Origin of the sequence: Burkholderia semiarida, assembly GCF_029268935.1 — a bacterium.
GTDB lineage: Bacteria > Pseudomonadota > Gammaproteobacteria > Burkholderiales > Burkholderiaceae > Burkholderia > Burkholderia semiarida.
Genome location: NZ_JAHLCL010000008.1, coordinates 1,448,444 through 1,503,737 on the forward strand (window position 1 = coordinate 1,448,444; position 55,294 = coordinate 1,503,737).

The 55,294-nt window shown below is 66.3% G+C and carries 54 protein-coding genes (1 of these 54 only partly in view); 17 read left to right on the forward strand and 37 right to left on the reverse strand.

The genetic code is table 11. The features are described 5' to 3' along the window. Positions 1 to 911, forward strand: partial view of an NAD-glutamate dehydrogenase gene (locus tag KPB06_RS29730; RefSeq protein WP_275905778.1) — the 3' end only. The gene continues 3,931 nt to the left of window position 1, outside the view; only the last 911 of its 4,842 coding nucleotides appear in the window; its start codon lies beyond the left edge, outside the window; the stop codon is at positions 909 to 911. Positions 912 to 933: 22 nt separating this feature from the next. On the opposite strand, the gene KPB06_RS29735 is transcribed toward KPB06_RS29730, so the two are convergent. The 6 genes from KPB06_RS29735 to KPB06_RS29760 all read right to left on the reverse strand — a co-directional run bounded on the left by KPB06_RS29735 (position 934) and on the right by KPB06_RS29760 (position 5,881). Further along, positions 934 to 1,797 (reverse strand): class I SAM-dependent methyltransferase, encoded by an 864-nt coding sequence (locus tag KPB06_RS29735; protein ID WP_275905777.1) that lies wholly within the window; start codon positions 1,795 to 1,797, stop codon positions 934 to 936. Between the two features lie 7 nt (positions 1,798 to 1,804). After that, on the reverse strand, positions 1,805 to 2,155 hold the full coding sequence (locus tag KPB06_RS29740) for a VOC family protein (protein WP_059584906.1): 351 nt from the start codon (positions 2,153 to 2,155) through the stop codon (positions 1,805 to 1,807). Between the two features lies 1 nt (position 2,156). After that, on the reverse strand, positions 2,157 to 2,333 hold the full coding sequence (locus KPB06_RS29745) for a ribbon-helix-helix protein, CopG family (protein ID WP_059639659.1): 177 nt from the start codon (positions 2,331 to 2,333) through the stop codon (positions 2,157 to 2,159). 100 nt (positions 2,334 to 2,433) lie between these two features. Next, positions 2,434 to 3,264, reverse strand: a complete 831-nt coding sequence (locus tag KPB06_RS29750) for an arylamine N-acetyltransferase family protein (RefSeq protein WP_275905776.1) — start codon at positions 3,262 to 3,264, stop codon at positions 2,434 to 2,436. A gap of 126 nt (positions 3,265 to 3,390) precedes the next feature. After that, a complete protein-coding gene (locus tag KPB06_RS29755) occupies positions 3,391 to 4,077 on the reverse strand; it encodes a hypothetical protein (protein WP_275905775.1) in 687 nt (228 codons plus the stop codon). Between the two features lie 319 nt (positions 4,078 to 4,396). After that, a complete protein-coding gene (locus KPB06_RS29760; protein WP_275905774.1) occupies positions 4,397 to 5,881 on the reverse strand; it encodes an amidase in 1,485 nt (494 codons plus the stop codon). Between the two features lie 360 nt (positions 5,882 to 6,241). On the opposite strand from KPB06_RS29760, the gene KPB06_RS29765 reads away from it, so the two are divergent. The 3 genes from KPB06_RS29765 to KPB06_RS29775 all read left to right on the forward strand — a co-directional run bounded on the left by KPB06_RS29765 (position 6,242) and on the right by KPB06_RS29775 (position 8,026). After that, positions 6,242 to 6,676, forward strand: a complete 435-nt coding sequence (locus tag KPB06_RS29765) for a universal stress protein (protein WP_059584901.1) — start codon at positions 6,242 to 6,244, stop codon at positions 6,674 to 6,676. A gap of 476 nt (positions 6,677 to 7,152) precedes the next feature. Further along, on the forward strand, positions 7,153 to 7,401 hold the full coding sequence (locus tag KPB06_RS29770) for a hypothetical protein (RefSeq protein ID WP_059584900.1): 249 nt from the start codon (positions 7,153 to 7,155) through the stop codon (positions 7,399 to 7,401). A gap of 151 nt (positions 7,402 to 7,552) precedes the next feature. After that, positions 7,553 to 8,026: a nuclear transport factor 2 family protein gene (locus tag KPB06_RS29775; protein WP_059584899.1), complete on the forward strand. Its 474-nt coding sequence runs from the start codon at positions 7,553 to 7,555 to the stop codon at positions 8,024 to 8,026. A 24-nt stretch (positions 8,027 to 8,050) separates the two neighbouring features. Here the strand turns inward: KPB06_RS29775 and KPB06_RS29780 are convergent, their stop codons facing one another. Further along, positions 8,051 to 8,815 carry a BPL-N domain-containing protein gene (locus KPB06_RS29780; RefSeq protein ID WP_275905773.1) on the reverse strand — a complete coding sequence of 255 codons (765 nt, stop codon included), beginning with the start codon at positions 8,813 to 8,815 and terminating at the stop codon, positions 8,051 to 8,053. 392 nt (positions 8,816 to 9,207) lie between these two features. Here KPB06_RS29780 and acnB point away from each other — a divergent pair, with 392 nt between their 5' ends. Then, a complete protein-coding gene (gene acnB / locus KPB06_RS29785) occupies positions 9,208 to 11,793 on the forward strand; it encodes a bifunctional aconitate hydratase 2/2-methylisocitrate dehydratase (protein ID WP_059584897.1) in 2,586 nt (861 codons plus the stop codon). A gap of 146 nt (positions 11,794 to 11,939) precedes the next feature. Here acnB and KPB06_RS29790 read toward each other — a convergent pair whose 3' ends face one another. Then, a complete protein-coding gene (locus KPB06_RS29790) occupies positions 11,940 to 12,341 on the reverse strand; it encodes a PPC domain-containing DNA-binding protein (protein WP_275905772.1) in 402 nt (133 codons plus the stop codon). Between the two features lie 316 nt (positions 12,342 to 12,657). Between KPB06_RS29790 and KPB06_RS29795 the strand changes: the two genes are divergently transcribed. Together KPB06_RS29795 and KPB06_RS29800 are read left to right on the forward strand one after the other, a co-directional pair. Then, a complete protein-coding gene (locus KPB06_RS29795) occupies positions 12,658 to 13,560 on the forward strand; it encodes a hypothetical protein (protein ID WP_226223123.1) in 903 nt (300 codons plus the stop codon). Positions 13,561 to 13,729: 169 nt separating this feature from the next. Next, on the forward strand, positions 13,730 to 14,656 hold the full coding sequence (locus KPB06_RS29800; RefSeq protein WP_226231299.1) for an ADP-ribosylglycohydrolase family protein: 927 nt from the start codon (positions 13,730 to 13,732) through the stop codon (positions 14,654 to 14,656). A 122-nt stretch (positions 14,657 to 14,778) separates the two neighbouring features. Here the strand turns inward: KPB06_RS29800 and KPB06_RS29805 are convergent, their stop codons facing one another. The 15 genes from KPB06_RS29805 to KPB06_RS29875 form a co-directional block, all read right to left on the reverse strand. Next, on the reverse strand, positions 14,779 to 15,327 hold the full coding sequence (locus tag KPB06_RS29805) for a GNAT family N-acetyltransferase (RefSeq protein WP_124859988.1): 549 nt from the start codon (positions 15,325 to 15,327) through the stop codon (positions 14,779 to 14,781). Positions 15,328 to 15,496: 169 nt separating this feature from the next. Further along, entirely contained in the window at positions 15,497 to 16,897 is a 1,401-nt protein-coding gene (locus KPB06_RS29810) for an MFS transporter (protein ID WP_059639668.1), read from the reverse strand. Positions 16,898 to 16,935: 38 nt separating this feature from the next. Then, entirely contained in the window at positions 16,936 to 18,180 is a 1,245-nt protein-coding gene (locus tag KPB06_RS29815) for an NAD(P)/FAD-dependent oxidoreductase (protein WP_275905771.1), read from the reverse strand. Next, positions 18,177 to 19,139, reverse strand: coding sequence for a VOC family protein (locus tag KPB06_RS29820; protein WP_060968756.1), 963 nt, complete (start codon positions 19,137 to 19,139; stop codon positions 18,177 to 18,179). The genes KPB06_RS29815 and KPB06_RS29820 overlap by 4 nt, the downstream gene beginning before the upstream one ends. An 18-nt stretch (positions 19,140 to 19,157) precedes the next feature. Then, positions 19,158 to 20,648 carry an aldehyde dehydrogenase gene (locus tag KPB06_RS29825; protein WP_275905770.1) on the reverse strand — a complete coding sequence of 497 codons (1,491 nt, stop codon included), beginning with the start codon at positions 20,646 to 20,648 and terminating at the stop codon, positions 19,158 to 19,160. Between the two features lie 72 nt (positions 20,649 to 20,720). Further along, positions 20,721 to 21,548: an aspartate dehydrogenase gene (locus KPB06_RS29830; RefSeq protein ID WP_124859980.1), complete on the reverse strand. Its 828-nt coding sequence runs from the start codon at positions 21,546 to 21,548 to the stop codon at positions 20,721 to 20,723. Next, positions 21,541 to 23,208 (reverse strand): thiamine pyrophosphate-binding protein, encoded by a 1,668-nt coding sequence (locus tag KPB06_RS29835; protein WP_099317602.1) that lies wholly within the window; start codon positions 23,206 to 23,208, stop codon positions 21,541 to 21,543. The genes KPB06_RS29830 and KPB06_RS29835 overlap by 8 nt, the downstream gene beginning before the upstream one ends. After that, positions 23,201 to 23,998 carry an SDR family oxidoreductase gene (locus tag KPB06_RS29840; RefSeq protein ID WP_059584886.1) on the reverse strand — a complete coding sequence of 266 codons (798 nt, stop codon included), beginning with the start codon at positions 23,996 to 23,998 and terminating at the stop codon, positions 23,201 to 23,203. The genes KPB06_RS29835 and KPB06_RS29840 overlap by 8 nt, the downstream gene beginning before the upstream one ends. Positions 23,999 to 24,077: 79 nt before the next feature. Next, positions 24,078 to 24,935 (reverse strand): IclR family transcriptional regulator, encoded by an 858-nt coding sequence (locus KPB06_RS29845; protein WP_059609058.1) that lies wholly within the window; start codon positions 24,933 to 24,935, stop codon positions 24,078 to 24,080. After that, the gene (locus KPB06_RS29850) at positions 24,932 to 25,828 is read right to left on the reverse strand and encodes an alpha/beta fold hydrolase (RefSeq protein WP_059584884.1); all 897 of its coding nucleotides are present in this window, start codon (positions 25,826 to 25,828) and stop codon (positions 24,932 to 24,934) included. Before KPB06_RS29850 ends, KPB06_RS29845 begins: the two co-directional genes overlap by 4 nt. 18 nt (positions 25,829 to 25,846) lie before the next feature. Further along, a complete protein-coding gene (locus KPB06_RS29855) occupies positions 25,847 to 26,374 on the reverse strand; it encodes a cupin domain-containing protein (RefSeq protein ID WP_059584883.1) in 528 nt (175 codons plus the stop codon). Between the two features lie 34 nt (positions 26,375 to 26,408). After that, the gene (locus KPB06_RS29860) at positions 26,409 to 27,179 is read right to left on the reverse strand and encodes an SDR family oxidoreductase (protein WP_059584882.1); all 771 of its coding nucleotides are present in this window, start codon (positions 27,177 to 27,179) and stop codon (positions 26,409 to 26,411) included. Continuing rightward, positions 27,172 to 28,242 (reverse strand): aromatic ring-hydroxylating dioxygenase subunit alpha, encoded by a 1,071-nt coding sequence (locus tag KPB06_RS29865; protein ID WP_059584881.1) that lies wholly within the window; start codon positions 28,240 to 28,242, stop codon positions 27,172 to 27,174. Before KPB06_RS29865 ends, KPB06_RS29860 begins: the two co-directional genes overlap by 8 nt. 60 nt (positions 28,243 to 28,302) lie before the next feature. Next, the gene (locus tag KPB06_RS29870) at positions 28,303 to 28,614 is read right to left on the reverse strand and encodes a recombinase-like helix-turn-helix domain-containing protein (RefSeq protein ID WP_059584880.1); all 312 of its coding nucleotides are present in this window, start codon (positions 28,612 to 28,614) and stop codon (positions 28,303 to 28,305) included. Positions 28,615 to 28,616: 2 nt separating this feature from the next. Then, on the reverse strand, positions 28,617 to 28,934 hold the full coding sequence (locus tag KPB06_RS29875; RefSeq protein WP_059584879.1) for a non-heme iron oxygenase ferredoxin subunit: 318 nt from the start codon (positions 28,932 to 28,934) through the stop codon (positions 28,617 to 28,619). Positions 28,935 to 29,380: 446 nt separating this feature from the next. Here KPB06_RS29875 and KPB06_RS29880 point away from each other — a divergent pair, with 446 nt between their 5' ends. Next, positions 29,381 to 30,460 (forward strand): porin, encoded by a 1,080-nt coding sequence (locus KPB06_RS29880; protein WP_059639679.1) that lies wholly within the window; start codon positions 29,381 to 29,383, stop codon positions 30,458 to 30,460. Between the two features lie 107 nt (positions 30,461 to 30,567). Here the strand turns inward: KPB06_RS29880 and KPB06_RS29885 are convergent, their stop codons facing one another. The 5 genes from KPB06_RS29885 to KPB06_RS29905 form a co-directional block, all read right to left on the reverse strand. Continuing rightward, the gene (locus KPB06_RS29885; protein ID WP_059584877.1) at positions 30,568 to 31,461 is read right to left on the reverse strand and encodes an IclR family transcriptional regulator; all 894 of its coding nucleotides are present in this window, start codon (positions 31,459 to 31,461) and stop codon (positions 30,568 to 30,570) included. Between the two features lie 288 nt (positions 31,462 to 31,749). Continuing rightward, entirely contained in the window at positions 31,750 to 32,229 is a 480-nt protein-coding gene (gene tecA / locus KPB06_RS29890) for a type 6 secretion system effector deamidase TecA (RefSeq protein ID WP_059584876.1), read from the reverse strand. A gap of 365 nt (positions 32,230 to 32,594) precedes the next feature. Next, a complete protein-coding gene (locus KPB06_RS29895) occupies positions 32,595 to 32,801 on the reverse strand; it encodes a hypothetical protein (protein WP_059585120.1) in 207 nt (68 codons plus the stop codon). 303 nt (positions 32,802 to 33,104) lie between these two features. Then, positions 33,105 to 33,704 (reverse strand): alpha-ketoglutarate-dependent dioxygenase AlkB family protein, encoded by a 600-nt coding sequence (locus tag KPB06_RS29900; protein ID WP_060310749.1) that lies wholly within the window; start codon positions 33,702 to 33,704, stop codon positions 33,105 to 33,107. Between the two features lie 153 nt (positions 33,705 to 33,857). After that, a complete protein-coding gene (locus KPB06_RS29905; RefSeq protein WP_059584874.1) occupies positions 33,858 to 35,003 on the reverse strand; it encodes a metallophosphoesterase in 1,146 nt (381 codons plus the stop codon). Positions 35,004 to 35,169: 166 nt separating this feature from the next. Between KPB06_RS29905 and KPB06_RS29910 the strand changes: the two genes are divergently transcribed. The 6 genes from KPB06_RS29910 to KPB06_RS29935 all read left to right on the forward strand — a co-directional run bounded on the left by KPB06_RS29910 (position 35,170) and on the right by KPB06_RS29935 (position 41,799). Continuing rightward, positions 35,170 to 35,616, forward strand: coding sequence for a type 2 periplasmic-binding domain-containing protein (locus KPB06_RS29910; protein WP_275905769.1), 447 nt, complete (start codon positions 35,170 to 35,172; stop codon positions 35,614 to 35,616). 279 nt (positions 35,617 to 35,895) lie between these two features. Further along, a complete protein-coding gene (locus KPB06_RS29915; protein ID WP_059639685.1) occupies positions 35,896 to 36,189 on the forward strand; it encodes a hypothetical protein in 294 nt (97 codons plus the stop codon). Continuing rightward, positions 36,186 to 37,235: a multidrug transporter subunit MdtN gene (gene mdtN / locus KPB06_RS29920; protein ID WP_275905768.1), complete on the forward strand. Its 1,050-nt coding sequence runs from the start codon at positions 36,186 to 36,188 to the stop codon at positions 37,233 to 37,235. Before KPB06_RS29915 ends, mdtN begins: the two co-directional genes overlap by 4 nt. Continuing rightward, the gene (locus tag KPB06_RS29925) at positions 37,216 to 39,258 is read left to right on the forward strand and encodes an FUSC family protein (RefSeq protein WP_059584870.1); all 2,043 of its coding nucleotides are present in this window, start codon (positions 37,216 to 37,218) and stop codon (positions 39,256 to 39,258) included. Before mdtN ends, KPB06_RS29925 begins: the two co-directional genes overlap by 20 nt. After that, positions 39,245 to 40,789 (forward strand): TolC family protein, encoded by a 1,545-nt coding sequence (locus KPB06_RS29930; RefSeq protein WP_059584869.1) that lies wholly within the window; start codon positions 39,245 to 39,247, stop codon positions 40,787 to 40,789. Before KPB06_RS29925 ends, KPB06_RS29930 begins: the two co-directional genes overlap by 14 nt. A 302-nt stretch (positions 40,790 to 41,091) precedes the next feature. Next, positions 41,092 to 41,799 (forward strand): MgtC/SapB family protein, encoded by a 708-nt coding sequence (locus KPB06_RS29935; RefSeq protein WP_059639689.1) that lies wholly within the window; start codon positions 41,092 to 41,094, stop codon positions 41,797 to 41,799. 48 nt (positions 41,800 to 41,847) lie between these two features. Here the strand turns inward: KPB06_RS29935 and KPB06_RS29940 are convergent, their stop codons facing one another. Continuing rightward, positions 41,848 to 42,567, reverse strand: coding sequence for an autoinducer binding domain-containing protein (locus KPB06_RS29940; RefSeq protein ID WP_059584867.1), 720 nt, complete (start codon positions 42,565 to 42,567; stop codon positions 41,848 to 41,850). A 73-nt stretch (positions 42,568 to 42,640) separates the two neighbouring features. Here KPB06_RS29940 and KPB06_RS29945 point away from each other — a divergent pair, with 73 nt between their 5' ends. The 3 genes from KPB06_RS29945 to KPB06_RS29955 all read left to right on the forward strand — a co-directional run bounded on the left by KPB06_RS29945 (position 42,641) and on the right by KPB06_RS29955 (position 44,718). Beyond that, positions 42,641 to 43,084: a DUF4902 domain-containing protein gene (locus KPB06_RS29945; protein WP_059584866.1), complete on the forward strand. Its 444-nt coding sequence runs from the start codon at positions 42,641 to 42,643 to the stop codon at positions 43,082 to 43,084. Between the two features lie 209 nt (positions 43,085 to 43,293). Continuing rightward, entirely contained in the window at positions 43,294 to 43,902 is a 609-nt protein-coding gene (locus tag KPB06_RS29950; protein ID WP_059584865.1) for an acyl-homoserine-lactone synthase, read from the forward strand. A gap of 51 nt (positions 43,903 to 43,953) precedes the next feature. After that, complete coding sequence (locus KPB06_RS29955; protein WP_059584864.1) at positions 43,954 to 44,718, forward strand: hypothetical protein; 765 nt, start codon at positions 43,954 to 43,956, stop codon at positions 44,716 to 44,718. Between the two features lie 206 nt (positions 44,719 to 44,924). On the opposite strand, the gene KPB06_RS29960 is transcribed toward KPB06_RS29955, so the two are convergent. The 8 genes from KPB06_RS29960 to ribA all read right to left on the reverse strand — a co-directional run bounded on the left by KPB06_RS29960 (position 44,925) and on the right by ribA (position 55,128). After that, a complete protein-coding gene (locus KPB06_RS29960; protein ID WP_226223159.1) occupies positions 44,925 to 45,128 on the reverse strand; it encodes a hypothetical protein in 204 nt (67 codons plus the stop codon). Positions 45,129 to 45,240: 112 nt separating this feature from the next. Then, the gene (locus KPB06_RS29965) at positions 45,241 to 45,972 is read right to left on the reverse strand and encodes a Fic/DOC family protein (protein ID WP_059584862.1); all 732 of its coding nucleotides are present in this window, start codon (positions 45,970 to 45,972) and stop codon (positions 45,241 to 45,243) included. After that, entirely contained in the window at positions 45,926 to 46,630 is a 705-nt protein-coding gene (locus KPB06_RS29970) for a type IV toxin-antitoxin system AbiEi family antitoxin domain-containing protein (RefSeq protein WP_081066372.1), read from the reverse strand. The genes KPB06_RS29965 and KPB06_RS29970 overlap by 47 nt, the downstream gene beginning before the upstream one ends. A 360-nt stretch (positions 46,631 to 46,990) precedes the next feature. Then, positions 46,991 to 48,136, reverse strand: a complete 1,146-nt coding sequence (locus tag KPB06_RS29975; RefSeq protein ID WP_059584860.1) for a Wadjet anti-phage system protein JetD domain-containing protein — start codon at positions 48,134 to 48,136, stop codon at positions 46,991 to 46,993. Continuing rightward, positions 48,120 to 51,449, reverse strand: coding sequence for an ATP-binding protein (locus KPB06_RS29980; RefSeq protein WP_059584859.1), 3,330 nt, complete (start codon positions 51,447 to 51,449; stop codon positions 48,120 to 48,122). The genes KPB06_RS29975 and KPB06_RS29980 overlap by 17 nt, the downstream gene beginning before the upstream one ends. Then, entirely contained in the window at positions 51,446 to 52,207 is a 762-nt protein-coding gene (locus KPB06_RS29985) for a DUF4194 domain-containing protein (RefSeq protein ID WP_059584858.1), read from the reverse strand. Before KPB06_RS29985 ends, KPB06_RS29980 begins: the two co-directional genes overlap by 4 nt. Position 52,208: 1 nt before the next feature. Continuing rightward, positions 52,209 to 53,708 carry a DUF3375 domain-containing protein gene (locus KPB06_RS29990; RefSeq protein WP_059584857.1) on the reverse strand — a complete coding sequence of 500 codons (1,500 nt, stop codon included), beginning with the start codon at positions 53,706 to 53,708 and terminating at the stop codon, positions 52,209 to 52,211. Between the two features lie 769 nt (positions 53,709 to 54,477). Next, positions 54,478 to 55,128 carry a GTP cyclohydrolase II gene (gene ribA, locus KPB06_RS29995; protein WP_059584856.1) on the reverse strand — a complete coding sequence of 217 codons (651 nt, stop codon included), beginning with the start codon at positions 55,126 to 55,128 and terminating at the stop codon, positions 54,478 to 54,480. Positions 55,129 to 55,294: the final 166 nt, after the last annotated feature.

Genomic DNA, 55,294 nt, shown 5'->3' on the forward strand with positions numbered 1-55,294 from the left:
AGCCGCTGCAGCAGCGCTTCAGCGAGCCGATGCGCCGCCATCCGCTGCGCCGCGAGATTCTCGCGACGCACCTGACCAACGCGCTCGTGAACCGCGTCGGCTGCGCATTCGTGCACCGGCTGATGGAGGAAACCGACGCGAAGCCCGGCGACATCGTGCGCGCGTGCATCATGGCGCGCGACGTGTTCGACCTCGATGCGGTGTGGCGCGACATCGACGCGCTCGACAACCGCGTCGCCGACGACGTGCAGGCGCGCATGTTCGTCGACGTCGCGCGGCTGCTGGAGCGCGCGGCGCTGTGGTTCCTGCGTCACCTGCAAGCGGGCGCGGTGGCCGACGGCGGCGTCGCCGAGCTGATCGCGCGTTGCCGCGACGCCGCACAGCGGCTCGCGCCGCAACTGCCGTCGCTGCTGCCGGCCGACGATCTCGATGCGCTGTCCGAGCGGCAGCGCGTGCTCGTGGATGCGGGCGTCGACAGCGCGCTCGCGGTACGTGTCGCGAGCGGCGACATCTCGGCCGCGCTGCTCGACATCGCCGAAGTGGCCGCGACCTGCAACCGCAGCCTCGAACCCGTCGCGGGCGTCTATTTCTCGCTCGGCACGCTGCTCAATTACGGATGGATCGGCGAACGCGCGGCGACCCTGCCGACACCGACGCACTGGGACATGCTCGCGCGCGCCGCCGCACTCGCGGAAGTCGCGCGGCTCAAGCGCACGCTCGCAACGAGCGCGCTCGCGGAATTGCCGGACTCGACCACGCCGGACACGATCGTCGGTGCGTGGCGCGCGCGCCGCGAGGCCGCGCTCGCGCGTTACGAGCACCTGCTCGCGGATCTGCGTGCGTCGGGCGGCGCGAGCCTCGCGGTGCTGCTCGTGGTCGTGCGGGAAATGGCCGTGCTCGAACGCGCGTGACGGGAACGACGGGCGCGACGGGTCAGACCGTCGCGACGAGCAATTCTTCCGCGCGGTTCGGCGGCCGCAGGCCGTCCGTGCGCGCGGCGAAATAACGCCGCGTCAGCTCGGCGGCCGACACGTGTTCCGCCTTCGCGAAGCCGGCCTCCAGGGCGAGCGCCTGGATCTGGTCCGGCATGAAGAAGCTGATGAACGGCGTGCCGCTCGCGTGCGCGCCCTTCGCGGCCATTTCCATCCCCGGGCGCACGTCCGGATCCGCATTGTCCAGCGGCAACAGGAACGTCATCGCGAACGTCGAACCGGGCGCGAGCGATGCGACTTCGCGCAGCGCGGCCGCATTCGCTTCGCGCGTCAGGTACATGCTGACGCCGGTGGACACCACGACCGCCGGTTTGCCCGCATCGAAGCCCGCGCCGACGAGCGCGTCGCGCCACGACTGCTTCGCTTCGAAATCGACCGGCACGAAGCGCAGCCAGTCGGGCACGCCGAAGCCGAGTTCGACGAGGCGCCGCTGCTTCCAGCGCTGCGGCGCCGGCTGGTCGACTTCGAATACGGTCACGCGCGACGCCATGTCCGGCCGGCGCTGCACGAAACTGTCGAGCCCCGCGCCGAGGATCACGTACTGGCTCACGCCGCGCGCGACCTGCTCGGCCACGAGGTCCTCGATGAAGCGCGCTCGCGCGACGATCGACGCACGAAACGGCCGCGTGAACTGCGGATCCATGTCGCCGCGCTGCTGCCAGCCGGGTGCCGGCGCGAGCAATTGCAACCCGATCTCGTCGGCGAGCACATGCGGCGGCGCGTCGAGTTCGACGTGCAGCGCGCGCCACAGCGCGACACGCGCGGCCGTGCTGTCGGGTGCGTCGTCTTCGCGGATATCCGTCATGTCGACCTCATGCGCCCTGCTTGCCCGGCGCCTGCAGGCGCCACACGCGACCGTCCGGATCGCGCACGGTCATGTCGCGCGTGCCCCAGTGCGTGTCCTCGAACGGGGTGACGACATCGACGATCGGCTGCGGCTGCACCGCCTGCTCGTCGGCCACCTTGATGACGACCTGCATGTCGGGCTTTTCGCTCGGCGGCACTTCGGCGATGAACAGGAACGGGCCGTCGCCGCTGCGCAACTGGCCCGACTGGTGATCGGTTTCGAATTCCAGCCTGAAGCCCAGCGCCTGAAAGAACTTCGCCGACTTGCCCCAGTTGTGCGTGGTCAGGTACACAGCTTCGATCCGTTCGGACGACATGTCACTCCTCCTTGTTGGACGGCTCCGCGCCGGGCGGCGGCGCGGCCAGATACGCGCGCAACGCGTCGGCCACCAGCGCGGACAGCGATTGCTCCGTCTCGATTGCGCGATGCTTGACCTGCCGGATCAGGCCGAGCGGCAGGTACACGTTGAATTGCTTCACTTCTTCGTCGGTCATGGATACTAGTATGCTAGCAATCTAGCAAAAGTCAACGGAGGACGATGGCGGGATGATCGCGGCCCATGTGCGAGCCGCCGTCGGATGTCGTGCGTCCGCGTTACCGCGCAGCGCGCGCCGCAAGCCGCACGAACAGCGCGTCGAGATCGAATCCCGCCGTATCGATGCCGATCGTGTCGCGCAGGCACGCGGCCCAGTCGGCTGCATTGTCGAACGCGATCGTGCGCCCGGCCCCCGCCGCGTCGCGCAGCGTCAGCACGGTATTGAGCAGCGCCGCGCGGCCGTCCGGCAGCACGCGGCACGCGATCAGGTCGTTCACGAAGATCGATTCGGGATACGTCGACGTGAACCAGTTCGCGGCTTCGTAATCGATCCATTCGGCCGGCTTCAGCGAGAAGCGGTAAGTCGTCTGCCAGCCGTCGGGAATTTCGAATTGCATGTCGAATTCGCCGTCGACCGGTGCGTCGACCACACGAAACGCGCCGTGCGGCGTCAGTTGCCGCTCGCCCGGCGCGAAGCGCAGCGGCGCGGTCAGCGTCGCGCTGCCGAAGCCGATGTCCGCGAGCCACGCCGCGCCGTCGAGGTCGATGCGCAGCAGCATGTGCGTCTGCGCGGTCACGATTTCGGGCGGCCGCATCCAGCGCACGCGCGCGATCAGCGGCGTCACGCGAAAGCCGATCGTCGTGAGCGCGGTGTAGAACAACTTGTTGAGTTCGAAGCAGTAGCCGCCGCGGCGGCGCTCGATCAACTTGTCGACGATCGCGGGCAGGTCGAGCGCGACGCGCGCGCCGGTCAGCGGATTGAGGTTTTCGAATGGAATCGCCTGCGGATGCAGCAGGTGCAGGCGGCGCAGCACGTCGAGCGTCGGCTCGGCCGGGCCGTCGTAGCCGATGCGGGAGAAATAGCGCGAGAGGTCGAACGAGTCAGTCATGAACCGGCACCGATAAAAGGAACACGCCACGATAGCATCGCGCGAAATCCCCATGTTGGGCGGGACGATCGTTCGTGGTCGGCGCGCGCGATGCCGGCGACGCATCGCGCACGCATCCGCGTGACGTTACGGCAGCAGCTTCAGCGCGGACGACGCGACCGACGGCACCGAAATGCCCTGGCTCGTCGCGAACTGCACGGCCTGGCTGAGCGTCGCCGCGAGCGATTGCAACTGGCCCGGCGCGCTTTGCGCGATATACGTCGCAGCCTGCATGTTCTGCGGATTGAGGCCCGATTGCAGCAGCGACGCCGCGCTCGTCGAGCCGAGATTGCCGAGCCCCGACTGCAGTTGCGAATACTGCGTGAGCCCCTGCCCGAGCGAGGCGAGGCCGTTGCTGAACGCCTGCTTGTCGATCGGGCCGTGCGTGGCGCCGCCGCTCGCGAACGCCTGGCCGAGCGCCTGCGACACCGATTGCTGCGCACCGCCCATCTGCGACAGCGTGGCCGGCGACAGCGCATCGCCGCCGGACAACTGGCTCGCGGCCTGCTGCGCCTGCCCGGCCGCCCCCGTCAGCCCCATCGCCGACGCGAGCGACGACTGGCCGTTCAGCACCTGCCGGTTCGCGCCGACATAGGCCTGCAGCAACTGCGCGACACCGCCCTGCGCGGGCGCGGCCTGCTGCTGCCCGCCGCCGAGCAGCGACGCGCCGATCGACTGCAGGTCGAGCTGCGCGTGGGCGGCGCCGCTCACCAGGATGCCGAATGCGATGCCTGCCGAGGCCAGATGCCGGCCCGTCGCGCGAATGTGCTTCATGTGTTTCCCTCGTGCCCGAATGATCGAGGCAATATTGTCGAAGCGCGTCGCGCGCCGCCGCAACGACTGAAACACATCGAAACGAAATCACGCCGCGCCGCCGCTTGCAATTCGGCGACCGACGGGCCCCGTCGCGCGGATTCGCGTACGTTTGCCGCGCGATGCCGTGCACGCGTTGCGATTCTTTCTCCGGTTGCATCAATGAATGCCGGCTCCCGCCTGCGCCGGCGAGCTTCAAGTCGAACGATGCAAAACGAAACGGGCAGCTCGCCGCCGCCCGTTTCGTCACCCGCCTACCGGCCACCCGCCGGCCGCGGTATCACGCCGCCATCCATGCCGGCACGCGCCGCGCCACCCAGTCGGCCGCCTGCTCGTAGCCGTGCGCAAGCTGCAGCACGGCGAGATCGGCGCGCGGACGCCCGATCAGCTGCATCCCCATCGGCAATCCCGCGTCGTTGAAGCCGACCGGCACGTTGATCACCGGGCAGCCGGCGAGCGTCCACGGCACGACCGTTTCCATCCAGCGGTGGTACGTGTCCATCGCGCGCCCCGCGATCTCCTGCGGCCAGCGCTGTTCGACGTCGAACGGGAATACCTGCGCGGTCGGCGCCGCGATGAAGTCGTAACGATCGAAGAAGCTCAGCACCGCCTGATGCCACGCGGTGCGTTCGACGCTCGCGTCGAACACGGCCGCGCCCTGCATCGCGAGCAGCCCTTCGACCTCGTAGATCGCCTCGGGCTTCAGCAGCGCGCGGCGCGCCGGGTCGCGATAGTGCGCGAGCAGCCCGCCGCCCGACAGCAAGTGCCGGTGCGTGAGCCAAAGGCGCCAGATCCGGTCGGGCGCGAACGCCGGCAGCGCGGCATCGACGTCGCAGCCGATCTCGCGCAGCGCCGCCAGCCCATGCTCGCACTGCGCGAGCACGCCGGCCTCGGTCGCGAGATAGCCGTTCCAGTCGCCGACCCACGCGATGCGCTTGCCGCGCAGATCCGCGTCGAGCGGCTGTGCGAACACGGCCGGATCCTCCGCGAGCGACAGCGGATCGTTGCGGTCGTAGCCGGCCTGGATCGCGAGCAGTTGCGCGACGTCGCCGACGGTGCGCCCCATCGGCCCTTCGATGCCGAGCTGCTGCATGAACACGTCGACGCCCGGCCAGCGCGGCACGCGGCCCTGCGACGGACGGAAGCCGACGATGTTGCAGAACGCGGCCGGATTGCGCAGCGAGCCGCCGAAATCGCTGCCGTCCGCCACCGGCAGCATCCGCGACGCGAGCGCGGCCGCCGTGCCGCCGCTGCTGCCGCCCGCGCTCTTCGTCAGGTCGTACGGGTTGCGCGTCGCGCCGTAGACCTCGTTGAACGTGTGCGAACCGAGCCCGAACTCCGGCGTATTGGTCTTGCCGATGAAGATCGCACCCGCCGCCCGCATTCGCGCGACGCCGACGGAATCGGCCTGCGGCACGTTCTCGCGGAAGATCGGCGAGCCGTAGGTCGTCCGCAGCCCCTTCGTCATCGCCAGATCCTTCGGCGCCTGCGGTATCCCGTGCAGCCAGCCGCGGTACTCGCCACGCGCCAGCGCCGCATCCTTTTCCGCGGCTTCGGCCAGCAGCGCATCGGGCTCGCGCAGCGCGACGATCGCGTTGACCGCGCCGTTCACACGCTCGATGTGATCGAGATACGCACGCATCGTCTCGACGCACGAAACCGCCTTGCTGCGGATCGCCGCCGCGAGCTCGCCGGCCGACAAGCGCACGATCGGATCGACGGAAATGGAAGCGGGAGCGAGAAACTGCGGGGCGCCGTGCGGCATGCGAGGTCTCCTGGAATCGGAATGGAAGGCTCGACGGCGCTCGCTCCCATGCCCGCCGGGAGACGGTCGCGCCGCGGCCGATGCTCTACTCTACGTGACGCCGGATGCTCGACCTCCGATATTTTCCGTCGCGATTCATTGAGGATTCGACTAAATCCGGGCGCCCGACGCCGCGCTGCCCAGGCCGCCACGCCCGATGAAATCGTTTATGCGCATAAATTTAAATTTCTTATATTTCTAATAGGCGCGTCATGTGCCGGCGCCCGTTAACGACATTTTTACGCGGCCGCGCGATCTCTTTAGATGGCCCGGCCCGGCCGCGCGCTACGCTGGAAGCATCTCGTTCCCTGGATATCGCCCATGCTCAAGCTGCTGGTTCCGGTCGGCCATTCGCCGCGCTCGCTTCAGGCGGTTCGCCACGCGACATTCCTGTATCGCGAGCGCTGCGCATCGGAGGTCGTGCTCATCAACGTGCAGGCGCCGCTCGAATCCACGCGGCTCGAGGCCTATCACCCGCTGTCGCGGTTGCGCGCGATCGAAGAAAAATTCGCGGCCGGCGATCTGGCGATGGCAGAGCGGATTCTGAAGGAGGCCGGCGTCAAATACACCGTCGAGGTGAAGGTCGGCCCGGTGGCCGACACGATCGCGGCCGTGGCGACCGAAACCGGTTGCGACGAGATCGTGGTGGTCGCGCCGCGGCACGATCCGCTGCACGCGCTGATGTCGGTGTTTCGGCGCAGCGTGATGGGCCGGCTGATGCGGATTTCGAATGTGCCGGTGACGGCGGTGCAATGACGGCAACGGGGCGTGACGCGTGCGCCCCGGGCGCACGCTGTCGCGCAGCGTTTATTTGATGGCCTTGCGCCAGAACACGAAATAGGCGGCCGCCGAAGAAGCCAGCAGCAGGATGGCCCACATCGGGGCAAGACTGATCAGGACGGAAGAGACGTTCAACATTTGGATTCCTCACTATTTCGACAGCGATATTCAACATTTGCCTGCTTGCCGGACCCGATGGGTCGCCCCCGCATCGCGTTCCGTCAAATCATGCATTCATGCTATCGCTTTGAACGGCCGCGCGACCGCCGTCGCCCGCCCGCACCCTGACATTCGTCAAACTCGCGCGCATTGCCCGCCTCCCCAGCAACGGCGGAAAAACAGGACGGGATCGCCCTGCCCCGCCACCGCTTTCAGCAGACGTTTACCGGGGGAAGCCCCAAGTGCTTCGTCGGACGTGTCCGCGTTACGCTTGAGCGACGAGGAGACGAACCATGAGACGAGCCGTACATATCGCTGTTTTCGCGCTGCTGGCCTATCTCATCGGCGATCGCGCGATCCTGCACGCGCAGGGCCGCGACGCCAGCCCGCTCGCATGCGAGCAAGGCGCCGCGCAAGTGAAGGCCGATGCGCTCGGCCGCGGCTTCGGCGAAGCCGCCGCCGGCAGCCAGAGCGAGGCCTTCATGTCGGGCTGCCTGGTGACGGGACGCAGCAGCCAGGACGTTGCGATGGCGGCCCGCTGACGCGTATCATCCGGCGGCAAACCAGCCGCGCCTGAGCCGGCCGCGCCCGACGTGGCTCGCGCGGGCGTCGGCTCGCGCTGCCCGCCGCCGCTTTTCCGTTCGACGTTTCGACGAACGTCACCACCCGCCTCCCGGCGCACTCATACCCGACATGACCGATCCGAACACCGCGTTGATCCAGCGCTTCTACACGGCCTTTCAGCAGCGCGACATCGATGCGATGCTCGCGTGCTATGCCGACGACATCGTGTTCAGCGATCCCGCGTTCGGCGAACTGCGCGGCGAACTCGCGCGCGACATGTGGCGGATGCTGGTCGCGCGGGCGCAGGAATTCTCGCTGACGTTCGGCGAAGTCGCCGCGGACGGCCAGGCCGGGCGCGCGCAGTGGAGCGCGCATTACCGGTTCGCCGCGACCGGCCGAATGGTGGTCAACCGGATCGATGCGCGCTTCCGGTTTCGCGACGGACGCATCGTCGAGCATCGCGACCATTTCGACCTGTGGCGCTGGGCGCGTCAGGCGCTCGGGATGAAAGGCGCGCTGCTCGGCTGGACGCCTTTCATGCAGCGCGCGATCCGCGCGCAGGCGCGGAAGAATCTCGACGCGTATCGCGCCAAACGGCGATAAACCACGCGCGCCGCGGCTCCTCCGCTAAGGCTTCATCGTCGCGTCGATCAGGTCGTAGGCCAGGTCCGGCACCACGCCGTCCGGGTTCGCGAGACCATTCTGGCGATACCAGCTTTCATCGGCCTCCGGATGCGGACCGGCAAGGCCGACGCGCCCTTTGCCGTAGCGGTACGTGGCAGCCGCGATGTCCTTGTTCGGGTAGATCGCCAGCACGGTCCCGCCGGAGCCGATCGGCGCGACCGGGAGCCTCGCGCCGTCCTGAAAGTAGATCCAGCGCTTTTTCCCGCGCCAGACGACCGGCGTCACCGTGTCGGCGATGCCGTGAAGCGTCGAACCCGGCCGGCCGACCTCGGCGTCGATATCGCCGGCAACCAGCCCGAAACCCTGCGCGCCGGCCAAGTAGGCGCCCATGCACAGTCCGAGATATCGGCCGCCGTTCGCTACGTATCGCCGCACGGCCCGCATTTCGTTTCGGCCGATGCTGGCTGCCGCGCCGGGAATGTCCTGCCCGCCGCCGGGCTGCACGTAGAGCGCCGCACCGGCCAGCGCCGCGGGCGTGATCTTGAGCTTTTCCGCCGGCCCCACATAGATCACCCGGAACCGGTGGGCCGATTCCCGCAGGCGTCTGGCGATGGTTTCGGCGCACCCTTCGCACGCGGCAGGACCGCGATAGACCAGCGCGACCGGCCGGCTCGCCGGATCCCGCGTTTCGTCGCCGGGCGCGGCCGCGTGAACGGCCGGCGACGCGACGAGCGCCATCATCAGGAAAATCGCGTCTCTGGAGCGCATGTGGTGGATCGCCGGAGTCAAGGGAATCGCTGCCGCCCGGGGCGAATCGACAGGCGCGCGACGACCCCCGCCTCCCGTTCCGACACTCGATGCAAGCCGCGTGACAGCAAGCGTAGCGGCCCGAACGCGCCCGGTGTGTACCGTTTCCTGCGCGCTTGTGCAGATATGTGCGACACCGGCGGACCTGAACCGACACCCCAGCATCCGCCCGACAAGGCCGGCTGCGCCATACGGCCGCGCCCCGTCTTTCCCACCCCTAAGTCTTATATAAGACATAAGACATTTGACGTTCCAGACCATTGAGACTAGAATCCCGCTCAAAGCAGTGCCTGGAATAGCCCCGGAGTGCCGGCAAGGCCTTCCCCTCCAACGCAATATCAGCAGGTCTCCCCATGCTTGAAAACTTTCGTGCTCACGTGGCCGCCCGCGCCGCGCTCGGTATTCCTCCCCTGCCGCTGACGGCTCAGCAAACCGCCGAACTGGTCGAATTGCTGACGAACCCGCCCGCCGGCGAAGAGCAGACGCTGCTCGACCTGATCACCCATCGCGTGCCGGCCGGCGTCGACGAAGCCGCCCGCGTGAAGGCCGGCTTCCTGGCCGCCGTGGCCAAGGGCGAGACCGCCTGTCCGCTGATCTCGCGGGCGCGCGCGACCGAACTCCTCGGCACGATGCTCGGCGGCTACAACATCCAGCCGCTGATCGAGCTGCTGTCCGACGAAGCCGTCGCCGCGGTCGCCGCCGACGCGCTGAAGAAAACCCTGCTGATGTTCGACCAGTTCCATGACGTGAAGGAACTCGCCGACAAGGGCAACGCGCACGCGAAGGCCGTGCTGCAGAGCTGGGCCGATGCCGAATGGTTCACGAGCCGTCCGGAAGTGCCGGAAAGCCTGACCATCACCGTCTTCAAGGTCACGGGCGAAACCAACACCGACGACCTGTCGCCGGCGCCGGACGCCACCACCCGCCCCGACATCCCGATGCACGCGCTGGCGATGCTGAAGAACGCGCGCCCGGGCATCACGCCGGAAGAAGACGGCAAGCGCGGCCCCGTCAAGTTCATCGAATCGCTGAAGGAAAAGGGCCACCTGGTCGCGTACGTCGGCGATGTGGTCGGCACCGGCTCCTCGCGCAAATCGGCCACCAACTCGGTGCTGTGGTTCACCGGCGAGGACATCCCGTTCGTGCCGAACAAGCGCTTCGGCGGCGTGTGCCTCGGCGGCAAGATCGCCCCGATCTTCTACAACACGATGGAAGACGCCGGCGCGCTGCCGATCGAGCTCGACGTGTCGCAGATGAACATGGGCGACGTGGTCGAACTGCGCCCGTACGAAGGCAAGGCGCTGAAGGACGGCAAGGTCATCGCCGAATTCCAGGTGAAGTCCGACGTGCTGTTCGACGAAGTGCGCGCCGGTGGCCGCATTCCGCTGATCATCGGCCGCGGCCTGACCGCGAAGGCGCGTGAAGCGCTCGGCCTGCCGCCGTCGACGCTGTTTCGCCTGCCGCACCAGCCGGCCGACAGCGGCAAGGGCTTCTCGCTCGCGCAGAAGATGGTCGGCCGCGCGTGCGGTCTGCCGGAAGGCCAGGGCGTGCGCCCGGGCACGTACTGCGAACCGAAGATGACCTCGGTCGGCTCGCAGGACACCACCGGCCCGATGACCCGCGACGAACTGAAGGACCTCGCGTGCCTCGGCTTCTCGGCCGACCTCGTGATGCAGTCGTTCTGCCACACCGCCGCATACCCGAAGCCGGTCGACGTGAAGACGCACCAGACGCTGCCGAACTTCATCAGCACGCGCGGCGGCATCGCGCTGCGCCCGGGCGACGGCGTGATCCACTCGTGGCTGAACCGCATGCTGCTGCCCGACACCGTCGGCACCGGCGGCGATTCGCACACGCGCTTCCCGATCGGCATCAGCTTCCCGGCGGGCTCGGGCCTGGTCGCATTCGCGGCCGCCACCGGCACGATGCCGCTCGACATGCCGGAATCGGTGCTGGTCCGCTTCAAGGGCAAGATGCAGCCGGGCGTCACGCTGCGTGACCTCGTCAACGCGATTCCGCTGTACGCGATCAAGCAAGGCATGCTGACGGTCGCGAAGCAAGGCAAGAAGAACATCTTCTCGGGCCGCATTCTCGAGATCGAAGGCCTGCCCGACCTCAAGGTCGAGCAAGCGTTCGAGCTGTCGGATGCGTCGGCGGAGCGTTCGGCCGCCGGTTGCACGGTGCGCCTGAACAAGGAGCCGATCATCGAATACCTGAACAGCAACATCACGCTGCTCAAGTGGATGATCGCGCAGGGCTACCAGGATCCGCGCAGCCTGCAGCGCCGTATCGCGGCGATGGAACAGTGGCTGGCCGACCCGCAACTGCTCGCGCCGGACGCCGACGCCGAATACGCGGCCGTCATCGAAATCGACCTCGCCGACATCCACGAGCCGATCGTCGCGTGCCCGAACGATCCGGACGACGTGAAGACGCTGTCCGACGTCGCCGGTGCGAAGATCGACGAAGTGTTCATCGGCTCGTGCATGACCAATATCGGTCACTTCCGCGCCGCGTCGAAGCTGCTGGAAGGCAAGCGCGACATTCCGGTCAAGCTGTGGGTCGCGCCGCCGACCAAGATGGACCAGAAGCAATTGACGGAAGAAGGCCACTACGGCGTGTTCGGCACGGCCGGCGCACGCACCGAAATGCCGGGCTGCTCGCTGTGCATGGGTAACCAGGCGCAGGTGCGCGAAGGCGCGACGGTGATGTCGACGTCCACCCGCAACTTCCCGAACCGCCTCGGCAAGAACACGAACGTGTACCTCGGCTCGGCGGAACTGGCGGCGATCTGCTCGCGTCTGGGCAAGATCCCGACCAAGGAAGAGTACATGGCTGACATGGGCGTGCTCACCGCGAACGGCGACAAGATCTATCAGTACATGAACTTCGACCAGATCGAGGACTTCAAGGAAGTCGCCGACACCGTGCAGATCTAAGCGCGCAACCGGGCGGCGGCGGGTGGTCGACGTCGCCGCGCACCGCAAGGCGCCGCAGGCCGAATGGCCGCGGCGCCTTTTTTATGCGGGCGGAAAGGACGCAGCGATCGGCGCATCGCGGTGTCGATGCGGCGTCGTCACCCCGCTCACGAAGGCGCGCTGCGAATCACCAGTTCGTTGAAACCGGTGTCCGCATCGGGCTCGCGCGAAAAACGATGCGCGGGCAGCAGCGCGAGCAGGATCTCGGCCGTCGTGCGCACCACGCAGCCGCTCGCGACGTGGCCGCCCGTCACGCGGCCGGCTGCATCCGAGATCGACATATGCAGATGCGCGCCGTCCGGCGACACCGAGCCGGCCAGCGTCAGGATTTCGAGGTCGCCGCGCAGCTCGGTCGGCTGATCGGCGCCGGCGAAACGCAACTGCGCGACGCTCAGGCTGCCGATGCCCTGGATCACGAAGGCCGCGTGCGAATCGTGGCGGCGCAACGCCAGCTCGATCGCGCCGCGCAGATCGTCGCCGGGGGAAAGACGCAGAGGACGAGCTTGCATGGTCGAGAACCTGTGGGTGGACCGTGATATCGACCAAGCGTACGTTCGCCCGGTGAATCCGGCAAGTCATCCGCTCGCGACAATCCCAGCGCGTCGTTGTCTTCCCTGCGTCGTTTCATCCGCTACCGTTCGACTTTGGGCCACCTGCGCATACGGGCCCCTGCCGCATGGTTTCGCACCGACCGCAGCGCATCGGTCTTGTTTTTCGTACGGAACGCACATGCATCCGTCTGAGAACCGACCCTGACGTATGCAAGAATCAGTTCCTCGAGGAAATCCCTGCTATATCGCCCTCTTTCAGCGAACGCCCCGTCGAATGCCCAAATGCCAGAATACGTATGAGCGGTTCCACACCCCGAGCGACGACATTCCCGCGCGGGAAGTCGCGGCGATGAGCGATGAGGAGCGTGCGCGCGCCAAGTCGGCGGCGATCGTGCATGTCCGAAGCTGGCTCGCCATTCTGGTGGTGCCGGTCGTAGTTGGGCCTGCGATCCCGATACTCGCGTATCTGCTGGGTATGCTTGCATACCGCGGAATGGTCGATCCGGCCTTTGATATGGATCGTGCGGTCGGCGAAACAGCCGTCACCGTCATATGGGTCACGGCGCTCTTCATCGCAGCGTGGATCGGCCTGAACTGGTGCGTCGCGACGTACGGTACCCGACAGCGGTACTGGCGCGAAATGCCGTCCAACGGGCATGTCGAATTGGAGCGCCATACGCTAAGTTCGGCAATCGTCGTGTGGTCGGACGACTACGATCCGGAACCCGTCTACGTCGAGGAATGGATCGACGGCAAGCTCAAACCCGGCAGGGCCCGAGTAAGGCAGTGGATCCTGGCCCGAACGTCCGTCGGCCATTGGCTGGTGCTGGATCATCGAATTGCGGCAGACAATTGGTACGGACCGCCAACGCTCCCCTCGGAGACGAAACGATTGATCCCGCGGCGAGAATTGGCAATCGCCTTTGCACCACGCACCCATATCCGCATCGGATTGAGATGGAGTGGACCGGCGGCGCCATTGACCGTGACGTCCTGTCTGCTGTCTCACGCCGAATGTGAGCGCCTGGCTGCGGCGGCTCACCACCATGCTTTTTTTCCGCCGGACCAATATGGCGTCGTCGATCCTACCGATGCGGATTGGGTCGGGGAACTCGCCGCCAAGGCACTGGAGCGCGAAGTGCCTGCCGACGTGGCGGCCGGACGAGTATTGACGTAATCGTCGCGGGTCGTTTCAACGACGACTGCGGCCGCCACCGCGCGAAGGCGCCCGGCGAACAGTCCGAAAGGGACACCAATTGGCGGCGACGGCATAATGACGGGGCTCAGTTCGAGGTCTTGTGCACGGTCTTCCGCGACGCAAGCCGCCCCAACCCGAATTCGCCTTGATGACAACGATTCCGAACCGACGATCCCGCCTGCGCGGCGGCCTGCTGGGCCTGCTGATCGGCGACGCGCTCGGCGTGCCGTATGAATTCCACGACGCCGCGTCGATCCCGCCGCCTGCCGCGATCGACATGACCCCGCCGCCGGGCTTCGCTCGCGCGCACGGCGGCGTACCGCCCGGCACCTGGAGCGACGACGGTGCGCAGGCGCTCGCGCTGCTCGACGCACTGCTGCGCGAGCACGACCTGAATCTGGATACGTTCGCCGGCAACCTGCTGGACTGGTTTCATCGCGGCGCATTCACGCCCGACGGCCGCGTATTCGACGTCGGCCTGCAGACGCAACGCGCGTTCCATGCGCTGGCGGCCGGCGCCGCGCCCGCGGAGGCCGGGCCCCGCGAGGAGCGCGACAACGGCAACGGCTCGCTGATGCGCTGCTTCCCCGTCGCGATGGTCGCCGCGTCGCGCGACGACGCGATCCGGCTCGCGTACAAGCAGAGCGTCGTCACGCACGGTCACATGCGTTCGCAGCTTTGCTGCGCGCTCTATTGCCTGACGGCGCTGAGGATCGTCGATGGCCAGCCCGCACCCGATGCGGTGCGCGCAGCGGAGAACGAACTGCTCGCGCGCTACGAAGGCACGGCTGACGAAATCGAACTGAAGATCGTGCTCGACGGCCGCTTCGACGCGCCGCAAGGATCGGGTTATGTGGTCGACAGTTTCTGGTCGGCGATCCATTGCCTGCTGTCGACGGGCAGCTATGAGGACTGCGTGAAGCGCGCGATCGCGCTCGGAAACGACACGGATACGACGGCGGCCATCGCCGGCGGCCTCGCCGGCGGGCTGTACGGCGAACAGGCGTTGCCCGACCGATGGGTTGCAACGCTGCGCGGGAAAGACAAGGTCGAGGGCTGGCTCGCGCAGTTGTGAATGCAACCTTACCGGCCGGCCGTCGAATCGCACCTGGCGGCCCGAACCCGATGACCCCGCGTCGTTGCATCGACGCGTGCGCGATCGCTCCTGCCGCGAAGTAATCCGCTGCCGCCACAGCATCAGCGTCGATCGCGCGCCAGCAACCCGTACAGCGCACTGTCCGACACTTCGTCGCCGACGATCCAGCGTTCGCGCAGCAGCCCTTCCCGCACGAAGCCGAGCCGTTCGAGCAGCCGCGCCGACGCGGTATTGCGCGGATCGATATCGGCTTCGAGGCGGTTCAGTCGCAGCGTGGCGAAGGCATGATCGATCACGGCCGTCGCCGCTTCGCGCATGTATCCGCCGCCCCAGAACCTGCGCCGCAGGCTGAAGCCGATCTCCGCGCGCCGGCACTGCGCGTTCGCATGGAACAGCGCGCATTCGCCGAGCGCTTCGCCAGTCTCCCGCAGTTCGAGCACGCAAGTCTGGCTCTCCCCGCTCGCGGCGGTCTGCACGTTGCGCGCGATGCGCTCCTCGGCCTGTTCGAGCTGCGTCATCGGCGAGAACGAGAAGTAGCGCATCGCCTCCGCATCGGACCAGATCTCGAAGAAAGCGTGTGCGTCGGCGTCGCGAAGCGGCCGCAGGACGAGGCGGGAGGTATTCAGCGTGACGGGTTCGAATAGGGGCATGGCGACGGTCTGATGAAAATCGGGACCGTGAATTAGAACACGTGAGCCGTGCGGCAACCATGGCGCCGGTTGGCAGCGCTCCACATGGAACGACGGACCGCGGCGAAATAAAAGGGCCCGGGGAACATCTCCCGGGCCCGAGTACCTGGACCGTGACTGCCGGCCACGCTTACGCCTCGAGCGCCTCCAGCACCTTCCCCTTCGTCTCGATCCCGACGAAGTGCACGGTCGCCGCCGCGATCAGCGGCACGATGCCGATCAGGTAGAACGCCGGCGCGAGGTTCCCGCCGATGATCGCGTGCGGCACGATCATCGGCGCCGCGAACGACGCGATCTTCAGCCACGCGCTGCCGAGCCCGCAGCCCGACGCGCGGATGCTCGTCGGATACTGCTCCGGCGTATAGACGTACGCGGTAATGAAGCCCGACGCCATCAGCCCGAGCGACAGCGAGCAGAAAGTCGCGACCACATACACCGACGACGCGTGATAGATGCCCGCGAACGCCAGCGACAGCGCGCACAGCACGAACGACCACACGATCACCGGCTTGCGGCCGAGCTTGTCGACCAGCAGCGCGGAGGCCAGCGACCCGAGCACGCCCATCACCGAGCCGATCACCGCGAGGTTCAACGCGAGCTGCAGCGGCGCGTGATAGAAGTTCTTGTAGATCGTCGGCAGCCAGGTCGACAGCCCGTACTGGATGAAGCCGCAGGTCGCCCACAGCGTCGCCACCGCGAGCGTGCGCTTGCGATACGCGGCGCTGAACAGGTCGCTCATCCTGCGCTTCGGATGCTGACGCACCATCTCGTCGAACGCGGCCGCCTGCGTGGCCGGCGGCAACTCGCCGCGCACCGATTCCTCGAACGCGCCGACCGCACGCCCGGCTTCCGCGAGCCGCCCGCGCGACGCGAGCCAGCGAGGCGACTCCGGCACGAGATGCGTGAGCACGAGCGACAGAAGCAGCGGCAGCCCGCCGACGAAGTACATGATCTCCCAGCCGAAGCGCGGAACGAGCCAGGCGCCGAGCGCCATCGACACGAGCAGGCCGATCGGGAACACGATCTCGTACAGCAGCACGAAGCGGCCGCGGCCATGCGCGCGCGTGATCTCGTTGATGTACGTCGCGGCGACCGGCAATTCGCCGCCGAGCCCGAGCCCCTGCAGGATCCGCAGCAGCACGAACACCTCGAACGTCGGCGCGAAGCCGCACGCGATGCTCGTGATCCCGATCACCGCCGAACTCCACGCAATCGCCTTCACGCGGCCGTGCTTTTCCGCGAGCGCGGGAAACAGGAATGCGCCGATCAACTGGCCGATCGCGCCGGACGCGATCAGCATGCCGATCTGCGTCGGCGACAGCCCCCATTTATGAATCAGCAGCGGCAGCGTCGCCGCGATCGTGATCACGTCGAAGCCGTCGAAGAACGTCGCGGTGCCGATCAGCACGCGCGCGCGGATCTGCATCGCGTTGGCCGGCAGCCGCTCGAGCCGCGCGATGATCGCACCGGGCGTGGCGGCGGCAGCTTCCATCGTGGCCCTGCCGGCCACGACGTTGTCGAAAGTGCTCATGCGGGGTATCTCCTGGATCTCTTTCCGGGTTGGACCGGTCAGGCAAGCGCCTGGGTCGTGTCTGCCAGAGCTTCCGTATCCACCGCCCGGCCCTGGTTCATCCACTTGCGCGCGAGCTTCAACTCACGCGCGTTGTTCACCGCGACGACACCTCTCACATGCCCGTCGCCAACGAAAAACAGCGTCGCACGGCGCGCGGCGAGATCGCCGCGCACGACGAGCTGCGCATCGGCCGGCAGATCGCCGAGGATCTGCAGGTTCACGTCGTACTGATCGGACCAGAACCACGGAATCTCCGCATACGGCGCGCGTACGCCGAGCACGGCCTTCGCCGCCGCGATCGCCTGGTTCTGCGCGTTGGCCCACGATTCGAGCCTCACGCGCCGCTTCAGCCAGCCGTTGTGATGGTTCGCGACGTCGCCGCACGCGAAGATCGCCGGATCGCTGGTCGCGCCGTATTCGTCGACGACGATGCCGTCGTCGATCGCGAGCCCCGCATCGCTCGCGAGCGACACGTTCAGCGCGAGGCCGATGCCGGCCACCGCGAAATCGGCATCGATCGTCGTGCCGTCGGCAAGCGTCGCGCGTACCTTCGACGCGTCATCCGGCAGCGGGTCGAGCGACGCGAGCGCCGCGCCCGTCCGCACCTCGACACCGTTCGAACGATGCAGGTCGAGCAGGAAGTCCGACACGATCTGCGGCACCGAACGGCCGCACAGGCGCGGCGCACCTTCGACCACGATCGCATCGACGCCGAGCTTGCGCGCCGTTGCCGCGACTTCGAGGCCGATCCAGCCGCCGCCGATCACGAGCACGCGCCGGCTCGCGCGCAGCTTCTCGCCGAGCGCGGCCGCTTCGTCGAGCGTGCGCAGGTAATGCAGGTTCGGCGTGTTGACGAGCGCATCGGGCAAGCGGCGCGACGTGCCGCCGGTCGCGATCACGAGCCGGTCGTATGCGATCTCGCGGCCGCTTTCGGTCTTCACCACGCGGCGCGCGCGATCGATCGACGCCGCACGTTCCGGCTGCCACGCTTCGACGCTCAGCGCATCGAATTCGTCGGGGCGCACGACGCGCACGGTTTCGATGTCGGCGTCGCCGGCCAGCACGGCCTTCGACAGCGGCGGGCGCTCGTACGGCAAGTGCGGCTCGTCGGCGATCATCACGAGGCGGCCCGCGAAGCCTTCCGCGCGCAGCGTCTTCAGCACCCAGCCGGCGGCCTGGCCCCCGCCGATCACGACGACCGTGCCCGGCGCGGCCGATTCCTGCGAGTTCGTTTCGCTCACGATTTGCGCTCCGTCATGAACTTGCCTTCCGGCGCCTTCGCGTTCTTCTGCCGGCGCGTGTTGCCGTCGAGGCCGCCGTCGACGGCCCATTCGGCGAACACGGTCGGGCCCGGCTCGAATTCGCGCGGCTGCCACTCGGGTGTCAGCACGTCCTCGTCCGCGTAGTATTCGATCAATGCGCCGGCCGGGTTCTGGAAGTACCAGAAGTACGCGGACGACACCGGATGACGCCCCGGGCCGAGCTGCGTTTGCCAGCCGCAGCGGTCGATGTGCATGCCGCCGCCGAACACTTCGTGGATGTCGCGCACGGTGAACGCGACGTGGTTCAGGCCGCGTTTTCCATTCGGCAGCGCGAGCAGGAACAGGTCGTGATGGCCGCCGTGCGGCGCGCAGCGCATGAACGCGCCGCGGCCCGGGTAACGGTCCGACGTCTCGAAGCCGAGCAGTTCGTGATAAAACGTTTCCTGCGCGTCGAGGCAGTTCGTGAAGAACACGACGTGCCCGACCTCGACCGGCTCCGCGCGCGCATAGATCGGGCTCGGCTGGTCGACGCGCAGCGTCTGGCCCCACACGTTCGACGGCGAGCCCGTGATGTCGAGTGCGCGCTTGCGCGTGACTTCGACGCGGATCGCCATCCCGTTCGGATCGATGCAGCCGACCGCATCCTCCTGCGCGTAATAGCCGGGCTGGCCGGCGAGCTTCGTGCGCAGCGCGTCGAGTTCCTGCCGCGTCGCGACGCCCCACGTGACTTCACGCAGCGTCGGGCCGGCTTCGAATGCGGGCGGCAGCGACGGATCGTCGGCCCGCACGACCAGCACGGTGCAGCCGTTCAGCGTTTCGAAACGGGCGCGGGTGTCGTCGTGCGCGACTTCCTTCAAGCCCCAGTCGGCGAAAAAGCGCCGGCAGGTGGCGAGGTCGTCGACACCGTACGTGATCTGCTCGATTCCCAAGATGCTCATTGCGTCATTCCCCTTCGCTCAGTTCGCCCACGGCAGCGGCGCGTCGTTCAAGCCCCAGTAGAGGCTCTTCTGCTGCATGTATTCGCGGATGCCGAGACGCCCCTTCTCGCGCCCCATCCCGCTCTCCTTCCAGCCCGAGAACGGCGTGGAGATCGAGAACAGCTTGTACGTGTTGATCCACACGGTGCCCGTCTCCAGCGCCCGCGCGATGCGCCACGCGCGCTTGTAGTCGCGCGTCCAGATGCCGGCCGCGAGGCCGAACACGCTGTCGTTCGCCTGTGCGATCAGCGACGCTTCGTCGTCGAACGGCATCGCGACCAGCACCGGCCCGAAGATTTCCTCCTGGCAGATGCGTGCGCTGTTCGGCAAGCCCTCGAGAATCGTCGGCTGATAGAAGAAGCCGTGCTCGCGCCCGTCGCCCGTCGGCCGCTCGCCGCCGCACAGCAGGCGGCCGCCTTCTTCCAGCCCGAGCGCGACGTAGCGCTCCACCGACTCGCGATGCTTCGCGGTGATCAGCGGGCCCATCTGCGTGTCGGGCCGCGTCGGGTCGCCCACGCGCAGCTTGCGCGCGCCGGCCACCAGGCGCTGCATGAATGCGTCGTACACCGCGCGCTGCACGAACAGCCGCGACCCGGCGATGCACGCCTCGCCCGACGAGCTGAAGATCCCGTACAGCACGCCGTTGACCGCGTGATCGAGATCGGCGTCGTCGCACACGATCGTCGGCGACTTGCCGCCCAGTTCGAGCGACACGGGCATCAGCTTCTCGGCCGCGATGCGCGCGATGCCGCGGCCTACCTCGGTGCCGCCGGTGAACGACACCTTCTTCACCAGCGGATGGCGCACGAGCACGTCGCCGATCACCGAACCCTTGCCCGGCAGCACGCTCAGCACGCCCTTCGGCACGCCGGCTTCCTCACAGATGCGCGCCAGCGCGAGCGACACGAGCGGCGTGACCTCGGCCGGCTTGAGCACCACCGCGTTGCCGCCGGCCAGCGCCGGCGCAAGCTTCTGCGCGTCGGACGCGATCGGCGAATTCCACGGCGTGATCGCCGCGATCACGCCGATCGGCTCGTACACGCTCATCGTCAGGTAATCGCCGCGCGACGGCGTCAGTTCTTCGTCGAGCGTTTCGAGGCAGGCCGCGAAATAGCGGAACGTGTTCGCGGCGCTGGCCACCAGCACGCGCGTCTCGCCGATCGGCTTGCCGTTGTCGCGGCGCTGCAGGTGCGCGAGCGCTTCGTGGCGCTGCATGATCAGGTCCGCGACGCGGTACAGCACCTGCGCGCGCTGGTGCGGTTTGAGCCCGGCCCAGTCGGCGCGGCGCCATGCGGCGTCGGCGGCCGCGACGGCGTCGGCCGCGTCTTCCGCGTTCGCCGTCGACACTTCCATGTTCACCGTCTGGTCGGCCGGATAGATGCTCGTGTAAGGCGCGCCACGGCCGCGCCGCCACTCGCCGCCGATCAGGATGTTGCCGTCGGGCACGAGGCTCGTATCGAAAGAAGTCATGTCACCAATCCCACAAATCTGTCTCTGCGCATCCGCCCTCGCCGTGGCGCGGGCGAACGCTCGATGGTCCGGTCAGATCACGCAGCGGGCCGCGCGGTTGCGCAGCGCGCGGATCGCGCTGTACGCCGTCAGCGCGGACGTCTTCGGGTTGTCGGGCAGCGGCTTGCCGCTCATTTCCAGCGACATCTCGCCGAACGCGCCGCGCGCGGTGATGCGATGCACGTTGCGCGCGACCGCCGGATCGGCGATCAGGCGCACGTGGGTCGCGTCGAGCCCGAGGCCCGCGAGCGCGACCGTCGCCGCGACGTTCGCGTTCTTCGGATAGAGCCGCGCGGCGTCGCGCGCGGTGCCTTCGAAGATCACCTTCTCTTCGGTCATCGCGTGCAGGTCGCACAGTGCCTCGGCCGGCGTGCCGAGCCAGCCGAGCGGCGGCTTGCGGCCGACGTACAGCACTTCGTCGAGGCCGCCCTGCTTCGCGGACGCCAGCGCGTCGATGCCGCCGATCGCACCCGACAGCAGCGTCACCGTCGTGCCGCCTTCGTCGGCGGCCTGCGACAGCACGTCGAGCAGCGCGAGATCGGACAGCGCGCCGATCGACGCGACCGCGCAGTCGGTGCCGGCCTTCAGCAGCGGCACGACGTGATCGACGAGCGCGCTGTGGCCCGCGCATTCGAGCGCGAACTCGGGGCGGCGGGCCAGTGCGTCGACCGACGACACGACCTCCACCGCGCCGCCGAGCTCACGCTGTACCGCGTCGCGCTGGTGTTCCGGCACGATCACGTGCGCGACGCGCAGCGACGCATCGTGCTCGACCGCGTGGTACACGGCCGCGCCGATCGCGCCGAAGCCGATCATCGCGATGTCGACCGGGGCGTGCGCCCGCTTTTGCCCGTTATGCATACTGGCGCTCCGTCGGCGCTTCCTGCTTCACCGGCGGGCCCGCGAAGGCGGACGCGAACGAGCCGACCGACAGCATGTCGACCTCGACCATCACCGGCCCTTCCTTCGCGATCCCTTCGCGCACGATCGCCTCGGCCTGGTCGAGCGACGTGATCCGGTAGTGCGTGAGGCCGAAGCTCGCGCAGAACTGCGCGAAATCCGGCTGGTGCAGTTGCACGAAGCAGCGGCGGCCGCCGTAGTGCGCGTCCTGGATGTTGCGGATCACGCCGTAGCACTGGTCGTTCATCAGCACGATCATCACGTTCGCGTTTTCCTGCACGGCCGTGACCAGTTCGCCGACGTTGACCATCAGGCCGCCGTCGCCGACGAGGCAGACCGTCTTCGCCGCGGCGCCCGCGAGCGCCGCGCCGATGCCCATCTGGATGCCCTGGCCGATGCCGCCGCCGAGCGCATGCACGCCCGAGCGCGGCTCGAAGATCTTCAGCAGGCGGTTGCCCCACGTGCTGTTCGAGATCGTCACGTCGCGCACCCAGTTGTAGTCGCGGCCGACGGCGCCCTGCAGCGTATCGACGAGCTTCTTGTACGGCCCGAGGCCCTTCGCCACGTCGGCCACCGCGTCTTCGCGGGCCGCCGCGAGATCGGCCGCGAATTGCGGATCGACGGACAGCCGGCCTTCGAGGCGGTCGGCCAGTTCAGCCAGCACGCGCTTCGAATCGCCATGCACGAACAGTTCGTTGCGATAGCCGCGGTTGTCGGCGAGCGCGTCGGCATCGACGCGGAACAGCGGCTGCGGCAGCGCGAGCTTGTACTTCAGCGTCTCGTTGCCGCGCAGGCGCGAGCCGACCACGACGAGCGCGTCGCAGGTCTTGTAGAACGCTTCGACCGACGCATGCACGTTGAACGCGCCGAGCGTCGCCGGGTGATCTTCCGGCAGCACGCCGCGGCCCTGCACGCTCGTCACGACACCGAAGCCGAGCTTCACGAGGCGTTCGACTTCCTCGCGTGCATGGCGCGCGCCGCCGCCGAGCCACAGCAGCGGGCGGCGCTTGGCCGCGAGTGCGTCGGCAAGCTTCGCGACGCGCGCGGTGTCGTGCTCGCGCACCGCGACGTGGGCGGGTGCGAGGTCTTCCGGCCATTCGATTTCGGCCGCCTGGATGTCGATCGGAATCTCGACGGACACGGGGCCCGTCGGCGCGGTCTGCGCGATGCGCACGGCTTCGCGGATCGTCGGCAGCACGGTTTCGACGGTGCGCACGCGGAACGCGGCCTTCGAGATCGAGTCGAGCATCGACAACTGGTCGGGCGCTTCGTGGATGTACGCGAGATCGCGGTCGAGATACGGCGTCTCGATCTGCCCGGTCACGTGCAGGAGCGCGGTGCCGGCCGTCAGCGCCTCGACCATCGCGCCGGCCGCATTGCCGGCCGCCGTGCCCGTGCTCGTGAACGCGACGCCGAGCCCGCCCGACACGCGGGCCAGCCCGTCGGCCATGTTCAGCGCGCCGGCTTCACCGCGCGCCCCGACATAGCGGATGTTGCCGCGCGAGTTGATCGCGTCGAGGATCGGCATGTTGTGGATCGAGATGACGCCGAACGCGGTTTTCACGCCGCACTGCTCGAGAAAGGCGGCAATCAGCTCGCCAACCGTGGTTTTTTTAGACATGGCGTGCAAAGCCTCCAGAAACGTCGATATGGCTGCCCGTCGTGTAGGACGACAGATGCGTTGCGAGATAAAAAAGTGCCCAGGCGGCCTCGTCGGGCTTGCCGAAGCGATTCAGCGGAATGTTCTTCTTGCGGGCGAGCGCGCCCGTCCAGTCTTCCCAGCTTTCGCCGGGCTGCGCCTGCGTGTCGTAGCGGCGGCGCCACTGCCCCGACTCGACGATGCCGATCAGGATCGAGTTCACGCGGATGCGCTGCGGCGCCAGTTCGGTCGCGAGCGATTTCACGAGGCTCAGCACGCCGGCGCGCGCCGACGACGTCGCGACCATGTGCGGCTCCGGCTGCAGCGCGAGCAGCGAGTTCACGCAGGTGATCGTCGGCGCGGCCGCATCGCGCAGCAGCGGCAGGAAGGCGCGCGTCGGACGGATGATGCTGAAGTACTTCAATTCGAGTTCTTCGCGCCAGGCGTCGTCGGTCGTATCGGCGAAAGTCGACACGCGGCCCTGGCCTGCATTGTTGACCAGCATGTCGGCACGGCCGAAACGCGTGGACACCGCTTGCGCGAATGCGGTCACGTCGGCTTCGTCGAGCACGTCGCAGCGCGCGGCCAGCAGTCGTTCGCCTGCGTACTTGTCGCGCAGCATCGCTTCGGCGCGGGCGAGGCGCTCGCCGTCGCGGCCGCAGATCGCGACCGACGCGCCCGCCTGCAGGAACCGTTCGGCGGTCGCGAGGCCGATGCCGGACGAACCGCCCGTCACCACCGCCACCTGCCCGGTCAGATCGATCTCAATCATGTCGTCAGTCCTCGCCGGGCCGCCCCAAGAAGATTGATCGCCCCGTCGGGGGGCAGCGTGCGAAGCATGCGTGGGGGTCTCATTTCAGTCCTAAAGCTTTCATGAACGTGTGCTCGTCATCCGAGCGGTAATTGAGCCGTCGCGACAATTCCGCCGCCGCGCGCTGCACCTTGTCGATCAGCCCGTCCGCGATCAGCGTCGCGTCGATCTCCGGCCTCGGCACCGTCACCGTGATGCACGCGACGATCTTCTGCGTCTCGTTGCGTACCGGCGCCGTGACGACCGAGATCCCGCGTTCGAACGACGAATTGCTGACGCCGTAGCCGCGCAGTGCGTCCTCGCGGATCACGTCGTACAGCGCGTCGACCGTTTCCGGCGTCGCGCTCGTCATCCGGTTCAGCACGCGTTCCGGATACAGCGCATGCAGTTCCTTCAGCGACAGGTCGCCCATCAGCACGTGGCCGTGCGTCGTCGCATGCGCGGGCAGCCGCGTGCCGACGTTCACGCGGATCGAGCTGAACACCGGCGACTGACTCTGCGCCTTCGCGACGAACACCACGTCGCGGCCGTCGCGAATCACGATGTGCGTCGTGAAGCCGGTCGCATCGCGCAGGCTCTCGATCACCGGCAGGCCGAGATCGGTCAGCTCCAGCGAACTCAGGTATTCGAAGCCGAGCCGCAGCACCGCGATGCCGAGCTTGTAGTTGCGATCCTTGTCCGCGCGTTCGAGAAAGCCGAGCGATTCGAGCGTCTGCAGCAGACGGAACACCGTCGTGCGCGGAATGCCGAGTCGCTTCGACAACTCGGGCGCGCCGAGCACGGGCTCGCGCGGCGAGAATTCGGCGAGGATCCGCAGCCCGCGTTCGAGGCCCGGCACCACGTAGCTGGCTTCGGCCTTCGCGTTGTCGGATTCGTTTTGTTGCAGCGGTTCGCTCATGCCAGCCCCCACTGCGCATCGCACTGCCGGCAGAAACCTTCGATCAATGCGGAATAGACGGACGGCGCTTCCACATAACCGGCATGCCCGGCCTGCGGAATCACCTGCAGCCCGACACGCGCGGCCGCGGCGATCCGCTCGCACGCGGCGGGCGGCGTGATCGCATCGTGCGCGCCGACGGCCACGGCCGTGCGGCCGCGAAAGCCGGCGAGATCGGCCGCGAGATCGGCGTTCGCAAGCAGATGCGTGGCCTGCGCATAGCCGGCCGGCACGATGCGCGCCATGTTCCAGCGCACCCACGCCCGCGCCTCCTCGTTCGCGAAACCGGACACCATGTTGCCGCTGCGCTGCTCGGCGAGCCCGGCCGGGCCGAGTTCCGCGAGCATCGCGAGCCGCGCGTCGCGGCGCGATTCGCGGGTGTCGGCCGGTGCGCTGCCGTAGCCGCCGGCGGGCGACACCAGCAGCAGGCCGGCGATCCGCGCGGGCATCATACGGGCGAGACCGCCCGCGATGATCGCGCCGAGCGAATGACCGACCAGCACGCAGCGTTCGATGCCGAGTGCCTCGAGCCACGCGTTCAGCGATGCCGCGTAATCGGCGGCGGCTGGCGACGCGCCGTGCACGGGCGTCGACACGCCGTAACCCGGCGCATCCCACGCGAGCACGCGGCGCGATGCGCCGAGCGTATCGAGCTGGCACACCCACGATGCGGCGCCCGAGCCGATCCCGTGCAGCAGCACGGCGGGCAGCGCGCGGCCCGCCTGCCGCGCGCCGGCCTCACGGTAGCCGATCGTGCCCGCCGCGCCGGCTTCGCAACGCTGTTCGGGAAACTGCCCGAGCAGCGCGGCGAACGCCGCGGTGCGGTCGCGTTCGCGTTTGTCGATGACACTCATTGCTTCACCCGCCCCGTCTCAGCGCTTGATCTTCGCGAGCGGCGAATCGGGCGGATACGTCGGCGTGATCGGCTTCGGCGAACCGAGCATCACGCACATCAGCGCATCTTCCTCGCCGATGTTGATTTCCGTGCGATACACGCCGGGCGGCACCGAGATCAGGTCGCGCTCGCCGAGGACCGCTTCCCAGGTCTCGCCGTCGCGCTCGCAGATCACCTTCATCTTGCCGCGCAGCACGAAGAAGATTTCCTCGACGTCGATATGGATGTGGCTCGGGCCGATGTTGCCGGCCGGGATGACCATCGTCGAGAACGTGAAGTTGCCGGCCGGCACCGTGTTGACGTCCTTCGCGACGCCCGTGCCGCCCGTGCCGACGTAGCGCATCTGCGCACGGCGGTACTTCGGGTCGTAGTCGGCCTGGAATTTCAGCGCGTCCCAGTCGTAGCGCCGCGTCGCGTAGCGCGCGACGCGCCCTTCCATCCAGTCGTTGAAGCTTGTGCCTTCCGGCTGGTCCCACGACTTGCGTTCGAAATCGGCGTCCGCCATCGTCCTCTCCTTCATTCCGAGTGAAAACTTCAATTCAGTTCATTACGAAGCCGCCGTTGACCGGCAGCAGTTGACCCGTGACGAAGCGCGCGCCGTCCGACAGCAGGAACAGCACCGGGCCCGTCACGTCGCCGGGCACCTGCGCGCGCGTCAGCGCACGGCCCTGCAGGTAGAACGCATGGCGCTCGGCCGGTACGTAGGCGGTCGCCTCGACTTCGGTGAGCCCTGGCGCGATCGCGTTGACCGTTACGCCGTGCGCGCCGAACTCGCGTGCCTGCGCATGCGTCATCGCGATCACCGCGCCCTTGCTCGCGACGTACGCGAGCAGCTTCGGCGCGCCCCACAACGCGGTATCCGACGCAAGATTCACGATCGCGCCGCGCCCCGACTGAGCGAGGTGCGGCAGCGCTGCATTGCTGACGAGCCACACGCCGCGCACGTTCACGTTCATCACGGCGTCCCAGGTCGCCACGTCGAGCTCCGTCGACAGCTTGCCGCCCGAGTTCGTGATCGCCGCGTTGTTGATCAGCGCGTCGATGCCGCCGAGCGCCGCCGCGCCCTGCGCGACGAAAGCGTCGATGCTGGCCGGATCGGCAAGGTCGAGTGCGAAGAAATGCGCGGCGTGGCCGGCTTGCGTGAGCTGCGCGGCGAGCGCGCGGCCCTCTTCCGCGAGCACGTCGCCGAACGCGACCTGTGCACCCGCTTCGACCAGCGCCTTCACGAACGCCGCGCCGAGACCGCGCGCGCCGCCCGTGACGAGCACGCGGCGACCGGGCAATGCCACGACCGAAGCGAACTCAGCCATTCGCGTGCTCCGAGGCGGCATGCGCCGCACGATGCGCGTCGAGCGCGGACAGGTGTTCCTGCGCACGCTGGCGCAGCATCCGGCGCACACGTGTGATGCCGACGTCGTGCTGGTACAGGTATTCGTGATCGCGCGCATGCGGCGCGAGGCTTTCGAGGACGTAGCGGTCCTGCTCGAGCACGTCCCAGTGCAGGCCTTCGAGGCGGTTGCGGTACATGAAGCGCCACACGTCGCGCTGCCAGCCGCTGACCTTGCGGGTACGCCAGAAATAGACCTGGCAGTGGTCGCCGTCGACCGGCGTCGCGAAGCCGATGATCCCGAAGTTGCCGCCCGGGCCGAATTTCTGCTTGTACGGAATCGCGAGACGCATCCACAGGCAGCCCGTTTCGCCGAGTTCCACCCAGTCGAAGTTCACGTCGCGCTGGCCGATCTTCTCGAACATCAGGCCCGTTTCCGTCTTGCGCACGCGCATGTCGGCCTGCTTGTCGCCTTCGGCCATCGAGTGCGACGTCGCATGCAGATACGCGCCGTGCATCGGGTCCATCACGTTGTCGATCGCGTACTGGTAATTGCACTTCCAGTTCGATACGCACAGAAAGTGGCCGTACTCGTCGGCGACCAGTTCTTCCGGCAGATTCAGCGGCGCCGGCTCGCCGTGCGCTTCGTCGCCGAACCACAGGAAGATCGCGCCGGCCTTCTCCTCGACCGGATACGACTTCACGCACTTCGTGCCTTCGAGCGGACAGTTCGATACCGCCGGCACACGGTTGACCGTACCGCCGCCGTCGACTTCGATGCCGTGATACCAGCACGCGATGTTGCCGCCAAGGTTCCAGCCGAGCGACAGGCGCGCGCCGCGGTGCGGGCAGCGATCTTCCAGCGCATGGACCTTGCCGTCGTGATCGCGCCACAGCACGATCTGCTCGGACAGGCGCGTGACGCCGACGGGCGCGTTCGACACCTGCCAGCTCGGCGCGACGGGATACCAGTAGTTCTTGATGCCGCGATCGAGGTAGTCGCGGACCGGGTCGTGTTGGGTTTCGTGTTGGTCGGGGGACGTCATCAGTGTGCTCCGGATGCGGTTGTCGGGTCGGCGCTCAGGCGCGCGGCGCGGTCGGTGCGCTCATTCCGCCAGCGAGGCCATTTCGGCGCGGAAACGCTCCACGGTCCATGCGGTGCCGTCCGGCGCGCGAAAGCCGATGCGGTTCAGCCCGGCGACGACATCGTCCAGTTCGGTCGCGCCGCTCTCGAACACGCGTTCGAGCGCATCGCCGAGGTCGTTCTCGTACTGGGTGGGTTCCGCCTTGCGGTTCTGCCAGACCAGGTTCTCGACCTGGCCGGGGATCTCGATCTGCCCCTTGCCCGCGACGTTGTTCGGCTGCGGCGCCACCCATGGCTTCAGGAAGGGATTGAAGTTGACGGTCGCTTCTTTCATGTTCAGTCCACCTTGATCTGGATTTCCTCGCCGGCGAGGCGCACCGCGTACTGCTTCAGCGCGCGCCCGCCGGGGCCCTTCAGGCATTCGCCCGTCTTGATGTCGAACACGGCCTCGTGCAGCGGGCATTCGACCGTGCCTTCGTCGACGAACCCCTGCGTCAGCAGCGCATACGCATGCGGGCATACGTTCTCGAGCGCATACACGTCGTCGCCGACGCGGTAGATCCCGATTTCCACGCCGTCGGTCCGCTTGAACTCGATCGGCGTGTCTTCCGACAGCGCGCCGGCGTGACCGGCACAAATCCATTGCTCAGACATCTCGCACCCTTCCTTCTGATCGACTCTCGGTTTGTTCCGTTTTGTTCCATATCAGGAACATCAGTTTATGGATGGTGATTATAGGAGCGACTTTCCGCGAGTAGAACAAAAAGCTGCGTGTCCTAGGGAAAACACCGACCGGGAGGTCGACGAACGCTTTCGCCTGCCTGAGCGAATGTAATTTTTTGTTATGTGACGTGGATTTATCGGCTTTTCCCACGCATCGCGCCGTATGAGCGTGCGTCGGCACGGCGCCCATCCGTCCCGAAAAATTTATTTTTGATCGAACGCTCCGCGCCCCTATACTCCATTCCATCAGAGGCACGATGTTCCTTATATGGAACATACAAATGCCCGCTCGACGATATGCACCCGCGCGACGGCCGGCCGTCCCCGCGCAGGCCGTCGCAACACGTTTTCATCAGGTTGGAGAGTCAGGAGATCAAATGGTCAAGCATGCGGTAGCAGCGGCAGTCATCGGAATGGGTGCCGCGTCGGGCGCGTGGGCGCAGAGCAGCGTGGTGCTGTACGGCAGCATGGACGCGGGTGTCGCGTACGTGAACAACGTCGGCGGCCACGCGAAGTGGGCGATGATCCAGGGCAATACGCAGCCCGACCGGTGGGGCCTGAAAGGCAAGGAAGATCTCGGCGGCGGGCTGTCGGCGATCTTCCAGCTGGAAAACGGCTTCTATACGAACAACGGCCAGTTCGCGACCGCGAACACGATCTGGAATCGCGCGGCGTTCGTCGGCCTCGGCGCCGAGCGCTACGGCACGCTGACGCTCGGCCGCCAGACGCCGCTGGCGTTCGACTATCTCGACCCGCTCAGCACCGCGTACCTCGCGATGAGCTGGTACGCGTTCCATCCGGGCAACATCGACGGGCTCGCCGCGACCGGCAACGTGCCGTACAACAATTCGATCAAATATCGTTCACCGACCTTCGCGGGCTTTTCGGCCGCGGCGACGCTCGCGCTCGGCAACACGACGAACTTCTCGACCGGCAAATCGGTCGGCGTCGCGCTGAACTATGCGAACGGGCCGTTCAAGGCGTCGGCCGTCTACTCGAACGAGCACGATCGCTCGCTCCTGATCGGCCAGACGGGCATCACGTCGTTCCAGGGGCAGAACACCGCGAACGGTTATCTCGCCAGCAAGGTCGAGAACATCGGCGCGGGCGCGTCCTACCAGATCGGCGACTTTCTCGTGCACGGCCTCTACACGCGCGTGAAGATGCAGTCGAACGGGTTTTCCGACACGTTCCAGAGCTACGACGCGGGCGTGAACTACCGCAGCAGCGCGTTCAACACGATCGCGGGCGGCGCGGCAACCACGACGCTGGCCGGCCGCCGCTGGACGCAGGTCGAACTCGGCGACATCTACGCGCTGTCCAAGCGCACGCAGTTGTATGCGAACGTGCTTTATGAACACGCTTCCGGCGGCGCGAAGGCCGCGTTCTTCACGGCCGGCGTGTCGAGCACCGCGAACCAGGTGATCGTGCTGACCGGGATTCATCATTCGTTCTGAACGCGTTCGGGCACCGGGCTTCGGCGCCCGAAAACGACAAGAGCGGCCCGCGGGCCGCTCTTGTCGTCTGCAATGCCGCGCGCGGCGGCCGGATCGATACGCGAGCGTCAGAACATCGCGACCTTGTGGCGCGCATGCGCGAACGTCGGGTCGCTTTCGAGCGGACGATAGTTCAGCCGTTGCGACAGGTCGACCGCCGCACCGCACACGGCCTCGACGAGCCGCTCCTTCTCGCCGGCCTCGCCGATCTCCGAGCGCGGCACCGTCGCGGTGATCGCCGCGACGATCGAGCCCGAATGATCGCGCACGGGTGCGGTCACGGCCGAAATGCCGCTCTCGAACGCCGCCTCGCTGACCGCATAGCCGAGCCGAGCGTAATGACGCACGCGTTCGTACAGTTCGTCGACGGTGCCGGGCGTGCGCTCGGTGAACTGTTCGAGTTTCTTCTCCGGATAGAGCTGCCGCATCGCATCGCGCGTCAGGTCCCCCATCAGCACGTGGCCGTGCACGGTTGCATGCGCGGGCAGGCGCGTGCCGACGTGCACCTTCACCGAACCGAACATCGACGCATTGCTCTGCGCCTTCGCGACGAACACCACGTCGCGCTGGTCGCGGATCAGCAGGTGCGTCGACAGGCCGGTCGAATCGCGCAGCCGTTCGAGCACGGGCGTGCCGAGATCGGTCAGTTCGAGCGAATTCAGGTATTCGAAGCCGAGCCGCAGCACGCCGACGCCGAGCCGGAAATAGCGATCGCCGTTCACGCGTTCGAGAAAACCAAGCGCCTCGAGCGTCTGCAGCAGGCGGAACGTCGTGGTGCGCGGAATGCCGATGCGCTTCGACAGTTCCGGCGCACCGAGCACGGGTTCGCGCGCGGAGAATTCGGCGAGGATCCGCAACCCGCGTTCGAGCCCCGGCACCAGATAGGACGAAGCGCCGCCCGACGATTCTTCGTCGCCGGGCGCCGCCGGATCGGGTGCACCGCTCATCGTTGTCTTGACCATGTGGACATGGACGGAAGGAAATCGGTCACGAAACAGGTCATCGATCGTCGTGGATATTCAGTCATGCTACCTCAGTGCGCGCGTGGGCTCGCACCGGCGCGCGGCGCCGCGACGCAGCATGCGCGTCCACGCCACCATGACGCGTCATTCAAGGTCGAGAGGATAGCAGCGTTGGACCGCGCGACGCCATGCAGAAATCGCCGGACGCCAGCGCGCTGACCGCACGGCGCCCGCCCACGGCACGCGGCCGGACGACGGCCAGCAGCACGGAACTTGACGTCGGACCGCCTACAGGCGCGACAGATAAACACGAATGGTCGTGCGGTCGTACGCAAAACCGCCGGCCGGATCCGGCTGCAGCACGCGTGCCAGATCGACCGGATGCAGCCAGCCGGCGCCCAGCAGGCCGCCGTTGATCCCGCGGATCCGGGTGCCGCCGACGGCAATCGCCGCGTGAAAGACATTCGCGCCGCGAGCGAAGCCGACCGCGGTGCCCGCCGGAATGCTCGCGCGCCCGTCCCATTGAGTGCCGGTCTCGAAGTTGAAGCGCGTCCTCCACGACTGGCCGATCGTGTCGAGCAGCGCCGCGGGCGTGATCATCGCGTCCGCGCGCAGCAGATACCGCACGTAGGCCGCGGCGTCGTAGCAGACGCCGCCGGACATGTACTCGTCGATGTTCGCCATCCCGAACATCAGCGCCTGCGCGTGTTTTTGCCGTTCGGCGATGCCGGATTGGGCGACATGCCCGCCTAACTGGGTCAGTTGCACGGATAGCTCCTTTCAGGAAAGCGGGACGTCATTGTCTCGCCGATGCAATAACCTCATATCTTATTACGATATGAATCGGCGTTTTCCACGCTCCCTCGTGCGATACGTGGTTCGCACCTGCTCGGGAGATCATGAGCCTGCGTGCAGACTTTCGCCACGCGTGTCGCATCGTCGACGCGATGCCCGCGCATCGAAGGCGGCATAGGCATGCCTGTGTCGAACGGCACGGACCATTTGGCACAGCGAATGCCGGCAAACGGTCGCATTTCGCGCCTGGAGAAAAAACGGAAGCAGTCGGAAAAGCGCCGTCCGGCAACGGACGGCACAGAGGAAGGCGATCCCCGCGCCGGATCGCCGCGACGACGTCAGGCCGTCACGGCGGCGTCATATTCGGCGCGGGCAAGCTGGCCAGCGGCGTATGCCTCGGCTTCGCCGCGAAAGCCTTCGCGGCTGAACGCCACGACTTTCACGCCGACGCCGGTCGCCCGCTTCACCGTCAGCGCCCATTGCCATCCGCCGTCTTGCTCGAAGACGTGCAGCGAGGGTTCGAAGGAAGGGTCGAATACGGTCACGCGTTGTGCTCCTGCCCCGTTGCGCGCTGCATCGGCAACGCACGGAGGCATGTCGAAAAGGGGGCGCGCCGGTGTGCCGACGCGCTTCTGCCATTCCACAGTCTAATCAGCGATTGTTGCGACGCACCATCAGAGGTTTCACTCATCTATCGGAACCGCCCGTTCGATCGAATCTGACTCAAAGCCTTGCGGGACGGGGCTGAGCGACACGTCGGCCGGCCCGCCATCGCGTTCGTGCGGCAACGTGCCGCACGCGCGATGGCTTGCATTGGCCTTTCGCGAATCACGGAAACGGGGTGCGACCTATTCGGCCGCCATCGACACGCGCCGGAAGGTCAGGTTGACGCGTTCGCCCTGTACGCTGGGCGCCTTCGGCACGCGGTGCTGCCATTCGGCCTGCGTGCGTCCGCGCATCACGAGCAGGCTGCCATGCACGAGGCGGTATGCATGCGTGACGCCGGTCGCGCGATGGCGAAGATCGAACACCCGCATCGCGCCGAGGCTCACCGACGCGATCACCGGCGCATCGCCGAGTTCGGGTTCGTTGTCCGCATGCCAGCCGAGGCTGTCCAGCCCGTTGCGATAGCGATTGAGCAGCACGCTGTTGAAACGCACGCCGCACGTCGCCTCGACCGCACGCTTGAGGGCGAGCACGGCCGGCGTCCACGGCTCCGGCACGTTGCGGATTCCGGAGTACACGTACACGGCATCCGGTTCGCCCTGCCACGCGGTGAGCCTCGGCAACGGAATGCGTCCGCGCGGCGTACGGATCGTGTCCTGCCGCCACGCGACCTCGTCGATCAGCGCGGCCAGCGCGCGATCGGCGTCGGGCGGCGCCAGCCAGTCCGGGTACCAGTCCACGTCGGGCACGGGCGTATCAGCGAAGAGATCGGGCGTCGACATGTCGGCAGGACCGGGCAAGGAACGGAGCGAACGCATGTCTGCATACTAGCCAACGGCGCCGCACGCCGCCATGCGCTGTCATTCCCGACGAAAGGAAACCGGGGGGCGCGCGATGCGCGTTCGCGTCGCGTAACGGCCGTCCTCGGCCACCGGCTACCCGCGTGTCAGCCGAATCAGCGTGATCTCGGACGGCACGCCGAAGCGGTTCGGCGGCCCCCAGTACCCAGTGCCGCGGCTCGTATACAGCCACATGTCGCCGATGCGGTTCAGCCCGCCGATCACCGGCTGCTGCAGACGCACGAACGGCGGCCACGGCAGGAACTGGCCGCCATGCGTGTGCCCCGACAACTGCACGGTAAAGCCCGCGCGGTTCGCCGCTTCCGCGCTGCGCGGCTGGTGCGCGAGCAGGATCTTCGTGCCGACGTCGGGCGGCGCACCGGCCAACGCCCGCTCCGGATCGCTGCGATGGGCGGGATCGAAGCCGCCGGCCGTGAAGTCGGTCACGCCCGCGAGCACCGCCCGCGCGCCGCCGCGCTCGATCAACACGTGCTCGTTCAGCAGCACCGTCAGCCCGATGCGACGAAATTCGTCGATCCACGCATGCGCACCCGCGTAGTACTCGTGGTTGCCCGTCACGAGGAAGGTGCCGTGCCGCGAGCGCATTTGACCGAGCGGCGCCGTATGTTCGCGCAGGCGCTTGACCGAACCGTCCACCACGTCGCCCGTCACGACCACCAGGTCGGCGTCGAGCGCATTGACCGCGCGCACGATCCGTTCGATGTAGGGCCGCTTGATCGTCGGGCCGACGTGGATGTCGGACAGTTGCACGATCGTCAGCCCGTCGAGCGCGGCCGGCAGGCCGGCGACCGGAATCGACACGCGCTTGACCGCCGCCGTGCGGCGCGCGCCGACGAACCCGATCGCCGTCACGAGCACCGCGGCCGCCAGCACGCCGAGCGCCGTGTCGGGCGCCGCGCCGCTCCATGCGCCGTCATGCCCGAGATGCCGCCACGCGAGCACGCCGAGCAGCACGATGTCGCGCAGGAACGTCAGCACCAGCAGCGACGAGAAGAAGCCCATCGCGAGCGCGCCCGCCCAGCCGACCAGCGTCGCTGCCCACCCTTCGTCGAAGCGGCGCGAGAACATCCCGACCGGAATCAAGACGACGAAACTCGCCAGCACGAGCGCCGCGATCGTGCGCGCGAGCGGCGACACGAACGCATCGGGAATGATCCGCATCCCGACGTACAGATGGAACAGCACGCCGATCGCAATGAACCGGACAAAGAAACTTCGCATGGAACGCTCACCTTCGTTGCACGACCGCTTCCGCGACGCGCGCCGCATCGGGCCGTGATGCCCTGTGCCGCGCGTCGCACCCTACGCACGATGGTACACAGATCCCGGCCGCGACGACGGGTCGCGGCCGGCGGTGCGGCGCCGCTGTCTCGTCGATCATCCGCACGTGACGATCGACATGCAGGAACGGGTGAGCCCCGACATCGTGCGCGCTGCGCAGGCAGGCTTGATCGACGTCGGCATCGTCGCCGGCGGAGTGCTGCTCACGCTGCGCAGGCGCATCCAGGTCGGCAACTTCGAGACGGCCTGCCGAATGATCGAAGCAAACGTCGCGTGCTGCCCGAAGGCACCGCGCGCCGTCATGCGAAGACGATGGCGCCGCGCCTCGTCGCGCTCGAAGACGACCGGGCCGAGCGCCGGCTGCAGATCTGCTCGCCGATCTCGATGCGCCTCCGCGTTTCGCGCGCGATTTCGCCGGCCTGCTCGTCGAGGACGCACGCGGCCAGCCGGACTGATTCGCATGCGTTCGAGCGGCAATCGGCGGTTTGCGCGCCAATTGCCGCTGCGTCGACATGGCAAACCCCGCTGCACGATTTCGTCTGACGATCCTTGACAGTCCATTCGCAACCCTGCGCGAGCGGGTGCTGGCAGAATTGCGGCGGTCCGATCATCGCTGCCGACACGCACTGCCGGACCGTCCGGCATGACCGATGGCGCGGCCACGATCGGCCCCGACCCCTGCCGTGAACGCGCGCCGGATCGCTGGCGATCCGCATTACGCTGATTTATGATCGGCCCCGTATCCTGAAATCGTCGTCGCGGCCCGGCCGGTCGCGACGATCCGCATTGCGCCGCGCCCGGCATCCACCCCCAACGTCGAGCTCGTCACACCATGAGAAAAACAACGCCGCGCGCGCCGCTGCGTATCGCCGCCGTCCTCGCGCCCGCCCTGCCGCTCGCGGGCTGTGCATCGCGCGGCGCGCCGTCCTACGTGCTGTTCGGCGCGTACTTCCCGTTGTGGCTCGTCAGCGCGATCGTCGGCATCGTCGGCGCGATCGTCGCACACCGCGTGTTCGTCGCGACCGGCTGGGCCGCGACGGTGCCCTACCAACTCGCCGTCTGCACCGCGATCGGGCTCGTGGTCGCCGTGCTCGTCTGGCTCACCGGCACGGGACCGTTCGCATGAAGGCCGCCGGCATCGCCCGCCCCTCCGTCAAAGGCCGCGTCATCGCGCTCGCGATCGTCGCGCTCGGCATCGCGGCGCTCGCGTACGCGTACCACCGCACGACGGCCTACCCGTCCACCGACGACGCGTCGATCGACGCGGACGTCGTGCACGTCGCGTCGCCGGTCGGCGGCCGCATCGTGCAGCTCGCGGTGCATGAAAACCAGCGCGTCGCGAAAGGCGACCTGCTGTACGTGATCGATCCCGTCCCGTACCGGCTGACCGTCGCGCAGGCGCAGGCCGATCTCGAACTCGCGCGCGCGTCGCTCGACACACGCCGCCGTTCGCTGATCGGCGAGCGTTCGAACGCGTCCGTCGCCGCCGAGCAGGTCAAGCGCGCGACGCAGAACTACGATCTCGCGACGCGCGACGTGAACCGGCTCGCGCCGCTCGCCGCGCAGGGCTACGTCAGCGTGCAGCAGTTCGACCAGGCGAAGGTGCGCCAGCGCGACGCGTCCGTCTCGCTCGCACAGGCGCGGGAACAGCAGCGCGCGTCCGCGCAGACGATCGGCGACGACGCCGACGCGATCGCGACGCTGCACGCGCGCGAAGCGGCGCTGGCCCGCGCGCAGCATGCGCTCGACGATACGGTCGTGCGCGCGCCGCACGACGGGCTCGTGACGGGCCTGAGCGTGCTCCCCGGCGAAACGCTTGCGCCGAACCAGTCGATCTTCACGCTGATCGACGCGAGCGAATGGTTCGCGGTCGGCAATTTCCGCGAAACGTCGCTCAATCGCATCGCGGTGGGCGACTGCGCGACCGTCTATTCGATGATCGACCGCGACCGCCCGATGACGGGCAAGGTCGTCGGCATCGGCGCGGGCATCGCGGACAGCGAGCGCATCAACCTGCCGCGCTCGCTGCCGATCGTGCAGCGCTCGGTGAACTGGGTGCACGTCGCGCAGCGCTTCCCCGTGCGCGTGAAGCTCGACGAACCCGACGGCAAGCTCGTGCGCGTCGGCGCGAGCGCGATCGTCGAGGTCCGGCATGGCTCAGCCTGCCGCTGACGTCCGCTCGCCGGGCCCGCGCGAAGTCCTGCGGCTGCTCGCGCCGTTTCCGGGGCGCGCGGCCATGGCCGTGCGCGTCGCGCTGATCTGTGCGCTCGTCGTGCTCGTGACGAGCGGATACGGCACACCCGAAGCCGCGATTTCCGCGTATGTCGTGTTCTTCCTGAACCGCGCCGATCGCGTGACGAGCGCCGTGCTCGCGGTCGCGATGCTGTTGCTCGTCACGCTCGTGATCGCGCTCGTGATCGGCGTCGCGATCTTCAGCATCGAGTATTCGGTGCTGCGCGTCGCGTGCATGGCCGTGCTGTCGGTCGGCCTGCTCTACCTGACGTCCGCCAGCAAGCTGCGCCCGGTCGGCGCGATTCTCGCGATGATCGTCGGCTTCGGACTCGACGAGCTGGGCCTGGCGCCGGTCGGCGAAGCCGCGACGCGCGCGCTGCTCTATGCGTGGCTGATGGTCGCGATCCCCGTCGGCGTCGCGATCGTCGTCAACCTGCTGATCGCACCGTCGCCGCGCAAGCTTGCGCACGCGCAGCTCGCGAAGCGGCTGCGGCTCGCCGCGCGGCGGCTGCGCGGCGACGACAGCGCGCGCGACGCGTTCGATGCCAGCCTGCGCGAAGGCGACAAGCAGTTGCTCACGTGGCTGAAGCTGTCGAAATTCGAAGGTTCGTCGCCCGGTGCCGATGTCGTCGCGTTGCGGCAGGCCGTCGCGTCGAGCACCGCGCTGCTCGTCGCGGTCGCGCTTGCGGATCGCGAACCGGCGGCGCGGCTGCCCGACGCATTCGCCACGCCGATCGCGGCGACGCTCGACGAGATGGCCGCGATCCTCGAACAGGGCGGCTATCCGGTCGACGTGACGCTCGCGCTGCCGGCGCCCGGTGCACTGCCGCCGCTCGCACGCGTCGTCGCGGCGGACCTGCACATCGCGATCACGCAGTTCGCGCAGCCGCCCGCAACCGACGCACCGGCGGTATCGGCCCCATCAACCGATACCGCCGCCGACAAACCGGCGGAACCCGCCGCACCACCCGCCCCGCGCGGCGGCTTCTTCCTGCCCGACGCGCGCACCAATCCCGACCACGTCCGCTATGCGCTGAAAACGACGGCAGCGGCAATGTTCTGCTACCTGCTGTACTCGCAACTCGACTGGTCGGGCATCCATACCTGCTTCATCACCTGCTACATGGTGTCGCTCGGCTCGACCGCGGAAACGGTCGAGAAGCTCACGCTGCGCATCGCCGGCTGCATCGTCGGCGCGCTGATCGGCACCGCCGCGCTCGTGTTCGTCGTCCCGTCGCTGTCGTCGATCGGCGAACTGATGGCGCTCGTCTTCGCCGGCGCGTGGCTGTCCGCGTGGGTCGCATTCGGCTCGCCGCGCATCGCGTACGCGGGTTTCCAGGTCGCGTTCGCGTTCTTCCTGTGCGTGATCCAGGGCGCCGGCCCCGGCTTCGACCTGACGCTCGCGCGCGATCGCACGATCGGCATCCTGCTCGGCAACGTCGTCGTGTATCTCGTGTTCACGCGCATCTGGCCCGTCAGCATCGGCAAGCAGATCGACTCCGCGTTCGCCGCGCTGCTCGACCAGTGGCGACGCATCGCACAGATCGCGCAGCCGGCCGAACGGCGCGCGCTGGCCGCCGAAGCGTTCGCCCGGCACGGCGCGATCTCGCAGGAGCTCGGCCTGATCCATTACGAGCCGTCGTGGGTGCGGCCGGCCGCGGCGTGGCTCGCCACCCGGCGACGCGCGCTCGCGGAACTCGGTGCGCTCGAAGGCCCGCTGTTCCTGCTCGCCGAACGCAAACCCGGCGACGCGGCGATCGGCGAGCAACTCGCGCGCGTGACCGCGCCGGGCGATGACGAAACCGCGCCCCGCGCGAATGCCCCGGCGGCGCCATCGAGCACAGCCCATACCGACCCCGCGCGCGACGCGCTGCTGAACCTGATCGACACGCGGCTCGCGCACATCGCCGACGCCGCCCGTCAAGCCACACCGAAGGAGCCTGCCCCTCATGCGCGTACCTGAACCGCCGGCCGCCCCGATCGCCGCCGCCGCGCTCGCGACCGCCGTCGCGCTGGCCGGCTGCGCGACGTCGTCGATCGATCTGGCGCCGGAGGCGTCCGACCGCCCGTGGCAGCCGCAAACGTCGGCCGCGGGCGACATCGTGGCGGCGCCGCCACACGCCGCCGTGCAAGGTGCGCACGACTACATGCTGCCCGCGTCGCCGGCGCTCGCGTCGGTGCCGCCGCCGGCCGCGCTCGATGCCGCGCATGCGTACACGCTGCCGGAACTGATCGATCTCGCCGAATCGGCCAATCCGCTGACCCGCATCGCATGGAACGACGCGCGCAACGCGGCGCTCGCGGTGGGCCTCGCCAAGTCCGCCTATCTCCCGCGCCTGTCGGCGACGGCGATGGGCGCATATCAGGCGAACCACGGCTCGACGTCGACGATCCTAGGCGATTCGTCGAGCAACACCAGCGTGCACGGAACGATTTCGGCGCTGTCGCTGCAATGGCTGCTGTTCGATTTCGGCGGCCGCGCGGCACGTGTCGAAGCGGCCGAACAGGCGTCGATCGCATCGAACGTCGCGTTCACGGCCGTGCACCAGCAGGTGATCCACGACGTGACGGTCTCGTACTACCGCTACGAAGCCGCTCGCTCGCGGGCCCTGAGCGCGCAACAGGGCCTCGCGAACGCGGATGCGATTCTCGCGGCGTCCCGTGCACGGCTCAAGCACGGCGTCGGCACGGTCGTGGAGCTCGCGCAGGCGACGCAGAACCGCGCGCAGGCGAACCTCGCGCTCGTGCAGGCCAACGGCGCCGAGAGCGACGGTTACCTCGCGCTCGTCTCCGCGCTCGGCATCTCGCCGCTGTCGAAGCCGACGATCGCCGCGCTGCCGAAGCGGCCGCTGCCGCCTGCGCTCGGTTCGTCCGTCGACGCGATCGTGTCGGACGCGATCGCGCGCCGTCCCGACCTGCAGGGTGCGTTCGCGCTCGAAAAGGCCAATCGCGCGAAGATCAAGGCGGCGCAAGCCGCGTTCATGCCGAAGATCTTCCTGTCCGCGTCGACGTCGTATGCGAGCGGCGGCACGTCCATCTCCGCGCTGCCCGCGATCGGCGACCAGGCGCCGACCGTCAACCTGAACGGCAGCCGCTACGGCGGCGGCGTGTTCCTCGGCGTGACGATCCCGCTGTACGACGGCGGCCTGCGCTCGGCCGTGCTGATGCAGGCGCGCAACGACGCGGAAAGCGCATCCGCGCGCCTCACGCGGACCAAGGAGGAAGCGGTGCGCCAGATCGTCGCCGCGCAGAACGCGGTGCAGACGAGCCTCGCGTCGCACGACGCCGCGAAGGCGCTCGTCGATGCCGCGCAAACGAGCTACGATGCGGCGCTGACCGCGTACCGGAACGGCGTCGGCTCGGTCACCGACGCGACGATCGCGCAAAGCCAGTTGCTCGCCGCGCGCAACGCGGAAGTCGACAGCTATGCCGGCGCCTTGTCGGCCGCCGCCGCGCTCGCGCTCGCGACGGGCACGATCGGCTCGGCGCAGTAGCACCGCCCAGGCGGTTGACGCGGCCGCGCGCCGCCTACTAGAATGCCGCCCATTCTTCCTTCAGGAACCATCGTGGACAGTTGCAGCACTCCGTTGCGTGCGCCGCTTGCCGCCTGAACGCCTGTCCGCCGCAGTTCTCCTGCCCCGGCTCGCGTTCCGCGAGCCGCACGCCATCCGTTTCACATTTGAATGACGCATTCGCGCGGTACAGTACCGCGCGATGACGGCTGACGCCGCGTCGCCTTCGGCCTTGCGCCGCGGCGACGCGAGCCGGCACGCGCTTCTTGCACGGCAGGACAACCATGACTTTCGATTTCGCACTCCGTCTTTTCACCGCGTTCGCCTGCGGCGTCGCCATCGGCCTCGAGCGCCAGATGCGCCAGCGCACGGCCGGCCTGCGCACCATCACGCTCGTCGCGAGCGGCGCATGCCTGTTCGTCACGCTGGGCGTGCTGACCGGCAACGGCGTGGCGGGCGTCACGCAGATCGCCGCCTACGTCGTGTCCGGCGTCGGCTTTCTCGGCGGCGGCGTGATCATGCGCGACAAGGGCTCGATCCAGGGCATCAACACGGCCGCGACGCTGTGGTGCTCGGCCGCCGTCGGCGTGCTGGCCGGCTCCGGCCACTACGTGCCCGCGCTTGCCGGCACGGGCGTCGTGCTGCTCACCAATACGGTGTTGCGCGGCGTCAGCCAGGCGATCAACGCGACGCCCGTCTCGAACGCCGACCTCGTGCGCGAATACCAGATTACCGTGATCTGCCTCGCTGCCGACGAAGTCCACATCCGCACGCTGCTGTCGAACGCGATGTATGCGAAGCCGCTGTCGTTCCAGAGCCTCACGAGCGAAGACGTGCCCGACCAGCCGGACCGGCTGAAGGTCACCGCGACGCTGAAGCTGCATCCGAAGGATCAGCAGAAACTCGAGCAGATCGCGAGCCGGATGAGCATGGAGAAAAGCATTTCCAGCGTGAGCTGGACGGCGAAGGAAGTGGAACCGATGATGGAGTGAGCCGCGTGGCGGCAGCCGCCTCCGGCGGCGCCGTCGCGCAACGTCACGTCACGGTGCTTCGATGAGCCCGGCCGAGATCGCCTTGACAACCGCCTGGACCTTGTTGGTCGCGCCGAGCTTCTCGAGGATGTTGTTCACGTGGAAGTTCACAGTCCGCTCCGAGATGCTGAGGATCTGGCCGATTTCGCACGCGGTCTTGCCCTCGGCCGTCCAGCACAGCACCTCGCGCTCGCGCGCGGTCAGCGTGACGCCCGCCGCGGGCGACAGCTTCGGCACCATGAAGCGGCTCATCAGCGAATGCGACAGGTTCGCGAGCCAGTTGGTCTGCAGCGTCAGCATGTTGATCTCGGCCGGCGTCAGCCGGTCGGCATGACGGGCGATGCTCAGCAGACCGAACGCACCGCGCGCCGCCCAGCTCGACTGCGCGACGCCCACCGACAGCCCGAAATCGCGCGCGTCCTGCCACAGCGGGCACGGGTCGATGTTGTCGACGTCCGGCCAGACGATCATGTTGGTGCTGAGTGCGCCGTCGCGAACCGTCGAATCGATCTCGATATAGTTCCGCGCCTGGTAGTGCGCCATCCAGCCGTCCGGATAGGTATTGAAGATGGCGACCGCCGGCTTCGAAACGGGCAGCGGTACGCGAATGCCGTAACAGCAGTATTCGAACCCCAACCGCTTGGAATAGGCAGCAATCCGCTGGAAGAGCTGCTGCTCGTCTTCCGCGGCGCTGAATTGTTGGTAGGCATCCTGCCAGCGCAGTTCCATTCTTTCTCCGACAACGTCACGCTGTCATACTTGTCAGGTTCCAGCACCCTTTCGAGGCTGATACATTCCGCGCATGACTTCACCCTTGCTGCACCCTGTCGCCGGCCCGTCCCCGGACGGCTACGTACGCCTGTCAGAAAGCGCACTGGCCGCCCTTGTGCTCGACCATGTCGAGAGCGGCCTCGACCCGTCGCTGCTGGCCGAACTGCGCGACAACGCGATCGACGCGCGCCTCGCCGGCTATACCGAATGGCATCGCGCGGCCGGTGCCGGCGTCGCGTACGTGACGGTCGGCTGGGACTGGTATCTCGAACGCGCGACGGGCACGTTCATGATCGCGGGCGGCGATGTCCGCAGCAACGTGATGGCCATCGACGCCAAGGGTGCCGACATCGGCATGTTCCGCACGGCCGCCGCGCTCGCCGCAAGGCTCGCCGCCATCGACTGGCCCGCCGCGGTCGCGTCGGCCCTCCTCGGGCACAACGACGCCTATCATGCCGGTCCGACGCTCCAGTGACAACTGGCTGCGCATTCCTCTGACGATATTGCAAGACTGGCGCTCTTTATAAGCAAAAGCGGCCCGGTTTTCAATCCCGTCGATCAAGAAACCGTTGCCACGTCCCCAATGGCGTCCATCGACGCCACCCTGTAAGAGTTACCAGTTACAGGCTCCTCGTGCCGCGCGCTGTAATGCACGCATACAAAAGCACAGATCCGAGGACATCCATGCAGACCTTCGTTCACGAGGAAGGGCGGTTGCCACACGAACTCGCGGCGGATCTAGGGCGCTATCGGCGCCGTGTGTTCGTCGAACAGCTCGGCTGGGCGCTCCCGTCGGCGAACGAAAGTTTCGAGCGCGACCAGTTCGATCGCGACGATACCGTCTACGTGTTCGCGCGAAACGCCGCCGGCGACATGTGCGGATGCGCGCGCCTGCTGCCGACGACGCGCCCGTACCTGCTGAAGTCGCTGTTCGCCGACCTGGTCGCGGAGGACATGCCGCTGCCGCAGTCGGCCGCCGTCTGGGAACTGTCCCGATTCGCGGCGACCGACGACGAAGGCGGGCCCGGCAACGCCGAATGGGCCGTACGCCCGATGCTCGCGGCCGTCGTCGAGTGCGCGGCGCAGCTCGGCGCGCGGCAGTTGATCGGCGTGACGTTCGCAAGCATGGAGCGGCTGTTCCGCCGGATCGGCATCCACGCGCACCGCGCAGGCCCGCCGAAGCAGGTGGACGGGCGTCTGGTGGTCGCGTGCTGGATCGACATCGATCCGCAAACGTTTGCCGCACTGGGAATCGAGCCCGGGCAGGTCGCCCGGCAAGCTATCGCCGCCTGAGCCGGAACGCGCGTTTCCGTCCAGGCGGCATCGTAACGAAGGAGAACCAACGTGGACCAGTCTCAGGTCTTTCGCGCGATGATGCCCGGGTTGACGGGCGTCGGCGGCGCCCGCATCACGGTCGCCTATCCGTCGTTTCCGAGGCCGTTGCCGCTCGTGCGGCTCGACCGCCGCGGGCTCGTGTTTCGCGCCGCCGGCGCCGCGCCGCTCGTGTGCGGGCTGCCGCGCCCGGCAACCCTGCTGGTCGCGGACGAACCGCTGTGCTCGCTGCGCCTCGTGATCCGCGACATCGCCGCGACCGGCGACGGCCGGCACGACCTGACGATGCAGCCGTCCGGCGCCGCCGGCGACGAACTGCTGTGGCACGCATTGCGCGATCGGGCGCCGTACCGGCGGATCCGGCACCCGCTCGCGCCGGTCGATCGGCCGGTCGCCGTCGACGGCGAACCGCATGCGGCGGCCGGCGAAATCGCGTCACGCCCGTCGCGCAGCGCGGCTTTTCGCCTGCCCTGCCACAGCGACGCGCTGTTCTTCGCCGACTGGCTCGAATATCACTTCGACGAACTTCGCGCGCTGTCGCAACAGCACGGGCCGCAACTGCAGCTCAATCAGCTCGAACGACAGGTTGGCGAGGACGAGGTTGGCGTGCGTTTCGTCTACGACATCGATGGGCATGCGACGCGGAACGCACTGACTGACTGTGCGCGCGAGGCGTGTGCATGGATCGAGACGGAGATGCGCAGCAAATATGCGTTGCCCGTCGCGCAACGGCGGTTCGGCGCGTTTGCGGCGCATGCACGAGCCGGCAGCGTGTGAACGAAGCTCGTGCCGCGCGCCGCCACCGGGCGGGCTGGGGCGGCGGCAGGTTGTGCGGATACAACAAGCGCTTGCAAACGTCCGGGTTTTCCCTTAAATTTACGTCTGTCTCCTCCATGTCTCCAAACATGGATTCGGCCCGCTCAAGCAGCGGGCTTTTTTATTGCCTGAACGGTTTTCGGGGCCATATCCAGCCCCACGTCAGGCTAGCCCGCTGGACGCACGCTGGCCGGGCGTAGCCAGTAGTGATGCACCGCAAATATCAGCGCGACCATCACGACCAGTATCAGCAGCAGGTACAACCAGCCCTTTCTGGTCGTCGGCAGGTCCGTCACGGCGCCGACGTCGCCCGTCAGCGCCGCCAATGCGACCATCGTCAGGCCGGCCAGCGCCAACGTCCCTTTTGCCACCCATCCGAAGGCAACCTCTAGTCCGGCCGCCCATCGCGACTGGCGATAAGGTCCGGCAACTGGCCGGCGAAGATCGGGCTTACCCATTCGTCACGTCCGAGCCGGCATGCGCTTAAATTTCTCCACGCGCACGCTTCAACTCGCGGTAGTTCTGGTTTGCCACTGGATCATCCGCCCGATATGCAACATTCGGAGCACTGCTGCCATCCTGTCCGTCGAGGCCCGGCAGTGACATCAGATGGTCGCGAAGATCGCCGCCAGCAATGGGAGCGATCATCAACGGCAGGAGATACGTGTCCAGGTGCTTGCCTTGGGGATCTTGCAGTTCCCGAGTAAGCGCCTCCAGGTAATCGTCCTTCCGCGACGCATTCCAGTTGATCGCGAAGCCTGCGCGGTGGCATAGCTCCGCGTGAACAAGAAGCATGGTGCGACCATTTCCGTCGAGAAAAGGGTGCCCCCAAGCGAAAGCACCCATGACCATCCCGGGTTTTTCGCGCATCGTGTTTGGATTGTTGCCAGAAGATAGCCCCCATTCGACGGCACGCTGGCACAACTCCGAAGCCTCGAACTGTATTCGCTGCCCCTTTCCGACAAGTCGACCAACGCCGAGATGATGGCGATCCTGACCCGCCCACGGGTAGAACTCGCCGAACAGGATTCGGTGAACTTCAAGAAAGTGAGCGTACGCGATCGGACCTCTGATCGCCTGAAGGTACGCCAACGCAGTCTCGAGACCCGACTCGAAGAACCCGTGCTCAATGTACTTGAGTTCGTCCAGGTCCTTGATGCTGTCAATGTTACGCAGATAGCCCCTGGTGTCGTAGTCCCCGAACGGGTCGAACACGCTTGATCTCCCTGATGTGGTTCGCCATCAATCGGGCAAATTGCCGACCGTTGATTCGATGCTGCTTCTTGAGCGCGACCAGCAGTTTCCCCGTGCGATCAAGTTCGACATCGTCGCCCGCGACTCGCGTCACTGCTTCTGCGAAATCATCGAGGCCCGAGCGTCTGTATTGCACGTCGTAGGCTTGTGCGAGCCGCTCAACAAACGTGCCGACATTTCGGGTCGGAAGCTTGTCGACATCTGCCGGAAGCCTGGGCACCGCGCCCGTGGACGGGCTTTCCTGCTCACCGACATATCGGACGGTGATGTTGCCCCACCCAAGCTTACGAGAAATCCGGCTCCTGCCGGTGTTGACCAGGCAAACGGTGCGACCGTTTTCGTGCTGAATCGTCACATCGATCACCTCGACGCCCAGCTTCCCGAGTGCCTCGCGCAACAGTACCTCATTGCCGACGGCAAATCGCGCATTGCCTTCGAGATCCGAATCAGTCTTGGCATAAACGCCCGCGCCGAGCCGAGTGAGACGTCCCTCGGCAACGAGGCGTTGAAGCGCAGTACTAAGGTGTGATGAACTCCCCAAGCCTGCCAGTTCACGCCGGAGCACGACGTTACCAGAGCGCTTCTTCAACGACATCAAAAGCTTACTGTCCAGATTCATCGGTCACCCCCAACCTCCAGCACACGAGGCTCCATTATAAACCGCGAAAATTTCCTTGTTTAACAATGATTTACCGATTCAGATTCGGCCGATTTGACGGCATGCTTTGTCGCGCGGACACCTCTGAAGGCACCTCAGACATCCCTGCAAATTGGCCGATTGGTCCAGGCCGAGAAGGAAGGATCGAGGCGCCGCAAGACTCGGCAGCACCTGCCATCGCGCGACCGTCGGTCGGGGGAGCGTGTTCGGCAATCGCGGGCGCGAGGCGCGGATCTCGAAGGTGGGGCCAGACACCAACGGCTGGGGCAGGCGCACGCCTGGCACAATTCGCGCAGGCCACCGATACCTGCTCTACGATAGTTACGCCTCATACCACGCATGCATCGCCGCTCTCACAATGTCTTTCGGCAAGAATTCTTGTTCCAAGCGCCCGCGCTCCTGCGTCAGGAGGTATTCGAAGAAGGCGCCCTCGTCCTCGGTTAGTCCGTCAGGACGGCGCCCGTCGACGGGGACGAGTTCACGCACGGCCAGATTTGCCGCGTATCGTTCAAAACAGTCCCGATTCATCAGCAGCGCGCTCAAGGACGGAATAGCTTGACGCACTTTCCCCAACATTTTCAGCCCCCAGGTATCCATATCCCCCCAATACGCTACACGCTTGCTCGCGAGCCACGGATCATGCGTCCAGTCCAAACTCAGTCCCGCACCGAGGATCGCCACCGCATCAGGTAGCTCCGCCAACTGATGAACGGACCGTTCGTTTTCCACAATGATGATGTGGCCGACGCACTTCGGAAGCTGAACGAGTTCACCGGCCCGGATGCGCTGCTGGCGAAACGGCAATATCCCGGCCGCGAGCGGCACGACGAGCAACCAACGCTCGTCGTCCTCAGGCGCGCCGAGGAACGCCTCGAGCCCCAGTTCGGAAACTTGTCCGCCAAAGCGAACGTTGAGCATGTGACAGAGCAACGCCCGGTGCCGCTCGAAGAACTTGCTATCGGTATTGCAGACACCAAGCGCCCGCAGTGGACGCCCTTGCGCACATCCCGGCGATAACGCCAAGGCCACTTCCCCAGCCTTGATGATCTCGTGCACCGGGCGCTCCATCATCAACCTTCGCTGACGTACCACCAGTGCGTGGAACTGCGCGTCCATGTGCCGAACCACCTCACCGAGCCGTTCGTACTCGGCCGCAATCGCGGCATCCTGGGTCGCGCGCACCCAGTCCGACGGGCTTCTCAGTTCCCAAAGGTGCGGCAGTCGCACGGGGCTGCCCCCCGCACGATAGGCCACGGTTTCCCAATGCACGATGCCAATCTCCACCGATCGCCAGGCATCGCAATGCCGTTTGACGCTTTCGGTCTGTTCGGTAAAAGCCTTGGGACTGGGTCTGCCGATAGGCAATCGCAGCGGCCAGCTATCGGGGTAAAGCAGCCGCGCCTCGCGTTCATCGGCCGATTGCCATGATCGAGCGAGGCGTGCAGCCATATCATTCGGTGATTTCATCTCGTCCGATCATTTGCCGGGCTCGTGCAATGGAATCCAGCTCTTCCCAGCTCAAAGACGTCATCGTTGCCTGCAGTCCTTTTCGATGGATCAGAATGGCCGAGCGCGTATGCGCTCGAAGTAGCCGCATTTCCTTGTTCGGCGTCACAAAGAGCGGATGAAGGCCAAACTCTCGCAGTGCTGAAATAATGCGTCCTGCCACCGCCTGTGAACTCTTCGAGAACGCCTCGTCCAGCACGATGGTGCCAAACAATGGACGGTCCTTGCCATCCGGGCACAGCGCATAGCTCAACGAAGCCGTCAAAATATAGCTTGCAATGATCTCCTTTTCTCCGCCGCTGCCGCCTTGAGATCCCTTCCGGGTTTCACAGACTGCCCCCGAACTGCGCTCGATGACGGACACCGCAAACTGCAGCCGATAGCGAGGATCCAGAAGCGCCTTCGCCCCAACGGTCGTGCGTCGCTCGCTCGCGTCCCTCATGAGCCTGACGACCTCGGCTAACGCGTTGAACTGGCTCTCGCCCTGGTCGTCTTGCAGTGTCGCGGCGCGCAGAGTGCGTTGCGCCTGCTCCAATGTTCGCAGACTCTCATGGACGACCCGACGCGGCTCCAGTTGCAAATACCGCCCCGGCTGAAAGTCGACGCGGCGCATCGTGGCGTTCAAGTCCTCGATCCGCTCGACGATGGTCTCCACCTCGTTATCGATACTGCGGAGCAATTGCGTCACCCCCTCGTCCGAGGATTGATTCAGATACCCAAGAAAACGATCCAGCTTTTCGGGTAGCGCCTCATCCCTGAGCACGCGCAGTCGCTCTAGATACTGTGGTACGTCTTCAACTTCCGTGCCGACCTCCGCCAAGGCACCCGTATCGACAGCACGCGCCGCGCCCATGCCACGGACCAGTTGCCGTTCGTGATCATTGATCCTTGCAGCAAGTTCCTCGAGGCGTGCTCGCAACCGGACGTCGATTTGCGCCTGCTGTCGCATCAGTGTATCCACGGTCTGGACACCGACGAAATCAAAGTGTTGCTCGACCAGCGCCATCTCGATCGCATTCAGTCCTTCGCCGATCGTCGCGAATGCGCGTTCTCGCCCATTCACGGCGGTGTCATACTGCTCTTGAAGCTTCGTCTGCTGTATGAGGCTCTCGTCGCGCGCCTGGCTGATCTTCTCGAGTTCCGCGCGAACCTCCTCCCAAGCCTGTTTGGCCCTCGCGGTATCCGATGATGGATCCGTCAGCGCCGAGAGCCGTCGGGTGGAATCCGCCACGTTACGCTCGGCCTGACGCACATCGATATCCGCAAAATCAATCGACAGCACGCGGTCAAGCATTGTTCGGCGAACCTGTACCTCTGTAACCTGCGCCCTCGCCGCCTCAAACTTTGCCGTAAGCTCAGCGAGTTCCCGTGCCGTCTCGTCACACTGACGCTCGAGCTCGGCGAGAAGGTCCTTGTTGTCAAAACCGGTGAGCCATCCCTGGCTCAACGGGGTCTTGTCCTGCTTTTCGAAGAAACCGCTCTTGCCCGACATGAGCCCCTGCGCGGTCATACCATGCGGCGTATGTTTCAACACCTCGGGGGACGCCACGCAATGTCGATCGATTTGAGCAAGTAGCCCTCGAACAGCCTCCCGATACGGATGGTCCTTGAAGTTAAGTTTTCGCGTGAAGCCGTCGGTCAGGAATTCGACGGCGCGATCCGGCGCCATCACGTCCACAAGACGAACATGCAACCGGTTGTCGCGGCCATTCACCCATGCGAGTGCAAGCTTCATGTGTGATGCCGGAACCATGATGCGCAACCGATGGCCGCCCATCGCGCGCTCGATCGCGCCGCGCCATGCCGACTGCGATTTTTGCACCTCGACCAGTTCCGCAACGAAGGGCAGATCCTCATCGTGCAGGTTCAGTTGGCCGGCCAGATCGCGTCTGAACTGTTGATACAGCGACGGTATGTTGGATCCCGGGTGTGACCTTGCATTTGCAAGGGCCGCCTGCTGTTCTGTAAGCGTCTGTTCAGTGCCTGCCAGCGCGGCCCCCTTGGCGTATGCCAAGCGTTCCGCTTCCTCGATCGCGACGGCCGTCGAAGCGAGCAAAGCCTGCGCGCTGGCCTCATTCTGCCGAAACGTCTCCAGGGTAAGCGCCTGGCTGAACTGAAGCTTCTTGGCGAACAACACATAATCGTTCGCGTGGCGCCGAACCGTCTCAAGGTGCTTGCGTTCAGCCTCAAGCTTGCCTTCGAGTTCCTCGATGCCGCTCCCGCCATCACGAAGATAGATGTCGCGCAGCCTTTGTGCCGCTGATTCGAGCTCCTTTGTGCGACGGGTGTGGTCTTCGATCCGTCGTTCACAGCCCGCTTTCTCCTGTCCCAGTTCGCGCTCCCGATCGACCCACAATTGATGCTCGCGAGTCGCAACCGCGATGGGCAAAAGCGAAACGAGACGAACCTGAAGATCCCGCTGCTCGAGTCTCTCCGCACGCTGCGCCCACCCCTTTTCGATCGGCACCAGCGAATCCCGCTGCTTTCTTGCCGTCTCCAGTTCCTCCCGAATCTCCGCGAGATTGTCGAACTCGGACGCCACCTCCAGCGCCCGCGGAAAGGCCGATCGATCGTCCAGCACCAGATCCCGGAAGAGGTCGTCAATGCTGTTGAGTTGCTTCAGGCCGGCCGCGCGATTGAGCAGGGTGAACGCGTTCTCGCCGACCTCGAAGATGCGACGCAATTCCAGGATGTACGCCTTCTTGCTGTCGTATACTTTCAGGCTCCCTGAAGAGGCTCGCTCATGTTGCCTGAGCGCCCGCTTGCCCCCGGCGTTATGCAATTCCAGCAATTCGTCAAGACCAAACTCCGCGCCCCGCTCGATCATCCAGATCCGATCGAGTTCAGTGGCCGAGGAGCCGCTTCCCTCCAGCGAAAATATTCCGGCAATCGTCAGCGTGTCGCTGCCATTGCCAAAGGTAGCGGCAATCGCTGACACAGTCTTTCCCGGTCTGGAGATATGGTCTGTATCACCTTCACGTCCCGCGCCGGAAACCCCACGCACATACGAGACGAGGTCGCGATCGCTCTCGTGCCCTCCGGTCGACGCGAGGTTGTAGCGCGGCTGCGCGGCAATCAACGTCATCAGGGCGTCAATCAGCGTGGTCTTGCCGCTGCCTGTCTGGCCAATGATCGCCGTACCTTCGATATCGATGGCTGCCTGATGGCGCCCGCCGAACGGCCCCCAATTGAAGAGATCGAGACGGGTGAGAATGAATGCCGGCGTCGACAACAGCGCGTCGATAGCGCGATGGTCCGAGTTGGCCGAGATCATGCAATCTCCCCGTCGTCCCCCACCGGCGCACAATCATCCGTGCGCTGTATGCCCGGCGATGCCTGCTTGAGCGCCTGGAGCAACCCTAACAAGTTCTCGGGATTGGCAAGATGGACAATAATCGGGCGAATCATAAACTGATCCTGCTGGTCGACTTCCGAGACGACCCCATGCGGCTTGAGCTTATCGAGCAGATTGCGCGCGCGCTGGAGTTCCCGCGTGTCGCTTCCCAAGCCTCCAAGGTAGAGTTGCAACTGAGCAGCGACATCTTCGACCAACGCAGGTGCATCGGGGACGCCGATACCCCGTTCCTGCTCATGAGCCAGATAGCGCTGCCGCAGTAGCGCAACCAGAAGCGATTGCTCTAGCGTCAGGCGCTGTCGGCGAACCAGCGGATGAGACCATTCGTCGTCCTCGGATTCACGGCAGTACGACTGAGCGACACTGACGAAGGCCAGCCCACGAATGTCATCAATCTTGAGCACCAAATCCAGCGGCTCCAGAATGCGGTCGATGTCTGCACGACTCGTCGCGGTAATCCGGTAGAGGTTGGGTTTGCGAGCAACCTCGAGAAGGCCGAATTTGAGCAGTTCCTGGCATGCATCCTTCACGTCCCGAGATGTGAAACTCGCCGCCTCCGCCGACGGACCGGCGTCAAATTCGCTGGCCTCGTCATGAGCTCCCGACAACTGCGCAACCTTGTCAACCTCACGTCCGTCGTCCTTCGATGCGGTCAGCGTATCGAATATGCTTACCATCTTATAGCTCCATATCCAAGCCGCGCACGTCGTCGAAACCGAGCGCCACGACCGGAACGTCAAAGCGCAGCGGCATGCCATCACGCCCCATTACGTCGACGCTTTCCCGCTCCCCGTCCATCGAAACCCCTGCTTCCCGCGCCATGCTCAACCAGAGCGCGATTGTCTCCAGATCATGCGTCGGCGGCAGATGCCGCGCCAGTTCTGCGATCCCCATGCGCGTGCCATGTTGCTCGAGCAACGCCACCGTACTCTCACACAGCGCCTGTCGATCCAAACCATCGAACGCCTCCCAAAACTCGTCGTCGATGGATCGTGGGTCCATGCTTCGCGCCTGCAGTTCGAGCACGAGTCGCGCATCGTCCTGGATGGCCTTGAACCTGATTCTTTCCACGAGCGGTAGACCCGCCACGGAAATTGCAACGGGCGGCAACGGACCGTCCATGTTGCGCGTCGAGGCGCTCGCCCAGTCGAGTGCCAGCGCTTGCTGCAACACGTCGTGGATCAGTTCGCCAACCCGATGATGTTCGACCGCAAGTCCCGTACGGAGGAACCCCTTGACGTCACGTTCACTTCGAGCTCTCGCGCGGATGACCGCTGCCGATTCGTCGATCAGGCGGATGATGAGCCAGCGCAGTTCATGTTGCTGGCTGGGATTGAGTGCCGAGCGCGTGGCGGGATGCTGAATGATCTGGCGCAGCCGATGCTTCATCGCGTCGAGTTCGGCAGAGCGTCCCAACTGCTGCTGAAAACCGCGAAAAACCTTTCCTTCGGCGGTTTCGAGCAGTTCGTCATGGCTGTTCAACAGTTTGTCCACGACCGCGCCCCGATGACCGCGCTCGCTAATGATCGACTGCCGCAACGCTTGATCGGCCTCACGATAAGAGTCTTCGACCCGACGAAAGTCGGCACGCAAACTCGTAGCCAGATTGTAGATTTCCCGGATACCCTCGATAGCCTCCGATTCCGTCATCGCACGCACGTTACCCGTCTTGACGTCTTCGAGTTCCCGCTCCAACTCCTGGATCTTCCGCTGCAAATAGCGCGATCTACTTCGACGATCCGGATTAAGGTTGGATTCCAGGTTTTCGATCTCGCGTTGCACGATCGATAGCCGTGATGCCGTCGAGGTCATTAAGCGCCCGTCCAGGGCGGCGACGAATCGCAGCGCTTCCTCGAGCGCATCGGTGGCATAGAGACGCCCAGCCCGTTCAATCAGCAACGAACGCCGAATCCATCCCCGCAGCTCCTTGCGCGCCAGTGCCGCACAATCGCCCTCGGGATCAACGCCAAATTCGTCTGAATTCGCGTGCTGCTCCAGCACGGCTGCGAGCATTTGTTCGGCCACGTCGACCTCAATACCGTCGTGACTCTTTTCAAACAACGTCTGTAAGCAACTCAGCACGAGCGGTGCGCTACGCGCCGCCAGCAATTGCCAGGCAGGGTGTTGACGCCGCGACTGGACGTACTGATGCGTGCGCTGTTTCCAATCCAGATCCATTCCTTTTCCGCGCCACTTGGAGGTGAAGAAGCCGACGACGCGAAACTGCGGATCATCGTCGCAAAGACGTCACTGCAATACCCAGCCCCTCTGCATTCAGGCCCACAGGATTAATGGCCGGAATATTGCCACGACAATCGCAAGCATGACACGCCACGTCAGACCACGGAATGGACACAGTACGTCTGGAGAAGGCCCTGTCCAGGTGTGGCGAGGTGCCGGCCGGCGTCGGAGGAGGCGAACGGAACAATGCGGACGCCGCGTCCCCCGGATCGCCCAATTGCCTGGTAACGCCAAAGCGCTGAGCGGAAAGTGAGGATTGACCATACGCACGCGCATCCGCTACGGGCTTTAGCCAGCGAAGCGATCAAGCGAATTATTGTTGCGACGGGCCCACGAACTGCAGACGAAATTTCCGTTCGCCAACGCGTTATTTCCCACGCAGAGATCAAGGCGTCAAGTGCCCCCCGCATAGCGCACGTCGCTCGTCGCAAGCGGTTCGACCGTTAATCAACGATTTGTGGCAAAACGTCAACGACTGTCGACTTATCGAAACCTAGAGATGAGGCCCGGGAATCTGCCTAAAAAACGATGTAGGTTTGGTGCACAACGCCGAAAAAACCACGCCGACGCAACGTGCTTGGCCATGCGGAGGCAAGCGCCCATGCAGGCGCCGACACGACGGAATCCAAATATTCACTTTTAAATCAAAAGCTTACTGGATTCACCAGATCAATTCAGAGCAATCCGGATAACGCCAAAGTTTCCACTATTCATTTTCTTCGAAGTAATGCCCGAACTTCGTTTGCTTCGTGCGGATATAACGTTCGTTTTCCTCGCGCACGGGCACCGCGAGCGCCACGCGCTCGCAGACGGGAATACCGTGCTTCACGAGCGTGTCGAACTTCTTCGGGTTGTTGCTCATCAGCCGCACCGACGTCACGCCGAGGATGCGCAGGATCGCGGCGGCCGAATCGTATTCGCGGGCGTCGTCGGGGAGACCGAGATCGAGGTTCGCCTCGACGGTATCGCGCCCCTGCTCCTGCAGCGCGTACGCGCGGATCTTGTTGCTCAGGCCGATGCCGCGGCCTTCATGACCGCGCAGATACAGCAGCACGCCGCGGTTTTCGGCGGCGATGTAGCGCAACGCGAGATCGAGTTGCTCGCCGCAATCGCAGCGGTACGAGCCGAACACGTCACCGGTCAGGCATTCGGAATGCAGACGGGTGAGCACGGACTGCTCGCCGGTCACGTCGCCCATCACGAGCGCGAGATGTTCGGCATCGCTGCCCGATACGCGAAACGCGTATGACGTGAACGTACCGTAGCGCGTAGGCAGCGACGCGGTGGCGACGAGCGTCACGCACTCGTCGGCCTGGCCATTGCCCGGCGAGGGCGATTGGGGACGCGAAGACATCATGAATTCAATCGAAACGTTCAGGAATGTAGGAGTTGTGTGGATGGTGCGTGACGGGAGTTTACCGCTAATCTGGAAACGTCACGCGACTGCCGCCGCCCGCCCGGCTATACTGGGCTCACCGGGTGACGCGCATCACGTCCCGCCTGCCCTGCATCGACCTGCATAC

What these genes read in the sequence shown, in the direction of transcription:
- KPB06_RS29760 (WP_275905774.1), bottom strand. Translation starts at nt 5,881, where the DNA reads ATGCCGCACGGCGCCCCGCAGTTTCTCGCTCCCGCTTCCATTTCCGTC.
- ribA (WP_059584856.1), bottom strand. Translation starts at nt 55,128, where the DNA reads ATGATGTCTTCGCGTCCCCAATCGCCCTCGCCGGGCAATGGCCAGGCC.
- KPB06_RS29790 (WP_275905772.1), bottom strand. Translation starts at nt 12,341, where the DNA reads ATGCAAGCTCGTCCTCTGCGTCTTTCCCCCGGCGACGATCTGCGCGGC.
- KPB06_RS29775 (WP_059584899.1), top strand. Translation starts at nt 7,553, where the DNA reads ATGACCGATCCGAACACCGCGTTGATCCAGCGCTTCTACACGGCCTTT.
- KPB06_RS29865 (WP_059584881.1), bottom strand. Translation starts at nt 28,242, where the DNA reads ATGACGTCCCCCGACCAACACGAAACCCAACACGACCCGGTCCGCGAC.
- KPB06_RS29845 (WP_059609058.1), bottom strand. Translation starts at nt 24,935, where the DNA reads ATGAGCGAACCGCTGCAACAAAACGAATCCGACAACGCGAAGGCCGAA.
- KPB06_RS29990 (WP_059584857.1), bottom strand. Translation starts at nt 53,708, where the DNA reads ATGGATCTGGATTGGAAACAGCGCACGCATCAGTACGTCCAGTCGCGG.
- KPB06_RS29740 (WP_059584906.1), bottom strand. Translation starts at nt 2,155, where the DNA reads ATGTCGTCCGAACGGATCGAAGCTGTGTACCTGACCACGCACAACTGG.
- KPB06_RS29750 (WP_275905776.1), bottom strand. Translation starts at nt 3,264, where the DNA reads ATGACTGACTCGTTCGACCTCTCGCGCTATTTCTCCCGCATCGGCTAC.
- KPB06_RS29795 (WP_226223123.1), top strand. Translation starts at nt 12,658, where the DNA reads ATGCCCAAATGCCAGAATACGTATGAGCGGTTCCACACCCCGAGCGAC.
- KPB06_RS29780 (WP_275905773.1), bottom strand. Translation starts at nt 8,815, where the DNA reads ATGCGCTCCAGAGACGCGATTTTCCTGATGATGGCGCTCGTCGCGTCG.
- KPB06_RS29935 (WP_059639689.1), top strand. Translation starts at nt 41,092, where the DNA reads ATGACTTTCGATTTCGCACTCCGTCTTTTCACCGCGTTCGCCTGCGGC.
- KPB06_RS29820 (WP_060968756.1), bottom strand. Translation starts at nt 19,139, where the DNA reads ATGAGCATCTTGGGAATCGAGCAGATCACGTACGGTGTCGACGACCTC.
- KPB06_RS29770 (WP_059584900.1), top strand. Translation starts at nt 7,153, where the DNA reads ATGAGACGAGCCGTACATATCGCTGTTTTCGCGCTGCTGGCCTATCTC.
- KPB06_RS29900 (WP_060310749.1), bottom strand. Translation starts at nt 33,704, where the DNA reads ATGTCGACGCCCGATCTCTTCGCTGATACGCCCGTGCCCGACGTGGAC.
- KPB06_RS29875 (WP_059584879.1), bottom strand. Translation starts at nt 28,934, where the DNA reads ATGTCTGAGCAATGGATTTGTGCCGGTCACGCCGGCGCGCTGTCGGAA.
- KPB06_RS29850 (WP_059584884.1), bottom strand. Translation starts at nt 25,828, where the DNA reads ATGAGTGTCATCGACAAACGCGAACGCGACCGCACCGCGGCGTTCGCC.
- KPB06_RS29975 (WP_059584860.1), bottom strand. Translation starts at nt 48,136, where the DNA reads ATGAAATCACCGAATGATATGGCTGCACGCCTCGCTCGATCATGGCAA.
- KPB06_RS29825 (WP_275905770.1), bottom strand. Translation starts at nt 20,648, where the DNA reads ATGACTTCTTTCGATACGAGCCTCGTGCCCGACGGCAACATCCTGATC.
- KPB06_RS29855 (WP_059584883.1), bottom strand. Translation starts at nt 26,374, where the DNA reads ATGGCGGACGCCGATTTCGAACGCAAGTCGTGGGACCAGCCGGAAGGC.
- KPB06_RS29905 (WP_059584874.1), bottom strand. Translation starts at nt 35,003, where the DNA reads ATGCGAAGTTTCTTTGTCCGGTTCATTGCGATCGGCGTGCTGTTCCAT.
- KPB06_RS29800 (WP_226231299.1), top strand. Translation starts at nt 13,730, where the DNA reads ATGACAACGATTCCGAACCGACGATCCCGCCTGCGCGGCGGCCTGCTG.
- KPB06_RS29925 (WP_059584870.1), top strand. Translation starts at nt 37,216, where the DNA reads ATGGCTCAGCCTGCCGCTGACGTCCGCTCGCCGGGCCCGCGCGAAGTC.
- KPB06_RS29985 (WP_059584858.1), bottom strand. Translation starts at nt 52,207, where the DNA reads ATGGTAAGCATATTCGATACGCTGACCGCATCGAAGGACGACGGACGT.
- KPB06_RS29980 (WP_059584859.1), bottom strand. Translation starts at nt 51,449, where the DNA reads ATGATCTCGGCCAACTCGGACCATCGCGCTATCGACGCGCTGTTGTCG.
- KPB06_RS29950 (WP_059584865.1), top strand. Translation starts at nt 43,294, where the DNA reads ATGCAGACCTTCGTTCACGAGGAAGGGCGGTTGCCACACGAACTCGCG.
- KPB06_RS29755 (WP_275905775.1), bottom strand. Translation starts at nt 4,077, where the DNA reads ATGAAGCACATTCGCGCGACGGGCCGGCATCTGGCCTCGGCAGGCATC.
- KPB06_RS29830 (WP_124859980.1), bottom strand. Translation starts at nt 21,548, where the DNA reads ATGCATAACGGGCAAAAGCGGGCGCACGCCCCGGTCGACATCGCGATG.
- KPB06_RS29915 (WP_059639685.1), top strand. Translation starts at nt 35,896, where the DNA reads ATGAGAAAAACAACGCCGCGCGCGCCGCTGCGTATCGCCGCCGTCCTC.
- KPB06_RS29840 (WP_059584886.1), bottom strand. Translation starts at nt 23,998, where the DNA reads ATGATTGAGATCGATCTGACCGGGCAGGTGGCGGTGGTGACGGGCGGT.
- acnB (WP_059584897.1), top strand. Translation starts at nt 9,208, where the DNA reads ATGCTTGAAAACTTTCGTGCTCACGTGGCCGCCCGCGCCGCGCTCGGT.
- KPB06_RS29970 (WP_081066372.1), bottom strand. Translation starts at nt 46,630, where the DNA reads ATGAATCTGGACAGTAAGCTTTTGATGTCGTTGAAGAAGCGCTCTGGT.
- KPB06_RS29765 (WP_059584901.1), top strand. Translation starts at nt 6,242, where the DNA reads ATGCTCAAGCTGCTGGTTCCGGTCGGCCATTCGCCGCGCTCGCTTCAG.
- KPB06_RS29735 (WP_275905777.1), bottom strand. Translation starts at nt 1,797, where the DNA reads ATGACGGATATCCGCGAAGACGACGCACCCGACAGCACGGCCGCGCGT.
- KPB06_RS29885 (WP_059584877.1), bottom strand. Translation starts at nt 31,461, where the DNA reads ATGGTCAAGACAACGATGAGCGGTGCACCCGATCCGGCGGCGCCCGGC.
- KPB06_RS29810 (WP_059639668.1), bottom strand. Translation starts at nt 16,897, where the DNA reads ATGAGCACTTTCGACAACGTCGTGGCCGGCAGGGCCACGATGGAAGCT.
- mdtN (WP_275905768.1), top strand. Translation starts at nt 36,186, where the DNA reads ATGAAGGCCGCCGGCATCGCCCGCCCCTCCGTCAAAGGCCGCGTCATC.
- KPB06_RS29835 (WP_099317602.1), bottom strand. Translation starts at nt 23,208, where the DNA reads ATGTCTAAAAAAACCACGGTTGGCGAGCTGATTGCCGCCTTTCTCGAG.
- KPB06_RS29930 (WP_059584869.1), top strand. Translation starts at nt 39,245, where the DNA reads ATGCGCGTACCTGAACCGCCGGCCGCCCCGATCGCCGCCGCCGCGCTC.
- KPB06_RS29745 (WP_059639659.1), bottom strand. Translation starts at nt 2,333, where the DNA reads ATGACCGACGAAGAAGTGAAGCAATTCAACGTGTACCTGCCGCTCGGC.
- KPB06_RS29880 (WP_059639679.1), top strand. Translation starts at nt 29,381, where the DNA reads ATGGTCAAGCATGCGGTAGCAGCGGCAGTCATCGGAATGGGTGCCGCG.
- KPB06_RS29805 (WP_124859988.1), bottom strand. Translation starts at nt 15,327, where the DNA reads ATGCCCCTATTCGAACCCGTCACGCTGAATACCTCCCGCCTCGTCCTG.
- KPB06_RS29945 (WP_059584866.1), top strand. Translation starts at nt 42,641, where the DNA reads ATGACTTCACCCTTGCTGCACCCTGTCGCCGGCCCGTCCCCGGACGGC.
- KPB06_RS29940 (WP_059584867.1), bottom strand. Translation starts at nt 42,567, where the DNA reads ATGGAACTGCGCTGGCAGGATGCCTACCAACAATTCAGCGCCGCGGAA.
- KPB06_RS29870 (WP_059584880.1), bottom strand. Translation starts at nt 28,614, where the DNA reads ATGAAAGAAGCGACCGTCAACTTCAATCCCTTCCTGAAGCCATGGGTG.
- KPB06_RS29860 (WP_059584882.1), bottom strand. Translation starts at nt 27,179, where the DNA reads ATGGCTGAGTTCGCTTCGGTCGTGGCATTGCCCGGTCGCCGCGTGCTC.